The following is a 57,671-nucleotide window of genomic DNA, read 5'->3' on the forward strand; positions in this document are numbered from 1 at the left end:
CGGTACGCGTCGAGAAACTCGATCAGATAAGAAAGGTGATCTTGAGCAGTGAGCACCAAGACCAGCGCAAAATGGCCTGTCATGCCTGGAACATACCAGGTTGGCGATCCCAACGGCCCGGTGGCCGTATGCGCCCTTACCTCGGAGCGTCTCATCAGTCCGCTTGTAGCTCTTCCCGGAGTCGCTATTGCGGGCATGGTCTACACGGCCAATCTCGGCATCACCAGGATTGTCGTCAACATCACGTCTAATCCTGCGATTCGTTTCCTGCTCATCTGCGGCAAAGACTCCGCGCTATTCAAGCCGGGACAATCCCTGGTCGCTCTGGCCGAGAAAGGTGTAGACGACAAGAAACGGATAGTCGACGCAGCAGGTTATGATCCAGTCTTACCGTCAATTGATCCTGAGCAGGTGGCGCAGTTCCGGAAACAGGTAGAGATTCTTGACTGGACTGGTGAGGAAGATTTACAGGTCCTGCAGGAACGTGTGAAGAGTCTCTCGGATCGTAACCCAGGCGTTTTCGTGACCGGACAGAAAGAAACTAGTATGACTAGAAAGCAGGAGGAGTTTGAGTCTATTCGGCCGGGTGGTCAGCGTGAGCCGTTGTTGTATGACCCGAAGGGATACTTTGTCATAACTATCGAGCCTGAGCAGAAAGAAATTCTGCTAAGACACTATTTGCCTGATCATACGCCATCTCACGAGATGAGGGGTCGCGGTGCAACCTCGATGCTCCTCGGACTATTGCGTGACGGTCTTGTGACACAGCTGAGCCATGCAGGTTACCTGGGAGAAGAACTGGCGAAAGCTCAGACAGCGCTACAATTTGGGTTGCGATATGATCAGGACAGGCCTTTGAGGGCCAAGGAGACAGTGACTCCTCCACCATTACCGGAGACAAAGGCTGCTGAACCCGCGGCTCCAAAAATAACTCCAAGCCAGGCCTATTCTCTGAAGACATTTGGAGAGATTGGTCCCGGGACCCTGGTCGATCTGTTCTTCTCGGTCACTGATACGCCACGGGACCATATTCTGGGAGGAGTGTTCCTCGACATGGATGAGAGTGGCGCCGCCCGGGTATACACTCGAACCTCTCAACGACTCGAGGTTGAATGGACGGGGTCGAGTAAGCTGATCATGGGCGGTGCAGCCGACGTTGTCGTGGGAGCAATATTGCGGGTTTTTGGTAAGCTGAACGAGAAGAAACTGGTCCACGCGGAGACACTCATAATTCTGACGAGCGTGGCCAAGATCACCGAACCCGACCCGGGAAAAGGCGAATGATCTAGTATGTCCGATGTTGTGATAAAATCAAATGAGAACGGTCCCAACCTTGTCATAGTCGATGGGAAGGTTATTCAGGCTTGGTGCCGATGTGGAGCATCTACCCTGATGCCTTTCTGCGATGGTTCACACAAGAGGACAGGGTTTGTGGCTAAAACGCACGAGGTCAAGGTCCGTTGATAGAAGCCCTTGTGGAATGTCGCGACTAGAGATGTCGGGCCGCGAAAGCCGGTTCTGAGAAAAAAACGGTCTAGTCCTCATCGTCTGACGAAGATAGGAACACAGTAGCCATAACGGCCTCACGCCTGCTCGTCGTAAGTGTTCTCGCAATGACTGGCATAGCCGGCGCCCGGACTAGATCTGTGGCTTTGTTGTTTCTTGGGCTTGCTCTCACCTCGACTAGTCCTATATGGGTTCATGCAGATACTGCGCCTACTGGAATTTTCAGGATAACGCTGATGGTTCCTCAGCCGAATCAAGCCCGACAGGATTGGTCGCTGCTCGTCCAGAGCAACCTTCAGGCTTTAGGCATTGATGCGCAGAGGGTTGTTCTTGACTGGCCCACGATATACGCTAGGGCGCTTACGCCTGGCTCAGATGTTATCGGGAGAAGCTATGACAATGGTGGCTTTGACGCTGTTTTTCTCGGGTATGCTCTTGGGATAGACGCGGATCCATGGTCCTACTATCACAGTTCACAGTATGCTCCGATCGGTTCCAACTATTATCTATGGAATAACAGCCAGAACGATCAGCTGACCACACAGATCAAGCAGACACTCGACAAAACTCAGCGGTTAGACTTGGTCAGGCAGTGGCAGGCGCTTGCCTACGACCAACAACCCTCCGCCACAATACTCTACACGAAAGAAATTGTCGCCTTTGATTATACCATGCCGAATGCCCAGTACGTGTTCAGCACCTACCACTCACCGTACTGGCCGCCGATCGAACAATTATCGATGCTAGGCGGGGCTATGATGGGCTCGATAACGTTGGCCCAGACTGGACCGGCTCCGTCGGAGGGTTTCAACCCGACAACGAGCAGTTCCTATTACGACCAGACCGTGTACGGAGCACTGTTCAGTGCGTTGGCGCAGAGGAACGATACGATCTTCAAGAATATGATTCCTCAACTGGCGACTGGATGGTCTGTCGGGTCGGATCAGAAAACCTGGACCGTGTCGTTACGTCCTGGGGTGACATGGCATGACGGGGTCGCGTTCAACGCGACAGATGTGAAATTCACATTTGACGCGCTCCAGGATAATACTCTGGCAGCGGACAATGAGGCGTTCATCAAAGGAATAGTCGGTGGAAAAAGCGACGTAACAATCGTGGATCCGTATACTGTCAAGTTCACTCTACCGAATCCCTACGCGTACTTCGTCGAGAACATTCTCACAACACCAATCATTCCCGCCCACGTGCTGGCAAGTGTTCCCTATGCAAACTGGAGGACGAACCCATTCAACACCGGGATCGGGGGTGGACCTATCGGAACAGGGCCCTACAAATTTGTCAGCTATAATGCCACGACTGAGACAAATCATCTGACAAGGAATGATAACTATTTTGATTTCCCGCAAAACGGGAAAACCGCTCTCCAGAGCAGGGGAGCTTTCCAAGTCAAGGACTACTACGTGAAACACATACCGAGTTCCGACAACGCTGTCTCCGCCCTCAAAACAGGCTCGGTAAACGTTCTCGATTCACAGTACAATCTGGAAACCCAGACGAGTTTTCTCGCAACCTGGCCGTCGAACCAGTGGACGTCCTACAACGCGTTCGGGGTCCAAGAACTAGGCTTCAACATGCAACACGTAATATTCGGAACAGGCGTCAACACCCCACTAGGCCATAGTGATCCTTCGAAAGCCGCTCTTGCCGCAAAGTATGTTCGTCAGGCTATCAGCTACGCGATCCCGAGAGACCTGATAATACAACAGCTTCTGGCCGGATACGGTAATCCTGGAATAACAACTCCGGTCGTCGGCGACTACCGGACGGGATTCGCGGCCACCGACGGGTTCAACGCGGCTCTCACTCCGTACAGTTTCAACCTCACAAAATCGCGACAGCTATTGCAAGCCGCCGGCTTCTTCCCAGCTGCCCCTCGAACTATCTGGGAAACCTGGGGATTCGCTCTTACAATCATGCTGTCGGCAACGGCCTTGGCGCTCATGGCTATCTACATAACCGAACTGAGAAGAAACCGGTTGGTTCGCGGGTACAAAGCGCCAACGCTACCCACGACCTAAACGTTGCCGACACACACGATCAATTACTTGCTAAGTCCAAGTAACTCGACAAATTGTCGAAGTAGGAAATCTTTTCGAGGCTCATGATATTCTTCATTCTATTCCTGGCATCTTGGTCAGGGCTAACAAAGTCAATTTCAGGCGCTTTCGGTTGCCGAGCTCTGAATCTTCTCATAAGGGACAACATATCGAAGTCCGTATAGGGGAAACTGTATCCGATGCAAACGATATGGGAGATATTCTTCATCATGACATCTGCCTGGTACCAGAGGAACGAAATATTCTCATCTTGGTAATCTTTTGATTGGGTCGGAGGTATCATCAACCTCTGAGCAAAGGTGTCGCCTGCTTTACATCGCGGGCAATGAAATCTTATCGCTCCGTAGCGAACCTGTTTCTGGAGGTGGTAAAGCACGATGACTCCGCATCTGCCACACTTCGTCCAATTCAAAGACCCATGAAGTTTGAGCAACGTTACGTCAGAGACCGCATCATTCGTCGGGATCCATGTCTCATCTTCGTTGGCTTGGAAGAAATTCATCCAGTAGCCAGAGTCTGTGAGCTTTCCAGTTCGGAACAAGGCGTTGTCCATGAGTATATCATAGTTGAAGCTCAAAACCAAATCCCCTGGTCTCATTTGTTTGGCTAGGGCCAAGTGCTTGCGGCAAAGAGGCCCGATTAGAGCCTCGTCGAGTGTCCTGGCCAGTATGTCCTTGAGCACTCTCGTCTGGCGGCTTTCGTATTGCCCGAACTTTCCCGGCATTGATCCAAAAAAAAGCTTGGAATCTATATCGAGCAATGTCATTACTTCCTCAAGTCCCAAGTCCCGAGTGTCGAAGAAACTCAGATCTCTCTTGGTGCTACCATACATTGGCGCGACAGTCTTAATGAGAAGCTCGACCTCATCCATGAAGGAAGCATCCGACTTCATCCCAGTATTCTCGATTACCAACCTCGCCATCTTGAAGAAATCTTGATTCAATGGGCTCTTGAGGTTCGCAACTTCACTAGTTGACTGAGTATAGTTCCGGGAGGATCCGGCTCCTATTATGTAGACTTGTTTCAGGGTCTCCTAGGTCTCCTTTGCTTTTCAGGGGATTCGAGCACCGGTGGTCAAGAGCCGTTGTCTTACATAGCGAAAGGATCGAGTGATTCTCTCGGATTGTTCGTTGTCCTTCATACTAGAAGCGGTTGCAGCTGATCTGAGGGTCAGAAGTGCTTCGTGAAGTCGAGCGTCACAATCTTTGCTGTGCCTTTTAGTTCTATTTCCGTTCCAATTGCATTCTACGGCGGGGAGGGGCCGAAAGTATGGGTCAATATACAGTTGAAGAGCGTCGTCGAGGCTGAGCTTGTCTCAGTTTCTTCGGCAAAACGTAGACATCCTTGATTTCACTCATCCAAAAGCTAGGTAGGGAATCTCTTACAAGCTTGTTTTCAATTCTGATGTAGATATCATGATCCACCCACCTGCGCTGTTTTTTATCGATTAGTTTGGGGGAATAGAGCGAGATAACGGCCCGGCCATCATAATAATATTCGTCAAGCGCTCCACCATATATTCTGCCGTCGAGCAATTCAATGATAGCTGTATCGTCGAACATCTCACCAACCTGGCTTTTCCTTCCCTTGACTCTTTCAAAAGACATTGTTTGGAGCAGATCTATCTCTGAGACTCATCTAGTCTTGCGTGTAATCATTTATGCAATTGTGGCATCATAATTTTGAGCGATATGAGTTGAGCGACGAGGCCGGACCGAAATATCCAGTATCGAAACAGTTCAAGGTGCTGGAAGGTCACGACATTTATCGAAGCGGGAATCTGATAGTGGCCCTCGTAGCTGTCGAAACCGAGAAAGGAAATGATGTTAGGCTCTACCGCTGGCAAAACAGGCAGGGCGCTTGGAAGGTCGATCTTTGCAGAATGAGTGTTGCTAGGTGGTCCTGGGACGACTTGGCCGATTCCGCCAAGCGACTAATATCGAAATACGGCTCCCGCAAGTGATACTGGAAAGAGATTGACGTAATTCCCAATCTCCATTAGCTATCGTCAACTCATGCTTGACTCAATACCCACAACGTTTTACGCTTTGGACGTCAAAAGGTCTAGGTACGAGTGCGTTAGGATTTTTGTGACGCTCACTAGGTCGTTTATGCGTACGTGTTCGTCTATTCCGTGGATGTTGCTGTCGTGTCGCGTTGCGCCTATCACGGCTACGGGTATGCCTAGTTGGCTGACAACGGCCATGTCCGTCGACCCCTGACTACCAGCGGGCGATACATCCCGTCCCAGAACCTTTCTCGCCTGTTTCCTGACGACCTTGACAAGCTTGTGGTCGGGAGGTGTGACCATCGAATCAGTTCCGAGGATCTTCTTCATCGAAAATTTCGCTGGACTGTTCTTTGCGAACTCTCTGACCACCCTGCCTATTTCCCTCTCGGCTTCTTCCTTCTTCTCTTCTGGAATGTACCGTCGATCGATAAGGACCTCACACGTGTCGGGTATGATGTTGCCCTTCAACCCGCCCTTTATCATGTTCACGTAGAGGCCCGGTCGCATCTTCTTGGTCCCGTAGAACGCCTCCGCCGGTATCTTGGACCTTCTCTTCCCAATTTCTTTACCGAGAATTTTCAACCTCTCGATCAAACTGGCTGCCTCCTCTATCGCGTTGACACCAGACCAACCCCGCCCCGAATGAGCCGCCACACCTTTCACAGTAATGACGATGTTGGAATCGCCTAGACTCGCAACAACAAGAGACTCGATCCCACTATCAGTGGATATACAATAATCGAAATCCTTCGTAATCACGTGCTTGTCGACTAGATGGTTGACGCCGGAGTACTCTCCCACCTCCTCGTCTGTGGTAAAAGTCAGGGTAATAGATCCGGTAAACTTCGCCCCGGTCTCCACCAATGCCTTCAAAGAATAGACGAGACACGCGTCGGACCCCTTCATATCCGCCGCTCCCCGCCCGTAAATCTGCCCATTCCTTATCGTGGGCTCGAACGGATCATTAGTCCATCCCGTTGGGTTCGCGGGGACAACATCCACATGCCCATTGAGAAGTATCTTCGGGTCCGCACTCTCGCCCTTGAGAGTCGCGTACGTATTCGGCCGTGGACCCTTGAGCCCCACATCAGGGCTAAACCTCCGCTTGACGGTTGCTTCCGGCGTAAGGCTTACGGTAGGCGTAACGCCCAGGTCTTTGAGTTCCCTCGCAAGAACCTGCGAGATCTTCTGATAGTTCAGACCCGGGGGAACAGTAGTATCAATATTGATGAGACGGCAAGTAAGATCGATTAGATCCTTTTTGTGAGCATCAATCCAGCTATCAACCTGTCTAACAACCGGTTGAGAAGGCAAACAGCATCACGATGAAGCCTGATAACCATGTTAATTGTTCTTTCGGAAGCCGATGGTGCAATTTCGCTTCCTGGTCTATGGCCTTCGCACGGTACCTCCCGTACTGGGGACGTATTGAACTGTACCTATGACGGGATTGAACCATGATTGAAATTCAGCCGGGTTGCTGATTGTTCTCATCGCGGCGAAAGCCTGTATCTGTGCAAGTGGGAATGCTTCAGCTAGCTTGTTCGCAGCCCCTAGGGCGGTCGCACCCCGCGTGATGATATCGTCAACCAGTAAGATTTGGGTCGGAGTGTCGGGGATACGCTTCTGAACGCTCATCGATGCAATATGGTCTTTGGCCTTCGGTCTCTCCGAGGGCCTGCTCCAGGCTGCCTTAGGTACGGGTGTTTCTCTGACAAGAAGCGGGATCGATTCTTTACCTAAGCCAACTTTCACTAGCGCGGTTGAAATCCGTTCAGGAACCCACAGAGAGTCACGCTGCATCAATGAGCTGCTTGGCAAAGGAACCAAGACAGAGGCGTCTCTAAAAAATGAAGCGAATGGCAGCCGTTCTCTGAGGTCGCGGACAGTTTCCGCGATCCATTGTGACGTCAGCTTAGGCGGGTTTCCGAAATACCTTTCAGCTTTGATCATCTTCATCAGTTCCCTTGCCTCGTCCATATCTGCCGATTCTCCTCGAGGAACGTAGCTAAGAAGTGACCCGTAATCAAGAAGCGTTATGCGCACGTTTCGGAACTTGCAGGACTACCTCACTTAGACTTTTGGATGATGGTAGTACTTCCAATACCTGTTTGGAGTCGTTGAGCACGGTGGCACCGTAACTGATCATTCTCTTGGGCCAGCTCAATGAGGAGTCGTTGATGATGGCTTTCCAAATGAACAATGGTCGGCCCAGTCTCAGGGCTTCCCAACCTTGATGGAGTGACCCGCTGCTGTCTCCAGCTTCAACTATGATTGAAGCATTCGAAATGAGGGCCATGGTTCTGTTTCGAATGACGAAGTTCTTCCGCTGAATGGGGTATCCTATTGGAAACTGCGAGATTGCAAGATGGTTCTTCATTATCTCGTTTTGAAGTTGCAGATTCTTCTGAGGATAGGTACGGTTCAGGGGTGTTCCAAGGACTGCAATAGTCTTTCCACCCTGCGAGATAGCGGTTTGGTGAGCCATCGTGTCGATGCCTTCAGCAAGACCGCTGACTATCACAACTTCGTGGTCTGTGAGTGTTTTTGTAATGCGGGCTGCGGCTGCTCGACCACGTTCTGAAGCCTTCCTTGAGCCAATGATGGCTGCTCTTGGTTTCGGAAGCGGGAGCCTCATTGAGCCGGCCGTGAAGATCTTCGAAGGGGCGTATTTTCTTTCAATATCGTTCAGTGGGCCTAAGAGTTCTAGAGGTGTGACTGCGACAATCTTGTAATTTGAAGGGGTAACCATCGCGTTCGACTTAGGGTGATTAATGATTCTCCTATCCCATAAGGCAGTTTCAGTGCTCGTGAACGTTCCCGCTTGGTTACCAGACCTATTGCGGGCAGATATCACGACGCTTTTCAACTTCAATTTGGAAAGCTATCATATTTAAGGTGATGAGGAGCCGGAAACCCAGAACGATCCCTGGATTGCCTCTTGCTTAACACGGAGTTCTTTGAGCTCTCGAGCTAGAACCTGGGAGACCTTCGGACAGTTTAGACCTAGAAGAACAGTGGTATCAATACTAACCAGGCGACAGGTAAGATCTACTAGATCCTTCTTGTGAGCATCAATCCAACGGTCAACCTGTCTTAGAACGGCTTAAGACGGCAAAAGCTTCGCATTGAGCTGGGCTACGGTGTTAGTTGTTCTTTCGGTAGATGCTTCCCGATTTCTTCATCGAGCCAACGTCGCACCACCGTGTTGCCTCTCATCATGTCCATCTTCACCTTCTCGACGCCGTCAAGCTCCTGGATCCAATTGTGAATGTTTTCCGCTTCGGAAATGTTCAGGCAGAGCATTGCATATATCGAAAATCCTTTAGCGTCAGTAAACGAGAACACGATCCTATCCGTCTTGGCACGCACAAGTCTGTCGACTTCCACTTTCTTCTTCGAATCGGGGCAGAAAACTAGAAAATCAGAGGCAACGCCTGGGTACTTGTCATAGTCAAGCATCGGCAACAGATAGAAAGCCATCCCCTTCGTCAGGCCCGTTAGTCGCCTCTTCACTGTCCGGGTCGAGACCCCGACCTCTGCTGCTATTTCGGAAGGGCTTCTTCGGGGATCTTTCCTCAATGCCCTGATAATCTCCCAATCTGTCGCTTTGAGGTCCAGACTGGCCGGGGGAAAACCGCCCTTCCAAACAATCGCCTGATTGGTTTGACATATCGAATTGAATTCTCGAATTTTCCCCGCTAGATCTTGCTCGTCCTTGTGGTAGAATATTACTCGCAGACCATTGCCGTGGAAATTGATCATGATCACGACGCCCTCCAACTGTTCAATCTGAGAAATCACCGAGGTCTTCCTGTCTTCCTTGTCTACGGTCAATTGCGCTCCCGCGGACTCGAGGCCTATTACGTGGGGGTTCAGCACAACCTGCCAGCCTTTGAGGAATCCGGATTCCCGGGCCCGGTTGATTCTCCTCCTAACAGTCTCCTCGTCAACTCCAATCCTTGCAGCAATGCTGCGGTAGGACTCTCGAATGTCCCATCGAAACGAACTGGGACTAGCCAATTCTTTCATTATGCGAATGTCCAGGTCGACCGGGCGCTGCAAGTTTGCAGAACTCGGCCTATGCTCACCTTCTAAAAAGTGTCCGAAAAACGGCCCGGACTTAGGCGTTCAGCTATGAATCGCTCTGAGCCTGTACTATCCTACAAAGAGAATCAGAACGATGAACCATCTTCAACTATCTTCCAACGTTCAAGACTCTACAAAACCCTCGTCCCGGAGTCGCAAGAAGCTCTGGATAATAATCGGAGCACTTGCTGTCGTCTTGATTGTAGTCGCAAGTGTAGTCTACGTGGCAAACAGGGCCGGCGCGGCTCCTCTGCCACCAAACGGTCCCAATGTTACAGTATGGGATACGGGCTTCTGTTCCAACAGCGGAAATTGTGGCTATAGCCCCACAATCAAGAACGTAACCTCAGGAATCTCTTTGACATGGACGAACACCGGGAACCAGGCGCATACAGTCACAGAATGTATCAGCACAGATTCTAGCGTCGCGTGTCCTAGTGGTGCGGGAGCGAACAGTTCTGGATCACGTGGTTTTGACTCGAACACTCAAACTTCATCAGGGTTCGCGAAAAACCAGCAGTACCAGTATGCGATCAACTTGAGCCCAGGCGCCTACTACTATTATTGCACGCTACATGCTTGGATGCATGGAACCATAGTGGTCTCCTAGACAAACTGTCTTTTCGAAGGAAGATCCTTAAGGCGAGCGTGGAACGATGCAATTCCTCGAACTGAAAGTAATCATTATTCTTGAGTTGATGGTAGGCCTGATCGTATTTCTCGGCGGTGCGGCTCTAACCTTTCTTGCAACGGACAAGGTTCTAGGGATCATTCACGTTGTGCTGGGGCTTTTCGCTTTTCCAGTGGCGTACGGGCTCTGGAAGAGAGATAGTTGGGCGTGGATTGCTGCTCTGTTCCTGAACCTTGCCAGTATTCTCTATAGTACCTTTTCTGAAATAATCGTGGTTAATGGGACCTTACTCCCACCTGGTGCGCTCCAGGGTTCAATCGGGGGAACAATCGCAGCTGTTATAATGAGTATTACAATAATAGTACTTCTCGCCAGGGAAAGAACCCAGTTCAAAAGGCCAAGAACCTAGAGTAGAGAGCCCAGCCTCAACAGCTTCTCAAGTGTCTCTAGCAAATAGCATAGGGGAGACGTCAAGTTGGTCGTTAAGTATCGCGATTCGCTCTAGATCATCTATCTTCCAGAGGGGTCGACGCCATGGTCGAGATATCTGTCGAGAACCTAACCAAGCACTATGACAAGCTGGTGGCCCTGGACAACGTCAGTCTAAAGATAGGTTCAGGCGAGGTCTTCGGGCTTCTCGGACCCAACGGTGCAGGCAAGAGCACTCTCCTGAAGATTATGGTCGGCATTCTCAGGCCGACAAGCGGGACAATCCGACTGGACGAGTTTGACATTGTTGCGGAGCCGGAGAAGGCGAAGAAGCTAATCGGGTACTTACCCGAGAATCCCAGCCTCTACACCGGCCTGACAACCCTAGAGTTTCTCCAGTTTGTCGGAAAGATTCGCGGAGTAGGAGATGATCTTCTTGACCAGGAGATTTCTGATCCGCTCAAGAGTTTCCAGTTGGAAGACAAGCGTAACAGTCTGGTTGGTAGCTTGTCGAAAGGGATGAAGCAGAAGGTTGCACTGATCGCTACGAGTCTCCATAATCCCAAGATTCTCGTTTTGGATGAGCCGTTGACGGCGTTGGATCCGAAGACTCGGGTCTCAGTGAAGGACTGGATTGACGGTCAGACGAGCAGAGGTGTGACGACGATCTTGTCAACTCACGACTTGGATGTTGCTCAGACCCATGCGGGGAGAATAGGCATCATCGATCATGGGAAGATTGTGGCGGTGGGAGATGTTGAGAGCCTTCGAAAAATGGCGAACACATCGAGCGATGCGAGATTGGAGGACGTGTTCTTACGGTTGACTGAGGAAAAGGGGGAGGAGCCGATCAAACACTGAGCGTCCCTGGCCCACTTGGGACGATCGGTATTCTAATGCGCTATTGGGTTAAGGGTCGCTTCACAAAGTCAGCCATTCTAGGCCTCATCATCGGGGAAGCTTTCTCGGTAATTTTCATTCTCTTCGGCAGCTCCACCTATCTCTCCTTCTCCAACAGAGTTGGCCTGTCGACCGGTCTTTCCGAAGTGGCACTAAGCATTCTCCTCGCACTGTTTCTTGTCGGCTTGATTCAAAGCGGTTTCAATGGGAGCGGGTTGCCGGTGAGCTCGAGCGACGTAGACTACGTGTTCACTTCCCCTGTTCCCCCGCGTGAGGTCTTCGCGGCCAAAGTCCTGCTGAACTCCGTAACTACCGTTCTGTTCGGGTTTCCCCCGATCATCGTGCTATACCTGAGATTCGCCGGATACTACCACACTCCATGGCCTGCCGCGGTATTGGCCGGCCTCGTGACCCTAGTCTTTCTTGTGATAGGACTGTTGCTAAGTGCAGACATCACCCTCTCACTCGGGCATGGGCTGGGGGAGAGGAAGAAGCTCTGGAGGAACATCTTCATCGTGCTCGTCATCGTCGTCAGCCTGCTCTCCATCACTTTACTCATTCCCGGAATCCCAGCAGGAATAGCAGACGTCACTCGTGTCCTGCCGAACGGGCTCGCGGCGACGATAAGCGTTGGTCTCGTCAGCGGGAACGCGGGAGGGCTCACGTATCTCCTGGACCTCCTGCTATTGTTCGGCTGGTTCGGAGGGGTCCTTATTTTGGGCGTGAGAATGTCCCGTGGACACTTCTACGACCTACTCGAAGTGCGAGCGCCTACTGGCGAAAAATTTGATCACCCGAGTCAAGTCTCTCGGTTGAACCCGAGAGGAAAATCGATCTGGTCGATCGTTAGACTCAAGGAAAAGATCACTATCAGCCGGACCCGGGAGGCGAGGGCGCAGCTCATCAGCGCCATCTTTCTCTCTGGCTTCATGATCATCTACGCTCTCTCAGGTTCTTTCCAGTCATCGCCAACCTCGTTCCTATTCATTCTCTTCATAATCGGGTCCTTCGGGTCTGGGACGGCGTCCAGGTGGATAGAGAAGGAACGGCTCTGGATTCTGAAATCCTCCCCTGTAAGCATGCGGAGGTACGTGAAGGAAGTCTACCGGGCTCGAGCCTTGCCCTTGCTTCTGTATCTGGCTCCAGTAGTCATCGCCGTCGGCGTACCACTGATCCTCGGAGGCCTATCCCAACCAGCACTCTTGCTAGGCATGATCCTCGAGTTACCAGGAGCACTAGAGATCGCTAGCATCACCATGGCAGGAGGCACGTTCTTCGCATCGAAATATGGACAGAGCTCGGCTGACGACATCCTCTCGTCGCAGGCCCAGGAATTGGCAGACCTTCGAAGATTCCTCTTCCAAACAATCATCAACCTCGTAATGGTCTCTCCGATAATCTTGCTCGTCGTTGTCTCAGAGACACTCGTCGCAAAACTCGGCCCAGGCTATCTTCCAATCCTAGCACTTGGATTGTTATCGATCTCGATCATGTTCACTGGTCTTTCAATCAACTTTCTCTTGAACAAAGCCGGAGACGCCGTCACTAGGAGAGAAGACCTGTAGCTTCCTTCCAACTTCTGAGTCGTCGATAAAGCGATAAGCACCAATTCTCCCACCCATGCACTATGAACGCTCAGAGGTTACGCCAAACCCGTCCCAAACGAAATCCAAACACGGATCAAGGGATCGATTTCTCTTGGGGTGCCAAGATTCCTATGCGAGATGGCGTCCATCTCAACGCCACAGTGTACAAGCCGAAAGGAGAGGCTAAGATCCCAATCGTATTCACTCTGACACCGTACGTCGCAGATACCTATCATGAGCGTTCAGTCTTCTTCGCTCGTAACGGCTACGCCTTCGCACTAGTCGACTGTCGTGGCCGAGGAAACTCTACTGGCATCTTCGAACCTCTCGCAAACGAGGGACGGGACGGCCACGACACAGTAGAATGGCTAGCTCGCCAGCCATGGTCGAACGGCAGTGTCGCTATGTGGGGCGGCTCGTACGCGGGGTTTGACCAGTGGTCGACGCTGAAGGAGTTCCCACCTCACCTCAAAACGATAGTGCCGGCAGCATCTTGTTATCCGGGCGTTGATTTCCCTATCATTGGAAACACATCGTATTCCTACTTGATGCAGTGGCTGACCCTGACGAGTGGTAAGCCGGCGAACAATGCCATCTTCGGAGATAATGCTTTCTGGAATGAGAAATTCAGGGAACACTACCTAGCGAATCGGCCGTTCCGAGAACTTGACAAGACCATCGGCAACACCTCTACGGTCTTTCAAGAAATGCTGAAACATCCTGTGCCCGATGCTTACTGGGACGCCATGGTCCCAAGTCCCGAACAGTACGAGAGGATCAAGGTGCCTATCCTGACGATCACTGGCCACTACGATGGGGACCAGCGGGGAGCCTTGGAGTTTTACGACCGGCACATGCATTACGGGTCCTCTCGGTCCAAGGATCGTCATTACCTGATTATTGGTCCTTGGGATCATCCTGGGACTAGAACTCCGAAGCGGGAGGTTGGCGGCATCACGTTTGGTGAACCAAGCGTCGTCGACCTGAACCAGTTGCACAAAGAATGGTACGACTGGACGATGAAGAACGGCAAGAAGCCCGCGTTCCTCAAGAAACGAGTCGCCTACTACGTGACGGGAACAGAACAGTGGAAGTACGCAGACAGCCTCGAAGAAATCGCTAGAAGGAAAGAAACACTGTACTTATCGACAGCATCGAAACCCCTTGGCGCCTTCTCCGCAGGAATAATACAACCACAAAAACCGGGCAAGTTACCCCCTGACGAATACGTCTACGACCCGCTCGACATTAGCCAGGCGGATCTGGAAAAGGACGAGGTCAAGAATTTCATCACCGACCAGCGGTACTCGATTAACCTGTCCGGTGACGGCCTCGTCTATCACAGCAAGCCGCTCAAGGAAGAAACAGAGGTCAGCGGCTTCATTCGGCTATTAGCCTGGATATCCATGGACGTTCCGGACACCGACTTCTGGGTCCGCCTCTACGAGATCAAACACGACGGGACAAGTATCTTCCTCACAGAAGACTGGATGAGAGCCCGCTACCGAGAGTCAACGACCACAGCCAAGCTCATCAAGCCAGACAAGATAGAACGCTACGAATTCAACAAGTTCTACTTCTTCTCCAGAACCATCGCAAAGAGAAGCATTTTACGTCTGGTGATAAGGCCCCCGAACTCGATCTACTGGCAGAAAAACTACAACAGTGGCAAAGACGTGTCGGCGGAGTCTGCGACCGATGCTCGAACCGCGCACGTGAAAATCTTCCACGACCAAGAACACACCAGCTTTCTCGAAGTCCCGACAGTGAAACCGATCAAATTCGCGTAGCTACAACGAAAATAGACTCTCAGGCGAACACCGTTTTCACGCTTGAACAATCGAAGAATCGGCCGAGATCAGATGCCTCTTCCCTCGCTCTTTCCGTTACCTGGGTCGAGAGCCTCGAAAATGGCGTGATCTTCAATTCTAGATCATTTTTCTTATGAACATGGGACCAGACCCCTTGGGCTCGGCCGTCAACTAGCAAGACAGGAGAGACCCATCCCTGGTTCCGATAGATCTTCTTGCGGTTCTTCTCATCAACGATGTTCAGATGAGACTTGTGGCCTAGGAGGAACGAGTCGAAGTAGGGAACGAGTCGTACAACCGGCTCCTCAATCCTCATTTTCTCCAGTTCAGGAAGATCAGATTCAAGAATACTAGCCTTCGTCCCCTCAATATCGACCTCGACCATATTCTCAGATTCCCTTGACCAGATGTCCTTCGCGTCCTTCATGTAGAGGCCCTCCCATATCGCAAAGTCGTTGATTGTCGCAGGCCCGTGTGCTTTCAGGTACTTTACAAGTAGCTCTCGTTCGGCCCTTTCCTGTGGGACATCTTTCCAGTTCTTGATCCATTTGTCAGCACGCACATAGCTGGCTTCAGTTCCCTGGTTGGGTCCCGAGCATATGACATCCCGTGCGCGTATTATGTGAAGCAGGAAACCCATGGACAACGATATGTTCCCCACCTTGACGTGAGGCACCTTCCTCTTGTCTCCCCAGCCTCCAGCAGCCTTCGACTTTGTCTTGTATCCATGCGATTGAGTCAGCATCTGTGCAAGATCCGTTCGGGTACGAGGCTCCTCCAAGATCTCGGCAACGCGATCCAGAAGCTTGTCAACATCTTCCTTTGATCCCGAGTGTCGGATCGCCCAGTTGAGATTGTACGCCGCCCTCCGAACACTTCCCCTTACAAACACCGACAACTCGTCTGAGGGAACAAGAAACATGGTCCCCCTCATACCCCACGCTCTCACAAGCGAATGGTCCTTCCATAACGCAGAATCCACATCCCGGAGTCTCGCCCCTTTTACTCGGGGCCAGATAGACATCTGACCCGCCAAGAGAACCTGCGCCTGCGCTCCCGCAATATCGCCGGGTACAGAGGATAATTTCGCAAGAGATGTTCGCTTGGACAAATGGTGCCTGGAAAGTCTGAACGCGGCTACCTGTTTCCAAGAAACCCTAACTGACCTATTCCCAGACACACCGCTCACTTTCACTGGCAAGCCTATGCTTGTCCAAGATTGATATCAAAGAAGTTTCGCCAACGAAGGAGCGGTAAAAATGGCGCTTTTTGTCGTGATTAACGAGCAGGGACCAGGATGGGACCCGAAACGCGTGATGCGGGAACAAAAAGGCTGGACCGACCACGCCAAGTTCATGGATGCACTCGAGACAGAACATTTCGTCGTGTTAGGCGGTCCCCTGAAGTATTCTAAACATCGGGCCATGCTAATCGTCAATGCATCTAGCGAACAAGAACTTCGCAAGAAACTCGCGGACGATCCCTGGATGAGCACTGGCATCCTTCGGACCCTCGAGATCTATCCCTGGGAGATACTCCTCGGGAAACTCTCGTAAGCAGAATCATTGAACGAGGTAATGTGCTCTAAATATGAGATAGAGCAAATGGACACACTATGAACGCGAGAATTTCACTCGACAAGGAGAAGTCGTCCTTCACGACGAAGCTCGTTCGGCCCGAGGGAGTAGGCACATGGACCTTTGCGCCAATCCCCGCCGATATCTCCGGTCAAGCCGGGTTGAAAGCCAGGATGCGAGTCAGTGGCACCATAGATGGAGTCCCGGTCAAATCGTCCCTGGTGGCTGGAAGCGGAGAACTCTTCATTGTGATTGCGAAGGAATTGAGAGACAAGATCGGTAAACAGGCGGGAGATGTTGTCAAAATGACTTTTGGACTCGACACGTCGAATAGCGCGGTCAAGGTCCCTACTGATCTAAAGAAAGCACTATCGACTAACGAGAAGGCAAAGAACTCGTTCGAGAAAATGGCCCCCTCGCACAGGAAGGCCTACGTCCAATGGATTACTCAAGCAAAAACAACGGAAACCAGGGCAAACCGGATAGGGAAAGCGATTCAACAGATATCAGTCGGCAAGAAACTGAAATGATGTTGACGAACTCATCAGTTACTAGGATTTTCCTGCGCGCGTCCCTTTTTTAGATCCAGTGGTCGAGGTGAGGAGGCCTCTCAACAATTTCCTCAATTCCTTCTGCAGTTCCAACCACTCCAGGAACTGTTTGTCAGTCAGGGAGATCATTGAGGCCACGCCTGAAAGTTCTTGTTTGCCGATAAAGTCGACATCGTCCAACTTTGAGACTTTATCCTCGATGTCTTGTTTGTGGCCAAAGCTCTCAATTTTTCCTTGAGTCTTGATAATCTGTGCTACAGTGTCTTCTTCGACTTGGACTTTGATTCCTAGCTTGTCGAGTGACATCAGGGTATCTCTCAAACGTTGCTCGGCTTGAGCCTGGTTTTTGCCGCTTGTTCCCCAGGAAAGCGAGAAGACTTCTGCAGTTGCTCGGTAGTATGTTTCGATGAAATTGTCAACTCTCTCCTCTCGAGTAACTTCAACCATCTCCGCAGGCAACAATTTCTTGATGTGATGGTAGATGGCCTGAGGCGTCATCCTGAGTTCCTCGGCAATCTGGCTGATTGTGAGCTCCCGTGCCCTCAGCAAGTATATGATCCGTCGCCGCGTGTCGTCCCCTAAGAGTTCCATGGCAGCCGGATCAGTGATCATCTTGACAGGTTTCATTCTCGGTTACACGACCGTTTGTTTGGGAGTTGAAATCCCTATTCCTACAACGTGAAGAGATAGCGTTATTAGTAAGCCATTGCTTACTCGCTAAAGCGAGGATTTGAACGCTAAAATGACCATGACACAACAAATCTCTAAACCACAACCAGTAAAACAGGTCGCCAAACGCGTCGTCAACGAATGCCTACAAGTCCAACCGGACGAGCAAGTAACCATATTCTCGTGGGACCACACGCTCGACTACGCCAACGCGCTAGCATCAGAAGTCGAACATGCTGCAGGAATATCTACCACCATTCTCCAAGGCAACGACTCCTACTGGGCATACCTGAAAGAAGTTCCTGTGGCTCAATACACTCGTCAACAGAAAGGACTCCTCTCGCTTCTGGACCACACAGACGCCACGATCCAGCTCGGCGACCCAAAGATCCATCAATCTACCCGACAATACCAGACGAAAGAGTTAGCAAGTGGATAGAGGGACTGAAGCCCATAGGCGACAAGTTCCTCGAACGAAAAATCCGCGTCCTAAACCTACCAATCGGATTAGTGACTCCTGAACGCGCAAAAACGTACGGTTTTGACTATGAAAACTGGCAACGCGTAACAACGAACAGTCTCGATGTTGATCACGCAAAGATATCGGCCCTAGCCTCGAAGATCGAGTCAAGACTACGAAACGCGACGAACGTCAGAGTAACCGCGTCAAACGGCACCGATCTGCAGCTCAAACTGAAGAACCGGCCAGTACACGTCCATGATGGCATCATAGACACGACTGATCTTGACAAAGGAACAATGTTCGAAACACTACCTGGTGGAGCTGTCGAAGTGGCCCCCGACGAGACAAGCGCTCAGGGAACAGTACTCTTCGACAATCCCACTGCATTGGCGGGAAAGATGCTCTCAGGACTCAGGTTGGAATTTGAGAATGGACATGTGACGAAGTACACTGCGCAATCCAATCTTGACGTCTTCAAGGGACAATACGAGAAAATGTCCGGCGACAAAGACCGCATAGCCAACATCGTCATCGGTCTTAACCCGAGAGCCGAACTGATAGGCTTCTTCACCGACCGCATCGTCCAAGGCACCGTTAGCATCGGGATAGGCGGCAACAAAGGCATCGGCGGAACAAACGACACACAATTCGGCCACGAAGAGACCCTCAGAAAACCAACTCTAGAAGTAGACGGCTACTCGCTGGTCAATAACGGCAAGATCCAGCCCTAGACCTCTAATCTCAGAGGCATAAATCCCCCAATCTTCTTTTTTTCTCTCAGTCTAACCGGATGCCATGATTGCGTCGACCACGATTGCCATCGCGTCCGTCCCATTACAATCCACCTGCACGTAGTTCTGTTGCTCAGTAGTTATTGCATAATCGACCTCGAATCTACCGTTCTGGTTTGTTATATTGGTGAATCCTGGTATTGAGCCACTTGGATAATGAGGTCCGCATGGGCCAGCGTCGTTTATCGGAATGCTGGCTATTACGAAATCATGTGTAGTGGTCTGTATCGAGGCAGAACAGGCGCCGTGGGCGAAGTTTGCTGTACAGTCACCACAGTCAGGACCTGGACAGGAAACTGTGGCGGGAACGGAGGGGTCTTGATCAAAAACAGTCGAAGTGTCCGCACCCGAGACGGCGAGAACCTGCATTCCCCAGACTCTGTAGCAGCACTGATCTGTAACCACCGTAATATTGTCTGACTCCAACCTTGCATTAGCTACTGCATAGTATTCCCAAATCATTTGTCCTCCACTAGATGTCCGGGACGCATAAGATAGGCGCTCGGAAAACGTTAGACCACTACTATCACTAACTGAAGAGATTGTAGTGTTACAACATGTTTCAACGATAAGGAGAACCACATCGTTATTCTCAGCCGTGGACAGTAGCTGGGATTGTTGGCAGAACTGTCTATGACAATCGTTGACTCCCAAGCCGTCCAGCCGCAACTGTGAGTCTGCTCTGACAGGATTCGTCCCAACACCCACCATGACAACCGAGGAGATCAGGAGGGGAAGGAGGGAGGAGTAAATCCACTTTCGTGAAGCCACGAGAACAAGACTCCCGGTTGATAGCTAGTAAGGCCACCGTAATACTTCAATGGGCCGTTTACAAGTGACCACAATTGAGGAATCGCAAGACAATCGGACGTTTATCCCGCAACTTTATGTTTCGATAACAAGATCAGTCTTCCTAGCTTTGTCGGCCGTCTCATATCGGAAGGCGCGAGTGGAAGACTTCCCAGGAATGCTCAGTCTCATCAGAACCTCTTTTGACGGTGTCTTGCGAGAGCACGGATTCTTCGACGCGTCACCCTTCGCCTCCTCGAAAATGCCCGCGATTCCTCAGCAAGGCTTTCCCTGGTTCGAAATGGGCCTGAAAGAGGATAGCGAGGGATTCTGGGTCGCAGAAGTCGAAGGGAAAATGGCCGGACTGACATTGAGCTGGGTCCGAGGATCGCTTTGGTATCTAGCCCATCTGTTCGTATCTCCTGAGCACCAGGGCCTCAACATCGGACAGAACCTCATGGAGAAAGCGATGAAACACCACAAGAACTCCGCCATCACGAATAGAGCGTTGGTGACCTTCGCCTACAACCCTGTGTCCATTTCCCTTTACGCGCGTCACGGAATCTATCCCCGCGAACCGCTCTACTGGATGGAGGGTCCAAGCCAGAATGTGAAGACCAATGCTTCGAGTACGAAATTGCGAAGCGAGAAAGTCGTCGACTTTGAGAAAAGCAGACGCATTCTTTCGAAAATAGATGAGCTCAGTCTCGGTTATCCTCGAGAGAAGAACCACGAGTTTCTGCAGAGCCTTCCAACTGTTCAATGCCACCTATTTTCAATTGGGAACGAACCCATCGGATACGCGTACGTCTGGAAGAATGGAAGGGTAGGTCCATTAGCGTCCGTCATGCATGAAATATTTCGCGATGTCTTGAAGTCAGCTTTCAAGCTCGCCGCAGCCGAAGGAGCAGCGACCGTGGGTATCGCAGCGACAGGCTCGAATGAACAATTGATGCAGGTCGCTTTGGAACAGAAGATGAGAATCCTGGACAACTATCTCTTCATGTCGTCTAAACCCTTCTCTAACTTTTCCAACTACGTGTTGTACCCAACAGGCGCGATGCTCTAGGATCGAAGCGTCTCAGCTTGAAATGAGAGCGTCCCGAAATTCTGCTTCTACTTGAGCGAGCTGTTCCAGCGAGTCTGCTACCCTCGCCCATTTCTTCAGAACGGCGAAGGTTTGCGAAGCACCGAAAAGCTCAGCCTGCTTCTCCTTCATCCGCGCTAGTTCTGGATTCTTAGAGCCGAAGAAGTTGGCGAAGTCTAGCGCTCTCCTGGCTCCCAGTTTGAGCGAGAAGAACACCATAAAGCCCCGCTCAGCTGGTGAGACCTTGTCCTGTTTCACATGTTTCGCAAGTGTCATGATGGCATTCGAGTCTATGGTCCAGTTTTGCTTCGCCGCCAGGCTCTCAGCCTCTGAGTATACTTCTTTGAAGGATCTGAGGGTCGAGTCGTAAAGTTCATTCTGGCTCGGGCGATGGATCCGTCGCGGATAAGTCCAGTAGCGATAGTGTCCCCGATGGTAAGGTATACTGTCCGCTCGCCAGGCCAGCTCCAACTGCCGAAACGGAAGAAGAACACTTGGGAAGCCCTCTGGGTCATGAATCATAACGCCGTCTTTCTCAAATCGGTAGGCCAGAACGAAATGGTCGGCGCCCATCATTCTCTTGTGCAACGGGTTATGAGTAAGGAATCCCATGTCTAGCGGTCCAAGAACAGCCGCTGAGGTGGCAAGGTCGGATCTCAATTGTTCAGTGGGAGGTTGGCCTGGGTCGCTGGTCATCTTCTCCTCGAAGCCAAAGCCTAGCAGGTGAAGAGCGCGGGTTATTCCTAGATCTGGCGGGTTGGATATGCTGCTGAAGAATAGAAGTTTCTCTTTGGGCAGCCAGAACGCTCCAAGGCCGACCCCTGTGTAGGCTTCCATTTCGCGGGGGGAAACTTGTTCTCCGATCGTCGAGAGCAGCATGGAGGCTGTGTTAGAGTAGCAGTATGGGCCATTCCCGTAGAACGGGATCAGTTTCGTTTCTGCTTTCAACATCATACCCGCCTATAACCGGTCTGTTCGTATTATGTTTGATGAGTTCAAGTTATAGCGGTAGAAACGAGGCTGGCCGGTCGACCTTGGACGATCTTCTCAACAACCTGATCGGTCGCTGGTCCCTAACTGGAAAGATGGGTGACACAGCTCTCTACCAAGAGGTCAACGCAAAGTGGGTGCTTCGGGAATTGTTCGTGGAGATGCGCTGCTCCCCCCTTAGAGTCGGCGAGAAAGGAAACCCCGACTATGAGGCTCTCTATCTGATGGGGTATGACAAGAAGACCGGTGAATACATTCTGCATCTTTTCGATACGTTCGGTGTGACCTCGAAACCCGTTCCAGGAATCGGCGTGCGCAAGGACAACTCCATTCGCTTCAAGTTCGACTACACAGTTGGGCCGTGGTTTAACACATTCACCTGGGATCCTGACAGGAGATCTTGGAAGAACATCATCACATACGAACAGAAAGATGGACCCAAGGGAACGTTTGCAGAAAAAGAACTGATTGCTATCAGATGAGCCATACGGATGAGATTGGTGCTGTTAACAGTCCGAGCATCCAGACCTTAGCGGTTCGAAGACTGTTTCGCCGCAGTGTTCGCAGACAAGAATTTTTCCGATGAACTCGTTGTCAGAACGATATCTTGTTTCATGAACTGTTGATGCGCTACACGTCTGACAGAACAGTTGAGGTTCGAGACCGCGATCCATGAAGACAGGTTATCATTGCCCACGAGAATAAACGAGAGAGTGCAGCAAATCTAATGTCCGTTTGCTCCATGCGAATTCATCGGCAGACCGGTAATAATTAGCTGTTAAGCCTGTTCTGATTTTCTATCGCCCTTGTAATATTCCTCCTTCATCTCTGAACTTTTGAGCGCCCGGAGCCATGAAGACGTAGACTCCCAATCTCCTGTAGTTCTTCCGTATCCAGCGGTTTATCGACTCGAACCAGTTTCTGAATTCCGCAGGCTTCTTTGCAAGATCCTGCCTCTGGTTGTCGATGTAGTTCATGTCGGCCTGAATTCCTCCCGGCAGCATGACTCGTGACACCATCCAAGAGCGCCAATACTCGATGACAGGCGACTGAAACCCGTCAACTACATAGTAGCCCTTCTCAGGGACCTGTTCAGTAACAAGTGGCATCCCAGCCTCAGCATACTGCAACCAAAATCTCCGGGTCGACTCGTCCTGCGACGCCTCGGGAAAACTGTCTACAGGCGAAAAATCGGACCTAGGCGAGGTAGCGGGCAGAATCAGCAGGTTACCAAGGGACCGAAGATACTCCAGGAAGCGATCTTCGTCTTCTCTAGACATGTAGAGAACCAGCAGCTTAGGCAAAGTCTAGATCGCTCGGTGTGATCCAAGCCCTTCGAAGCCGGCCGATACATGGCTTACTGCCGTTCTTGAAGCCGCCTCGTCGGATCCGCCCCGGAAAAGGAGGGGAGCGAAATCGCCAAGAATCAGCCCTGAACTCGGATCTTGAAAATGCCCCGATTCTCGCCTTCGAATCATTCGAGAATAGTGGCTGATTTCCCCTATCTTTCCCCCGTCATCCAAGCCCGATCGTGCCTTGAATCAACTGTCTCCCCGAGAAATCTTGCCAGATGGAAATTTTCTCCAAAAAGAGGGGTAGGGGGTCTTAGCGATCGGGTCTCACGACGCAAGTCCGGTAGTCCGACTGGAATCGGCGCTTGTGAATCCGCGTTTCAGTCTTGAAATGAGTCTCTCCATGTCAACCTTGTACAGGACTATCCCCAACACGACGAACACCATGGAGAATAGAATGGAGGCTTCGATACGCGACAGTCCGGTCAGACCAGTGGCCGTGTACAATCTTCCAAGCCCGACATACTCAAGGCCGATTTCGAGGAAACTCTTCAGAACCTTCGCGACGAAGGTGATGATGAAAATCCCGGTGAGCTTTGAACTGCTTGCCCCTGCCCCCAAGTACACGTAATCGTCGAGTGGGAGACCTGGGATCAGCGCGGTTACAAAAACCACCGCCCGACCTGTCTTCCGTTCGAGCATTCTTCCAAGGAACATCACACTCTTGTTACGTCCCAATCGCCCGCTGAACCCCTTTCCACCAGCATAAAGTACCAGTTTTCCCAGGGAAGCTCCAGCTGCGGTGGCTAGAACGATCAGTGCAAAATTTCCAACTGAGAACCCGGCGGCAAGAAGTGCAGTGGTAGCAATCAGAGTGTAAGACGCTCCAAAGAAAGGAGTCGCGTTTGACCCCAGAGACACTAGGAAAAGAATGAGGATCGAAAGTAAGCCTAGAGCCAATTCTTCACAACTAGAACTTTCGGCTTGATCCCTCTAAGGATTTGCGGATCGTGGCTCTTCTTTCTTGTCAAATTTGACTCTTCTCAAGCGGTTGGGACCCCACCAAGCCCTCTGACCCAGAACAGACATGATCGCTCGGACAAGATAGGTGCGAACAACCATCGCGTCCAGAACCACAGCCAGAGCGATCGCGAAACCGAACCCTTCCAGCAAACGATTAGATGACAACAAGAGCGATCCAAGAGCACCGGCAAGAATCAGCGCCAGAGCGGTAATTATTCCCCCAGTTCGATCAACCGCGTCAACCACCGCCTGACGAGTTTCCTTGCCCTTCTGCGCCTCCTCCCTAATTCGCGTTAGAATGAAGATGTTGTAATCCATCCCGATACCGTAAAGCAATAGAAACAGCACAAGAGGGATGATGAACAAGACCCCTGACTGCAGTACATTGTTGAAAAAGAGAAGAGTAGCCGCGTAAGCCCAGGTGATACTCAATCCAATCGAGAGAATCCCAGTTACCGCAAGAGGATACGACCCAAGCACCACCAGCAAAACAACGAAAATCGCCGCGACCGTTAGAACTCTCATTGTATTGAACTGGTTGACCGTCTCGCCTGCAAAGTCTAGAGTAGAAGCGGAAGCACCCCCGACCAATATCATGTCCTGCGCTAGTGAAGCGTCGGATCGCTGAAGGCTCGTGACAACGCTTCGGATCCGGCTAACCGAGTCGAGAGACTTCGGAGTGAAGGGCTCGTCAAAAAATAGAACCGTTACCAACGCGGTTCGATTATCTTTTCCGATATTCCCTAGGACCGCAGATCTCGTTAGTGGGTCCAGAGCTCTGATATTGGTCGCGTTCACGGGGACACCACTGGGACGAGTGGGTCCAATAACCTCCTTCACATTCGACAAGGCGGTAATATTCTGACTCAGTTTTTCCAGGCTAGCTTGTGCACTAGCCGTGAGGTTCCCATTTGTAAGAATCGATGTGGGAAACTGCACGAGCACTTGTGTGGGGCCTATCTGGCCAGCACCGAAACTTTTCTCCAAGACTGCAAGACCATCAACACTCTCAGCATGAGTGAGTCCCGCCGTAAAGTCGTACGAGGTCGCACCTGTTAGTGATATGTATATAGCAGGGACCGAGACCAGCAAAGTCAACACCAGAACTAATGCCGGTCGTCTAACGCTGAAACTTGCCGCCCGCCGGAAATATCCCGGCCGCTCAGCTCTCTTCTTCCTCGCCTTGATCGCGTAGCTCTCGAATCTCTTCCCTGACCTCGGCCAGAATATTCTGTCACCTGCAAGAAGGATGAAGGATGGTATCAGTGTTAGGCTCACGAGCAGAGCGATTAGGACGCCGAAGCCGAGGCCGACACCAATCGATCGAAGCAGTGTGAAGCTGCTTATCGTCATTGCTCCGAACGCTATGATGACAGTAGTCGCACTGGTGGCGATGCTCTCTCCGGACCAGGTTACAGAAGTGTGGACTGCATCAGTCTTGGCGTGACCCTCGACGCGTTCTTCCCGGTAGCGCGCCATCAAGAAGATGGAGTAATCAGTTCCTACTCCGAGCATTATTGTGAACAAGAACGTTGTGGTCGTGTCCTGAATGGGAATGATGTACTTGCCGATGAGATACAATCCTCCTTCAGTGATCATTAGTGCCATTCCGACGATGGTCAGAGGCACGAGGGGAGTAGCTATTGCAAAGAAGAACAGTCCCGCCAGAATCAGTATTGCGCCTATAGTGACGGGTTCGATAAGGCTCAGATCCCTTTGGCTTCCAAGGGAAGAATCAGCGGTGGTAGCCAGATCTCCAGTGACGTAGGTCCGCGAAGGGCCGCCGTCGCTGGTCTTCAGCTGAGAGATAATATCCCGCATAGTCACTACATTCTTCAAGATCGGGTCAGTGTCGGCAGAGCCGAACGAGCCAGGGGATTTCGAGAAGCTCACTAGAACAATTATGACCTTGTTGTCCGGGCTGATGAAATTCTGGCGAATCGTCTGTGGGACAGGTACTGGATAGTTGGCGAGAGTGTGGTTCAATAAGATCTGATTAGCGGTTGACTGTGCGGCTGCGAAACTGTAGCCTTGTTGCAGGTAGTAACCAGTTAGGTACGCTCTTTCTATGCTGTAGATCGAGGTGACGTTCTCGACGCTGTTCAGAGTTCCCGGCACTAAAAGCCTCGTCTCTAGATCCAGGGTGAATCGCTTTGTCGCGTTGTTAGTAACATCGTTTCCTTCGAGCAGAATTATGGCGCTGGTGTTGGCTTGTGGATGGGGGAACTCTTGAGCCATTAGGCTCTGGGCCCTTGCAGACTCGGAGTTGCCTGATTGGCCGCCACTAGTGCTTGAGGTGACAACCGAGTTGAGTTGTTGAGATAAGGGGAGACTTACAGCAAAGAGCAGAATCCAAAAGACGATTATCAGCTTGTATCTTCTACCCACGAACGAGCCGATTCTCGCGAAAACCGGAACGCGAGATCCTTGAGTTGCTTGGGACGAATCGGGCCTGTTCATTCAATACATGCACTCATGGCCGTCGAGAGATGGCGATGCTGGCTTTCTAGGCTATTTACGCGTGATCATCAAAATTGTTTCAGATATTTGGCGCAAGATTCGGAGTCAAACTACTTAGGTCTAAGTTTGAATCCAGTATGATCGTAGTCTTGACAGAAAAAACCCGTCTAGTCGTGGCCATTCCAGCTCGCTCGACAAAGGTCCAGACGGAGCGTCAGAACTGGGCGGTTTACGGCGGACTCATCCTCACGATGTTTCTCTGGGGACTCGCATGGCCTGTTGGAAGACTCCTCGCAACAAGCCTCCCACCCGTTTCTATCGCCGCGATTAGATATGCAATCGTCGTCCCAGTACTATTTGCTATCCTCTGGTTTAGAGAGCACTCTTTCAGAATCGAGAAGTCATGGATTCCAACTCTCGTCGTAATGGGAATTCTCAACACAACACTCTATCAGATCTTCTTTCTCTACGGCGTCAAGTACGCAGCTGCCAGCGACGATTCTCTCGTCATCGGGATAGGGCCCGTGCTGATCGCAGTCATGGCCAGCTTCATTCTCAAAGAACGACTCACATGGATCAAGATTCTCGGCTTCGCTTCGGGGCTCGCGGGCATCCTCACAATCTCTATACTCTCTCCTAACACCCAAGTGATCAATAGACCGCTAGGCGTGACCCTTGTATTCGGTGGCGCAACAGTGTATGCACTCTACACTGTCTTACTGAGAAGATTCTTCTCAAAGAACCGTGCAGACAATCTCGGGCCTCAACAATCATCGCTTTCTATCCTATCGTGGATCAGTCTGTTCGGCTGGTTCTTCCTAATTCCCTTCTCGCTGCTTGAAGCACCTGGGACTTACGCTTGGGACGCTGGGTCATGGCTCGGAATTGTCTACCTCGCTATTCTCTCGACCATAGTCGGATACTTCCTATACATCGAAGGCGTGTCGAAGATCGGAGCTGGGAGATCAGGAATCTTCGGCAACCTCGTACCAGTCTTCGGTGTGCTAACCTCCTTTCTCTTCTTCGCTGAAAACCTGAGCCCTTGGACCGCGGTCAGCTTCCTACTCATTTTGGCTGGAGTGCTCCTGGTCAACCGGCGAGTGAAGACCTCCGGTTCCTGAGCCCATTTCTAATACCCCTGACCTCAAGGGAGCACTAGGAGCCCTGCCCCCGAATGGGTCTCGACCCTTCAATATCGTCGCGGAAGGTGGAGAAGCGGCTCTGGATTGCTCTCATCGTATCATTGGTGATCGCCATTGTAGAGTTCACCGGAGGCTTTCTAGGCCAGAGTCTCGCCTTGATCAGTGACTCCGGTCATGTACTAACTGATGTTCTAGCCGTGGGAGTGGGAATTCTAACTCTTCGACTAGGTCGGAAGCGTCATACCGCGAGACGGACGTTTGGGTATCACAGAGCCGAGATATTCGCCGCGTTGATCAACGGCTCGACCCTGATAGCTATCGCCGTTATAATAATCTACGAAGCCTTCCTCAGACTCCAGCAGCCCCCAGCCGTCCAAGGCCCACTAGTTCTGGTAATCGCATCAATCGGCCTCCTAGGGAACCTCAGTATTGCCGGGTTGCTGTCCCGCTCTGAAGGGACCAACCTCAATGTTCGAGGAGTGTTCCTGCATACTCTCGGAGATGCCCTATCATCCGTAGCCGTGGTCGTAAGCAGCCTCATCGTCATACTCACCGGCTACCAGGGAATAGACCCGCTAGCAGCAGCCATAATCGGAGTTCTCATCATGCTCAGTGCCTACCGCCTTGTAAGAGACTCGACAAACATCCTGTTGGAAGCCACTCCTAGACAGATGAATCTAGAAACTATCGCCAAGACGATTAGCAGTGTTGATGGGGTAAAGGGAGTTCACGACCTTCATGTCTGGACGATCACTTCCGGCCTCTACGCGCTAAGCGGACACATCACTGTAGACGCAGACATGATCAGCGATGGGTCAAAGATATTGGGGAAGGTAGCATCTCGGTTGAAGGAGTCGTTTGGAATAGAACACGTTACCCTTCAAGTCGAGAAAGAGACACTTGAGAATATTCAGGGACACGAAACGTCTTCGATTTGATTCCACGCACGTCAGCGTCTAGCGACGACCAGAGCCATCGGCCCTTGGGACAGCGAGCGCGTTCAACTCATCAAATGTTATCGCGCTCTCGGTCAGGTTCTCGTAGGTTCCTTTCTCGACCACCTCCCTGGCAGCCCGTTTGAGTAGGCCCATCGCTGCGTAAGATGGGCTGGGACCGAAGCTCACACGTGCGACGCCGAGCCTCTGTAGCTCACTGATTTCCGGCAGACCCTTTCTCACCATGACGTTAACCGGAAAATCCAGGGCCAAGACGAAGGCCGCGATTGAAGCTTGGTCTACGAGACCCATGGGGTAGACGCAGTCAGCTCCTGCGTCTCGGTAGGCTGTGGCTCGACGAACCGTCTCCTTGAATTTCGCTCCCTCGTCGCCCTCAGCGAATCTCAGTGCGTCGGTCCGAGCATTGATCACGAGAGGAATCCCTGTGGTCTCGCCGAGTTTTCTGATCGCCTTGACGTTTTCTACCTGTCTCTCAATCGGATAGAGTTTCTTCGTGGCATGGGCAAAGTCTTCGATGTTTATTCCGACAGCTCCGTTCTTCAGAATCGCCTTAACCGTCACGAGAACTTCTCTCGTCGTCCTTCCAAAGCCAGCGACAATGTCAGCGGAGAGTGGAACAGACAAGACCTTGGAAATTCTCCCAACCGCTGAGACAAACTCTTCCCTACCAATCACTTCACCGTCAGGATAACCTAGGGAGACTAACATCCCCGCGCTGGAAGTCGCGACAGCAGGGAACCCGGCATCTTCAAACACTCGTGCGCTTGGAACGTCCCATCCGTTCGGAAGGATCAGTATCTGTTTTCCTTGGTGGAGTTCACGGAAGTCTTCTGCTTTCCTTTTCTGAGTCTTCGCTGTGAATTTGGGCAAGACTGTCATGCCGTGTTGGCTTGTCGGTTTTGTAAGCTTATCTAGGTTCCTTCAAGGATCGCTCTCAGAAAATTCCGAAAATGGATTGAAGCGGGGATTCACGCGGTTCTAATCATTTCTCTGGGAACAATTCTGACTGCTTCTGGGTGAGGGTTCTCTGGGAACAGTTCGGGATGGATTATGTGAGCTAGGATCTCAAGTCCGGCCACCACTCTCGGGCCTGACCTGCTGAAATATGCGGACGCGTTGACCGCATAGATTCTCGAAGATTCGAACGCTGGAATCTTCTCCCATGATAGGTACGATCCAAGTACATGGGCTTCTTCCATGACTTGGTTAGCATCGAACCCGCATGGAGAGAGCACGATAATCTCAGGCTGGTACTCGACAATCTTTTCCCATCCTATTCTGTGGGAAGGTTCGCCGAGACGGCCAAGTCCGTCGATTCCTCCAGCGTAGTCGATCATCTGAGGAATCCAGTGTCCACCAGTCCAAGGAGGTTGGAGCCATTCCATGAAGAAGACCCGCGGCCGATTTCGCACCGTGCGCGTTTTCTCCTTAACTGTGTTTATTCTCTGCAGCATTTGTGAGGCCAATTTTCCGGCCTCTCCTATCTTCCCAGTCATCCTGCCAACCAGCAGGATGTTGTCGACGATCTCTTCCAGATTAGTAGGCTCCAGCGAGACGATCTTCGTGTCCGCATCCAAGACTCGGGCCGCTTCCTTGACCTTCGTGTAGGAAATGGCGCAAACGTGGCAGAGTTCCTGCGTCAGAATGAGATCCGGCTTCAATTTCTGGAGAAGCTCCTCGTTAATCTCGTAAATGTCGCCTCCACGTTTTTCGACTTCCCGGTCAACCTCAAGACTACGATGGATCTTCTGATGAATCGCAGACTTCGTCAAGATACGTCGCTTAGACGCTTCAGGAGGATAATCACACTCGTGGGACACAGCGACAACTTGGTCCCCGAGCCCTAAGGCAAATGCGATCTCCGTGGCACTGGGGAGTAGCGAACAGATTCTCATTGCATGCCTTGCTCTTGTTTGTTTAGCGAAAGGATATTTAACCGGCGGGTAACTTTGCCCGCTTCATCAGATAATGACCGTCACGACAGTCACCACGAACGGCGCATCTGTGTTCGACAGACCCTCGACTAAGGTTTTGGTCGTAGCGGTCTTCACGTCTCTTTCGCTCGCAACAGACTATGCAATGAGTGGTTTTCAAAACATCAAGATGATGGACACTCTTGTTTTCCTCTCAGCGTTTCTTTTTGGCTTTCGCCCGGGAATAGGGGTTGCATTATTGACTCGCTTTGTCTTCGGGTTGGTCAATCCCATTGGTCCGGCTGATCCCATTACTCTCTTGTTTATCATGACTGGAGAGTGTTTTTTTGCAATCGCTGGAGCCATGCTGCGAAGAACCGTCGCAGTTTCAAGTTTTCCGAGAGGAAGTCGGGACTATGGGCGGTTAAGTCTCGTATTGTCTTCGGTTGGGCTATTGGCGACCTTTGCTTTCGATATTCTCACAAATTTTGGGAGTTGGCTGTTCGAAACGAACTCTCTGTATCAAGCTCTTCTTATTGGAAACATTGTTGGAGCGCCTTTTTCAATCGCACACGAGGCTAGCAACGTTGTTTTCTTCGCAACGATTGCCCCTGCTGTAGTCGTTGCAGCGACACGACTAGGCCTTCGAACGCCGCAATGATGTGAGGTGGATTGGGACTCAACATTCTCGGCGAACGCAAAGTGTTCTTCGCTGTCCTGTTGCTAGTCGGGGCAGGTATCGCTGCTTTCCAGGCAGGCGCCTACTATTACTATCAGCGATCTAGCGCTTGTCCAAGTCCCTGTAGGGGGTCCATGGTATCAGTCGAGACTCTGATAAATTATGGCAACACGACAATTCAGTGGATCAACAAGACGGATGTACCTTCGGATTGGAATTTCTATCAGCTGACGAATTCCATCACGAGACTTGAGGCCACATATTATGGTCCTCCCACATCTGAGCACTTGATCACAGGGTTAAACGGAGTCCAGAGTAACCAGTACTACTTCTGGAGTCTGTGGGGGGTATGCGAGAAGTCCAAGGCATGGGTGGCCACCAGCGTTGGTGCTGACGCAATTCACTTTACACGATATCATACACTTGCTTGGTACTATCAGGCGTCAAACCCGCAAGACTCGTCCTCTTGGAACCCGCCAGTCCTAGGAGCGGCGAAGGTAACAATGTGCAGTTGAGACTCAGGCCTTCCCATTGGCTCTATCCTGCCGGATTCTGTCGCTCGCTCTTTGGCTGGGTGTGCCGTAGCCACCACCTCCCGGTGTTGTCACGTTTAGAATGTCTCCAATGTTTGCGGAAAGCGAGGTCTTGGAAGACAGAGTTGTGATCTTCTCACCTCGAGCAATGCCATACTTCCCCGGCGCTCCAGATTTCCCTTCCATGAGTCCCCAGGGTCCATGCCGTTGTCGTTCACCCATCAAGGAGATAGTTGATCCCTGAGCTAGGATCTCTGTTTCTCTTCTAATCCCCAATCCTCCTCGAAATCTTCCTCGTCCACCGGACCCTCGCACCAGTTCGTATCTTTTGACTCTGAGAGGGTAAGCAGATTCCAACGCCTCAACAGGTGTGTTCAACGTATTCGTCATGTGACTATGAATTCCGTCGATACCGTCCTTGTTGTATCGTGCGCCGAACCCGCCAGCGATGGTCTCGTAATAGGTGAAATATTTCCCGGTCCGGGGGTCCACTCCTCCAATCGTTACATTGTTCATTGTTCCTTGGCAAGCAGCGCAGACGCTCTCCGGAATAATATTGGAGAAGGCCTTAAGGGTGACATCAACGACTCGTGTCGAAGTTTCCACATTTCCTCCGGCGACCGGTGCTGGTGGCTTCGCGTTGACGATTGTTCCGGATGGAGCTTTGGCCTGAATGGGTTTGAAGCATCCAGCGTTTGCTGGAATCGAGGGATCCGTCACGCATCTTACCACGTAGTAGACTGCTGAGAGGGTGACGCTGTAGACTGCGTTCACGGGTCCCTGAACCTGCTTTGCACTGCCAGAGAAGTCAAAGGCTATGGAATCTTGACCGACTGTGACTTTGACCTTGATCGGGATGTCGGTTGTGCCTAGGCCATCGTCATCAAGATAGTCAATGGCTGTGGACGACTTTCTAGGTAGCTCGCGAATCCTCTTGATCATCAGCTCTTCCGAGTAGTCGATCAATTGTTTCATTCCTGACTCAACGGTGGATACGTTCGATTTTTTCAGCAGCTCGGTTAGACGTTTCGCAGCGACAAGGTTCGCGGCTCGTTGGGCTCTAAGATCTCCCAGCCTTTCTTCAGGAGTTCGAACATTGGTCAGTACGAAGTCGAGTAGTTGCCGGTTCGGCTTGCCCTCGGCCCAGAGTTTGATGGGAGGGATTCTGATTCCTTCTTGGTTGACATCTCTCGAAAGAGCCGACATGCTTCCAGGCGCAAGTCCTCCAACATCAGAGTGATGAGCGCGATTAGCAGCAAACCCGATCAGTCGTTCTTTGAGGAAGATCGGTGAGACCATGGTAATGTCGGGAAGATGGGTCCCACCGCGGTATGGATCATTGAGAATGATGTCGTCTCCTTCCGAAAAATCATCTTCAAACTCTTTGAGAACAGCCTGGACAGAGTATGGCATCGCGCCAAGATGGACGGGTATGTGCTCAGCTTGAGCTACCAGTTGTCCTGACGCATCGAATAGCGAGCAGGAGAAATCTCTCCTCTCCTTGATGTTCGGAGAGAAGCTCGATTTACGAAGAACGACTCCCATCTCCTCTGCAATCGAGATTAGCGAGTTCTTGAGGATCTCAAACGAAACCGGGTCAGGCAATTCCAATCTTTCTCTACGCTAAATCCTCACGCGATGTCACTTGGATCTCCATCGCCTTTGATATGCCCGGCGTATTTTGTCAGCTGTTCGGTCAAGTTCCTCTCGGGAGGGTCTGGAGCCATGGTCCGCTGGTATTCGAAAATCGTCTCCGTGGAACTTGGAATTACGTGCATGTGGAGGTGAATCTCCTTTGCGGTTCTCCATCTGCTAGGAAAAGATTGATTCCATCACATCTCAAGCCCGACTTGCGGACGGCATCAGCTACACGCGTTGTGATCTTGAAGAGATACATGCCCATTTTCTCCTCCATACTTGCTAGAGCTGGAAAGTGTTTCTTCGTAATGACCAGAACATGGCCCAGGTCTGCTGGAGCTATCGTCATCAACGCCATGATCTTCTTGTCCTCATACACGAGACTAGCAGGTGCTTTGCCGCTCACTATTTTGCAGAATACGCAGTTCTTCATGGGCGGAAGATCCGATTCTTTGCTTTGGCTGCATCGAGCTTATATGGCACCTAAGCGTAGAGCGGGTAACTTTGCCCGCTCCAAAATATCCTATCAAAGCCGCAATCTGGATCGCTCTTCTCGTGACTCTCAGCCTGGTTGCGCCACTTCACTATGCCAGTGCTGCATCCTCTCAAAGTTCCGCTGCAAGATCCGCTCTGAGCTGGCTGTCGAATAACGAGAGAGCTGACGGGTCTTTCGGGGATTATTCTCAACTCCCGACTCCTGGCGCGGCTTTTGCACTTTGGCTGAATGACTCGCACTCGCAGCAGGCTGCGAAGTCTTTCGCCTGGCTTGCTGCTCAGCTTGACGACTCCTCTAGCTTTGCATGGGGAGAAGCTGACATTCCAGGCGCTATGCTTCACGTGATTACTGCAAGTTCCAATATTGGTTTGATCCATAATCAGTCGGATTTTTCCAACCTTTTGAGCTATCAACAGTCCAGTGGGGGATTCGCCGGCTATTCTCCAGGACCATCATATGTGGCGGTTGCAAGTAGTGTGGATACCGACATGGCATTGTGGGGTTTGGCCAGCACTCCTCACATAACGGGGCAACAGCGGACAACTGCGGTCAACTTTCTTTTCTCGCTTCAGAACCGCGACGGTAGTTTCAATCTGACTTCCGCGGTTTCCTCGGATCCTCTTAACGCGTTCGGACCTGAGCCGATCAGCGTTACTGCATTGACTGTTCTAGCTTTGAAAGAAGCTGGCTATACTGCGAACGATAATCATGTTGCGAAGGCTTTGGATTTCTTAGCCAATACTGTTTCTAAGAACTTCACGTCTGCAAGCGATCACAAAGGGCACGTTTATGGTGCTTCATTGTCCGCACTGGCGTTCGATTTGTATGGCAGGAGCGGCCAAGCTCTGGCGTCAATCTCTTTCGTCTTGTCCCAGCAGAATTCAGATGGCAGTTTTCATGATGTTGTGCGGGGTTCTGCTCAGAAGACTCTTGATACGGGCTGGGTGACTGTTGCCTTGGAGCAGGTTCAGCCTGGTCCGTTGCTCAGTTCCTTTCTGCCTCCGCTCGTTTTCGTCGGAGTCATCATCCTGGTAGGAGTCGTAGCGGTTGTCGGGGTTGTCGTCGCCTACATTCTGTTAAGGCGGCGGGCTCTCAAGCGAACCCTGACCTCTGGAGCATCAACCATTTCTATCTTTTAGAGTAGAAAAGATGAACTCGTAAAAATCGCCTATTATCAGTGCCAGACAGGAAACGATTTCTGGAAAATAGGGAGTCTTAGCGACCGACCCTCGCGACGCAAGACCAGTCTCTCCGAGAATTTCCCGCGGAGGCCTTCATGGTCTAGGAAAGAAAAAAAATTCTATGGGTTCCCAAAAAAGTGGGGGCTATGAGCCTAGAGCTTTGAGGACTCTAGGGGTTTGTTTTTCAGGCTCGTATTAGCGTTCTTAGTTGTTTGTGGAGTGCTTTGGTGTTGATGATCCTTCGAGCGCGTGGACAATGTTGACGACTACCTTCAGCGTTGGGATCAGCGCGATCAAAAGGAAGATCAGTGGGTAAGCCCAGGGCTGGCTGGCAAAGGATGGAGCAGCAAGACCACTAGACACGTTGTATAGTATGACGATGGCGATGATCTGGAAGATGTACGCGAGCAATGGCACCCACGTCTGGTAATTCTTGTAGGCGTCTGAGACCGCATTGGAGAGTTGTGTTCCGAACTTGAAGACGATCAGGGCGACGATGAGCCCGATGCAGAACACGGCCACGTTCGCGATCGATATGGTGCTTCCTGAGATATTTTGTCCGATTCCTGGAAAGCCGAGAACAACTGCCTCGATGATCACGAGCACAATAACACCGGCGATCAGTCGTATGAACGCTGGCATCACTGGAGTGAACGCTCCCCAAGAGCTGTTCGAGCCGCTTGACGTATTGGTCATTTTTTATCTCACTATTAGAGAAGCTATGCCTAGCACGACTGGATATTGCAGTGTTGAAACCGGACCCCTAGCTTTCGAGTAACAAGCTTCTTCATCAGGTCATATCGTAATAGACACTGAGCCATTCCGGTCAATCACATATCTTGCTCTGGGCGGAACAACCAAGGTCGAATCATAGTCCTCTATCACACACGGTCCTCTTCCCTTGCTTCCAGGAAGCAAGCTGTTTCTCTGGAAGACTTGACATCGGATACTATGTCCATTCGTGAACCAGACTCCCCTCCCTTCCGTCAACTTCTGGCTTCGTTCGAAAGTACCCGCTACTCTCGGAACCATTCCAGCCTTACCTCTACAGTAGCTGCGAACATTAACGATCTCAACAGGCTTGTCCGTCTGAGAATATCCATATTTCATCTGATGTCTCTGGTGGAAGTCTCGAATAGCGGATCGAATGGCACTTCCAGAAACCATCCCGCCTCTAAGAGAGATTGATAATTCGTAAGATTGGCCTTGATACCGCATGTCAACGAATCTCTGATAATTGACGGCTCTCTCTTCTACTCCTTCCGCTCCCAGCAGCCTTCTCGCTCTCTCTTCCATTTCGCGAAAGATCTTCTCAAGCTCCTTACCATTCGCACCCTCTGCGATTCTCAGAACTGTCTGGACAGAATCGTGCAATGGCTCTGCGAGAAGAAGACCCAGACTCGATAGCAAGCCCGCGGCAGGGGGCACGACTATCCTCTCCATTTCTAGTTCTCCAGCAACCTCGCACGCAAACATGGGTCCAGCTCCTCCAAACGCTACGAGAACCATTTCACGCGGGTCGAGACCCTTTTCGACCGTCGCAGCTCGTAATGCCTCCGCGATTTTCGCGATTGCAATTCTCAAAACACCGATGGCACCATTGATCGCATTTGTCCTCAGCGGCTTCGCCACTCTCTCAGCAATCGCTTCGTTAGCAAGCCGTGGTTTCAAGGGCAGATCTCCCCCAAGCAGGAAGCCTGGACTCAACCGGCCAAGAACGAGAGACACATCCGTTAGTGTCGGCAACGTTCCCCCATTTCCGTAGCAAGCTGGACCCGGCGATGCCCCCGCACTCTGAGGCCCAACATGTAGAACACTTGCATCATCAACCCAGGCGATACTACCTCCACCAATTCCAACCTCGACAAGATCTACGACTGGAAATCTGACCGGGTATCCTGATCCTTCAACCCGTCGGCTTCCATGCAAGCGGCCGCCAACCTCATACTCGTTAGTCACCTCGAACCCATAACCAGACCATACTCCCGCCTTTGACGTCGTCCCGCCGACATCAAGAGAGACAAAGCTCTCAGATCTCCCAGAATAGAATTTGGACGCGACTGCCCCGGCAACAGGTCCGGACTCAATGAGCCGCGCAGGCTCCAACGCAGCTTGGGGAGAGAGCACCGTTCCACTGTTGGATTGCATCACAAATAGAGGCGCGCGAACACCAAGCTCTTCCAATCCGTTCTCGAGTTTTTCCAGATAGTCTGCGAATAACCGCTGAAGACACGTATTAACCACGGTCGTGCTGGTTCTTTCATATTCTCGAAACTCGGGAAGAAGCTCCGAAGACAATGACAGCCTCGCCTGTGGATGCTCCCTCCTGAAAATCTCGCCAGCTTCCTTCTCATGCTTCGGGTTAGCGTAAGAATGGAGAAAACAGATGGCAACTGATCCGATCCCGAGTCTCCGAATTCTTCTTGCAACCCGAACAACCTGTGAGGCATCAAGTGGTTCCAAGACCTTCCCGTCATACGTGATCCTCTCCGTAACCTCGAACCTGTATCGTCTAGGGACTAATGGAGGAAGACGTTCGACCTGAAGATTGTAGAGTTCAGGCCTGTTCTGCCGCCCGATCTCCAGAACGTCTCGAAAGCCTAAGGTCGTGACAAGGGCGGTTTCGGGAATGTTTCCGGTCAGTAGAGCGTTCGAGGCGAGTGTCGTTGCATGAATAACAACCCTTACGTGGCTAGGGTCAGTATTCTCTAGGTCCAACAATCTTCGAACGGCATCCAGCGCTCCTATCGATGGATCCACAGGCGTGCTCAGGACCTTGATCTTCCGGACCCCGCGCTTCCCGTGGGTTGCCACTAGGTCCGTAAAGGTCCCACCGATGTCGATTCCCACCCTGATCTTGTTGTCAGCAACCATTTTCTTTCTCTTGGCCTCGGAAGTATCTCACGCCTGTTTGTGTCCAGGATCTTGACAGGGTCACGTTCGGCTATCTCCAACTCTTAATATCGTTCCAGTTCATCCAAAGATATTCCGTTTGAATTCGGTATCTGAACCATGACAATTCACGTTCTTCTCACCGCCGACAACCATCTAGACCCCTCAGCTGTCCAGTACGGACCCCGACGATTCGAGCGCAAGCGCGACTTCCAGCGCTGCTTCGAAACACTAGTCAACTTCGCCTTGGAGAACAAGCCCGATCTTCTCCTAATTGGTGGAGACTTCTATGACGGCATCCTTCCCGGCAACCCCACCCGAGCGTTCGTGGCAGAACAGTTCAAATGCCTCCATGAGAGAAACATCAAAACCGTTCTAGTAAGCGGCCACCACGACACTCCACGTAGCGCAGAACAAGGCGCCTCCCCCCTCGCAGTCCACGCCAGAACCGGACACATCTACTTCCTACAAGAACAACACCCAACAACCAAGAAGTTCAATTTCGGACACGAAATAGTCAACGTCATAGGGATGAGCCTCAATCCAACCCTACCCGCAGACACAGATCCCCTCTCTGGTCAAGAGGTCAACCGAGATGCAGACATCAACATTTTCCTGACACACTATCCGATCGAGAGCTTCGACGGCTACTTCGGCCAAGAAACTCATATCCAGAAATCCTCTATCCCGAGAGATCTACAGCTCTTCGCCTCAGGACACCTGCATAAGCATCAAAGAAAAATAATCAACGGGACCCCGGTCATCTATCCTGGAAGCACCGAGAAGGCTTCGTTCAACGAAGAGGGTGAAAAGAAAGGATTCGTCTGGCTCGAACTCGACAAGACAGGAATAGTTCAGCAAGAGTTCCATCCAACCCCTGCTCGGCCAATGGAAACTCTTGATCTTCGACTGGCAGGAGATAGAAGCCTCACCCGACAAGTAGAGGGAGGGTTGGAGAAGAGAATCGACAACGAGAAAATACTTCGCGTCCGGGTTTCTGGGAAAGTTACTCTAGATCAACTCTCAACCTACAAGCGATCAGCACTCTACACATACGCACAGGACAAATTCTTCCACATCGAATTTGATGAGGAACAACTGAACGTTCTGACGATGGTTCCTTTGGAATCGCTTCCAAAAACCACTCCCCTCGAAGAACTAAACCGGACATTCCAGAACCTTCTAGAGAGAGCCGGTGATCAAGGAAGGCCTCTCGTCCAAGAGGCATGGAAACTTACTGTTGCAAAGCTTCAGGAGGAAGGAGTCGACTGAAACTTCTAAGCCTCTACGCTCACAACTTCAAGAAACTGAAATTCACGCAGCCGTTACTCTTCTCAGAAGGCATCTCGGTCATTGCAGGACTGAATGAGAGCGGAAAATCAACAATCCTCGACGCGATTCTCTTCGCCCTGTTCGGCAAGATGATGAGACCTAGTCAGCGACCAAGCAATGAAGAAATTCTCAGTTACGGGACCGGCGAAGCTCAAGTAAAACTCGACTTCGCTATCGGTGACCTGAAGTATAGAATCGTGAGAGAGGTTCACAAAACAAGAGCCAACAGGGCACAGCTATACGAATTGGCCGGTGACGGTCGACAAAAGACACTCGCCACATCGGCGATGGACACAACGAGCGAGGTTGAGAAGCTCCTCGGTGGCATCACTTACAATGAAATTGTCGCCAGTAGCGTGGTTGCGCAGAAAGATCTCGAACGATTAATCAATCAAAAACTTGACGACCGCAGAAAAGTTGTCAATGTATTCCTCAATTTGGACAGCTTCAATAAGGTTCAGGAACAATTTGATACCGAGAGAACTCGAATTGAGGGCACAAATCGAAATCCGGGGCAGCTAACGGTCGAACGTGAGCGTCTCCAGTCTCTTCAAGAACAACTGAAAAAATTCAGAGAGGCGCAAACCCAACTTTCAACCCTCGCAGAAAAAGTCGAGAAGCTAAAGTCTGAACTTTTGGACTTGGAGAAGAAATTCGCAGATACAGATTTTTTCCACAAAACCCTGAACAGATACGGGGAAGCTTTGAAGCTCCAACGATCTCTGCACCAGGAGATTCAGGATAAGTCCCGGCTTGCGGAGAGCCTCCAACAACAGTTAACCCGGATTTCCGCCCAGAGAAACGAACTGGAGAATGCTCGTTTGGAAATTGACAATTACTCAGGACTTTCCGAAATAGAATCCCAGCTCTCCCAAGCATCGAACATGCTTGACGGGCTTCAGTCTGCTGAAATCCGCAGAGTTCAATTGGAAGAGTCGAAAGACAATCTACATGCTAAAATTGTCGAGAAGACGAAGGAAGGCACAGGCCTTGGAATTACGAAACCGTTTGACTCCAAGCCAAGACGGGTCTGGACCTACCTAATCTCGACGTCGGCCCTCGGCGCAGGCGCCATTCTCTCATTCTTTCTTGCGCTCCCACAAGTGGCCGTTGCATTCGGGTCGTTGACCATAGTCTCGCTTCTATTACTGTCCAGACAAATCGTCTCGCTTTCCCAACAAGCAGCTAGCTCAAGATACGATCAGGAGCAATTAGCCAGAGCACATCTCGTTCAGTCATGGGAAACCGAGCTTGTAGAGAATGAACAAGATCTGACGAAGGTCCAACAGGACATTGCCGTAAGGTCAGAGAATCTGTTTGGAATACTTGGGTCAATCACGAGATACTCGACCGAGATTGAAGCGGCAAAGGACCCTAAGATTGCTTTTGAGACGATCTTCTCCCGATTCGACAACGACAGGCAATCGCGCCAGTCTATGGAAGAGAAGGTCAAATTTCTGGATCAGCAATTGAAAGAAGAACCCCAGATCAAAGAACACTTGGATCACATCCAGACTGAGATCGAACAGGTCGAAGAGAAATTCAGCAAGGCTCAGTTACCAGGTCTTCCCGAAGGCCTACTCTTCTCCGAGACATTGCTTGAGGAAACTGCCAATTCGAGAGATAGGCTGAAGGAATCCGTTTCAAGAAATAAGGCCCAAATTGAAGAATCAATTTCGCGACAACTTGAGTTACGCCAGCTACTAGAAAAGAACGGCGATATCGAAGACCAGGTTCAGACGCAAGTGAAGAAGGTGATGCTGTTAGAGAAAGACTGCGCAGTTGTGAAGCTATCTATCAAAGGACTTGAGCAGACGTCTGAGTCCTTGAGAAACCGTGTCAAGCCTCAAGTCGAACGTTACATGGGGCTCATCCTTCCCGTAATAACTTCTGGAAGATACAAGGCCGTCCAACTGGATGAGGACTACACAGTCAGAGTCTTCGATCCTGAGGCGGGAGAGTTCAAGGCAAAGGAGGTTTTCTCTGGAGGCACAGAAGACCAGCTCTTACTCGCGATGAGGCTGGCCTTTGCCCTCGCCTTGATACCTCAAGCCAAAGGCCATAATCCGGAATTTCTATTCCTCGACGAGCCTCTGGGCAGTTCAGACAGAGTGCGGCGAGAGGGAATTCTCGCATTGCTTCGTAGAGAACTATCGCAGAATTTCAAGCAGATTTTCCTCATTAGCCATGTTGGAGATCTTGAAGCAGAAGCCGACACGATAATCCAAATGGACAACGGGGCCGTGCGTGAAGTCGTCGGGCGAAAATCTCCAGCGCGCCAACCAGTCGCGGTTCCCGCCTGAGTTTTCTAAAATCGTTGGACTAGCTGATGTATGGTGAAACCGAAGGCACCTGAAGGGCTTTCAAGGCTTGTAAGAGAGTCTGTTCAGCATTAGTTCTAACATCGCCAACTTCTGAGAGGAGAGATGTCCAGAGCATGTAGATGCTACCTTCGTTCTCTGTTGCTTGGAAGAATCCGAGTCTTTCGAGGGAAGATGTCAGTTGGTGGAAGCGGGCTGATCTTGATGAGAGCCCAACGGTTATGGTCCAGTCGCCTAGCTTGTCAAGGCTGACGCCTACGGTTGCATCGGTGAGCGTAATTGAGAGACCGGACCCACGCTTCAATGAACTGTCAATCATTGTTGCCACCGACCTTTGGTTTGCGAAACCAAGGTCTAATCCGGACTCGCGCTTCTGGGTCTCTGTCATAGCCTCAGCCCACCCTCAACAATGAGCTTAACAATCATGTTACCTGACAGGCTATTGCAATGGAAATCATGTGAGTTTCTCGGGTGTTTATATTGGGCTCCGCCCTTCTGGTAGCTTCTCCCCGGCGAAATTGCCATGTCGATGTTTGACCTCGAAGAGGACAAGCTCCTAGCTGAAATAACAGGGAGAGGTGCCCGAAGGATACTGATTCAACTTCCGGACGGTCTGAAGAACGAAGGCACTCGGCTCGCGAAACTGGTTCGAGAGAAAACGGGAGTGGACGTGTTTGTCTCCGCTGTTTCTGCATGGGGTGCATGCGACCTTTCTCTGGATGCCGCTGCCCGTCTCAAAGCAGACCTACTAGTCCACTACGGGCATAACGAGTTCCTTCGCGACGGTTCGAATGAAGTGCCAGTAGTGTATATTCCGGCGAAAAGTAATCATGAGATTATTCCTGTCGTCGAAAGATCCATTTCCCTTCTCCAAGGCAAGAAAGTTGGCTTAGCCACTGCGATTCAACACTTACACAAGCTCCCCGAAGCCGCAAAGGTCCTTGAGACGAAGGGATTCAACGTTCAGACACCGGGACGCGGCCCTTGGGCGCATGAGACCGGCCAAGTTCTAGGATGCGACTACTTCGGACTCAGGAGGATTCAGCCCCAAGTAGACTCCTTCCTCATCGTCGGTAGCTATTTCCACGGTCTCGGTGCGGCTCTCTCAGTAGAGAAACCAACGATTCTTGCCGATCCCTACGATGGAACAGTCAAGGTCCTAGACCAAGACAGAGATCGAATCGTGCGCCAAAGATACGCAATGGTCGACAAAGCTAGGAGAGCTAACAGTTTCGGAATAATTGTATCGACAAAACCAGGACAGAGCAACCCAACGATCGCGCTCTCAATTCAGAAGCAGGTCGAAGAAGCAGGCAAGAAAGCGGTAATTCTCTACGCGGATGAAATTGTGCCACAGAAACTACTCGACTTCATCGATATTGATGTCTTCGTTGATACCGCATGTCCTCGTCTTGCTCTAGACGACCCAGAAAGGTTTCCGAAACCGATCATTACTAGAGACGAGATCATGGTTGCAATCGGAGCCTGGACTTGGGAACAGCTTTTGGAACGTGGACTGGTCCGCCTATAATTGGTCGAAGAACAAACAATTTCTAAACGGGGACTGGAAATTCAGCTAGCAAAGCTGAAGACTCTTCAGACTTCCCGACTAGGACTCGAACAATATCCTGTATCTCCCGAAGTAGCCGCTGAACTTCTCTATATGGCCGGGTTTGAACACCACGATCTTGAAGGACACATCATCGATCTCGGAACCGGAACCGGGCGTCTGGCTATTGGAGCTGCACTGATGGGCCCAAAGAAAATCGTTGGCGTAGATATTGACGAGAGATCAATTGCCCTGGCAAAGGAGAATGCGTTGGCCACGGGAGTCAAAGTCGAATGGGTGCTCTCAGATATCAATCAGATCACGGGAAGATGTGATACCGTGATCATGAATCCCCCCTATGGAACACGGACGCCTCATCTTGATGTTCGGTTTCTCGAGCGGGCCTTCGAACTTGCGCCAATTTCGTATTCTATTCACAAGAGCTCGACCAGAGAATTTCTCAAACGCGTCATTGCAAGAAAGGGTCGGAGAGTGGATGAAGTGCGCAGTATGAGTTTGGATATTCCCCATCTGTTCTCTTTTCATCAGAAACGATCAGAAATGGTCGAAGTAGACCTTTACCGCATTCTAGCCTAGGGCTCCGATTTCTTCTCTCCACTTGAAAGAGGAGGTGGCGTGGCAGTCTGTTTTTTGTTTTCAAGCGATGGTTTCAGTATTGTCTCCGTTGAGCTTGTTGCACCCAGTGGCGGAGCGCTAATCGAGGGACTGGAAACGACCGCGACCATTGGAATTTTCGCGCGTCTTGGGCGAAGTTTCGTCAATTGTTTGCCCGCGTTGCGGAATATGGCTAGTTTGCCAGCACCGTGCGTCTCGGGCTTTCCTCGGAGTAGAATGTAGGTTGTCAAGAATGATGTTACGCCAAGTATCACTCCGGTCCAGACATTGATTCCAGCCAGAATCTTCGAATTTGTCTGCTTCACGAAGCCTTGTAGGTATTGGTTGTTGATGTAATCGAGATAGAGTGTGAGTCCAAGCCCCACAATCGCTATAGTCTCCATGGTAACTGTTAGCTTTGTTTTCATTGGGATTGGAGGTATGAGCTTCTCTTCTGGGGTGATTGGCACTCGTCTGATGCGTCCTGGGGCCCACCAGTTGAGTCGCTTCATGTGCCTCATGATCGAAGGTACAAGGTAGACTCGTGTCAGGGTGGCGTCGAGAAGCACGACTATGAAGAATGCTAGTCCGAGCTGCTGGAGCATGGGAATCTGGGAGATCATCATTGTTCCGAAGGCGCCCGCCGTCACTAGACCTGTGGCGGTGATTATGCTTCCAGTGTGTTCTACTGCTGATTCGATGGCCTCATCATCTTTCGCACCGCCTACCACATATTCTCTGATCCTAGTTACTAGGAATATGTCGTAGTCAAGTCCCAGTCCAAGCATTATTACTAGGAGCATGATTGGTAGTATCCAGATCAGTTCCATTCCAAAATAGGCGTGGAAGACGTAGATGACCGCGGCCATCGCCCACGAAATGCTGAGAAGAATTGTGAAGATCAATCTCAACGGAGTGAAGATTGAGCCTAAGGCGATCATCAGAACCACGAAGACTCCCACTAGAACTAGCGCGGTCATATTGAAGTAGTCAGCAGCACTTGAGTTGGCGAGATCAGCGACAGAAGCAGTTTCTCCCCCTACAAGCATTGATGATGCAGCAAGTAGTTTGTCATTGCTCCGGAGACCGTTGACGTTCTGCCTAATTTTCGCAAGAGTGGAAATCGCCTGGTCCGTATAGGGCTCATTCGACAAATTAGCCCAGACCATTGCGGATTTTCCATCACTGCCGAGGAAAGGCTTCATGCTCCTGATCATTGTTTGTTGCTGCGCCGCGTTCAGTTGCATGAACGACGAGTAGGGAATGGGATCACCTGATGGGTGCGTAAGCCCGTATACTTTCGATACACCAGGGACGGACAGTGTCGAGTTTTCAGCGTAGGATAGAGATCGTAGAGCGGTGATATTGATCCAGTTGTCGGTTGCGAGCAGCACTGGCGTCTGGACGATCGTGTATGTGGGGGTGATTGTGCCAGGTCCGAATCCTTGGACCATACTGTTGTAACCTGCCCTGCTCTCAAGGGAGATCGGAACTTGAGAAATGAGGTCGTGACTCGTCTGGGAGGAAAGAACAGTGCTCGTTGCCGGCAGACTTACGGCTAGGGCGACTATGAGGATTAGTTTCGAATGTTTTGCGGTGAATCTAGCGGCACGTGCGTAGTAGCTGTTTCCTTTACTCTTCTTCTTTCTCCATAGGCCAAGTCCGCCGGGCCAGAACATTCTGTCTCCGAACATTGACAAAATGGCCGGGACTAGAGTGAGGGCCACTAACAGAGCTATGGATATTCCCATCATCACGGCGATTCCGATGGATCGGAGCATGCCGAATCCGGCGATGGCTAGGCTTCCAAACGCGATGACTACTGTTGCTCCGCTCGTGGCGATGCTTTCGCCCGCCCATGTTACTGCTCGTTCGACGGAGTCTTTCTTTCCTCGCCCCATTCGTCTTTCTTCGGCATATCTGCTGACTAGGAATATGCAGTAGTCTGATCCGGCTCCGAACATGGCAACGGGCAGTAGTGTCAGAATCAGGAAGTGTACGCTAGTGAAGAAGGTGCCGATTACATAGACGAGGCCGAAAGCTATGCCTACGGATATTCCGATTGCGGAGACCGGGATTAGTGGCGCTGCTAGGGATGCGAAGAATATGCCGACTATGACCAGAATCAGGATGATTGTGATGGGGTCTATTCGTTCGACGTCTCTGATCGATTCATTTTCAATATCGAAGTTGAACGCTGGTGCGCCAGTGACGTACACTAGGAGGTTTGTGTTGCTGAAGACGTTCGCATGCTGAACGTCTGTCCTTATGCTAGCTATACTGTTCTTAGGGTCCGGTCCTGTTGTCCTAAAGTCGAGTATGACAAGCATCGTGTCGTTGGAGCCTGAGACGAACTGGGTGTAGACGTCTCTGCTCGGCTGGACAGGGTAAGTGTTGACATTATAGTTTCTGAGGAGCGTGCCCGCGAGGCCTGTGAGGTCCCCGAAGCTTGCCGAGGGGCCGAGCAAGTAGATCTCGCTAATGATGAACTTCTGGGTTGGGGTTGCATTGAACGCTTTCGAGAAACTGTCGATAACGAAGGTCTGGATTGCGACAGGGTCGGTCCAATAATTGTTGGGACATGTATTAGGACAGAAGTTGTATAGGTTGAAGAATCTGGCAGATTCGATGAAGAGAGCGCGCGTAGTAGCGTCCATGATGCTGGACTGAAAGAATGGGATGGTGATGTTGTAGTAAGCTGGCTGAGTCGCCAGTAAGGGGCTTCCTCTAGTCACATTTTGAGCGCGCGCAAGTGGAGGGGCGACTATCGTGAGTTGTGTTTGAGTGTAGGTTGCCGCAGTGAACGTCTGATTCCATGATTGGTAGAAGATGTTTTCGTAGGCCAGAGCGATTGGGAGGTAGGCTTGAGGGGTTTGCGAGGATATGCTTAGCCACGCGGACTGGTTAGCTTTCTGGTTGTAAACCGCGACTTGTGTTTGGCTTACGTTGAAGGGCCCAGAGTTTACGAGGGTCGTCCATTGGCTCACGTAGGTCGAAGGTATTCCGAACTCGAGAGAGGTTGCAAGGCTCGTCAAATTCTTCTCCTGATAGAGCTGAAGATGAACCACGCTGTTATAGCCGACAAGGAGTTGGTAGTAGATGTCGTAGATGCTCGTGATGTTGCTGATGTTTGTGATGGTGCGGTCATTATGGAGGGTTTTGTTGAGAGTGAGGGTAAAATCGCGAACGTCGTTGCCTCGGACGTCCTTTGACGTAATTACCACGACGACGCTGCTTCCCTGGCTGATGCTGAACTCTTTGCTGACAATGGATTGGGCAAGGCTGGACTCTGAGTTCTTGGGGTTGTATGCTGTCTCGGTGTAGACGATGACACTCTGAACCTGGAGAATCGCAGGGACGCTCAGCGCGAGAGCTACTAGCCAAATTACGAAGACTGCCCGGTTGTGTTTGATGATGGTACGAGCTAGCCTTGTGAACAGCAATTCATTCCCTCTTCGGGGGTGTGAAACGAGCCGGAAACGGGCTGAGCGTCATAAAGCGGTACTGTAACCCTAAACGCTAACCCGAGGCTAAACCGAGGCGTAGAGTATGTCTATATGGCGAAACTGAGCCAGAATCTAGCTAAGGCGAGCGTGGATGAAGCCGGTAAGCCTCCTACTAGCCCAAACTGGTCCCAGAGTCGGTAACAAGGAGCGAAATCTCAACCAGATCTCAGAACAAGCATCTAAGGCTAGAAAAAAGAACGTTGACCTGCTAATCTTTCCTGAGCTTCACCTAACGGGCTACACGATGCGGGACGAGGTGTCCCATTGGGCAGAGGCCGTTCCAGGTCCTAGCACTCGGAAGGTCGAAGCCATCGCGAAGGAGCACAGTGTCCACGTCATTTTCGGAATGCCTGAGGAGAGCGAGGTCAAGGGAGTAATCCACAACACCGCAGTGTTCGTTGGTCCGAAGGGTTTGATCGGGAGGTATCGGAAAATCCATCTCCCAACGCACTCTGTTTTCGAGGAACGTCGGTACTATCGTCCGGGACAAGAAGCACCGGTTTTCAAGACCGACATCGGAACCATAGCTCTGAGCATCTGCTACGATCTCTACTTTCCCGAGCTGACTCGCTTGCAGGCGTTGCAAGGCGCAGAGCTAGTTGTCTGTATCTCTGCAAGTCCGGGGTTGAGGCGTAGATTTTTTGAGGGATTCTGTCTGAGCCGTGCTATGGAGAATGCCGTCTATCTAGCCTATGTTAACCGGGTTGGGGTCGAAGAGGGCCTGCAATTTTGGGGTGGAAGCCGGGTTGTAGCGCCTAGCGGTTCAGTTCTAGCCCAATGTAAGTATGATGTGGAGGAGTTTAAGATCTGCAAAGTTGACCTTGATGAAGTTTCTCGAGCAAGGGCATTCATACCAACGATAAAGGACCTTGAGCCAGCACTTTTTGACCAGCTAAGAACCAAGAGCCGGGAAGCGTAGAATCAGACTTCGTGAAGGGCGGGAGCGAGATCGCCTCCCTGAGGAACTAGCCAAAAAGAAGCTGCTTCGCACGCGATAAATCATGAACAAAATGGTACAAAACGCAATCCATGGCATCCTTTCAGCCTACGACATCGTAAAAACCCTCATTAGCACCCTCAACTATTGCCCCTATTGAATTTACTGATGAAGGGTCGTAACTATCGTTCCCCATCGGGCCAGGCTTTCACTCGGATGAAATACATCCGCGGGTCCCCCGCACCTAAGGTTTCCAAGTTCAACATGGGAGACCTATCCACCCAGTTCGCTCGAAAGATCCATCTTGTCTCCAAGGAACACGTGCAGATCCGACATAACGCCCTAGAATCGGCCCGTGTATCCGCGAACAAGATCCTAACCGACAGGTGGGGAGAAACAGGATATCGATTACAGCTTTGCGTGTACCCGCACATTATCCTCCGAGAAAACAAGATGATCGCCACCGCCGGAGCCGACAGGCTTCAGGAGGGAATGCGCCGAGCCTTCGGCAAACCCACCGGCCGAGCAGCCAGAGTCGAAAACGACCAGGACATCTTCATCATCTACGTTCCTGAGGATGGCGTCGAAACTGCCAAGAAAGCAATGGAAGTCGCGGGAACAAAACTCCCGATGAAAACCCGGATCATAGTCGAAGAACCAGTCGCCCCCCAGATGCCAGCAGGAGCCTAACTCTTTGCCCAGGCCTGACGCCATAGTTGTCCGGCTTGAAGACGTAAGAAAAGACGACATTCCACTAGTAGGTGGAAAATGCGCTAACCTTGGGGAACTAACAGCCAAGGGAGTGCATGTTCCTCCCGGGTTCGCTGTCACTGCTGAAGCGTTCCGCCAATTTCTGGAGGAGACGAAGATCGGCGAGATTATTCACAAGACCCTTGGAAGCTCCAACGGTTCCAAAGACCCGAAACAATACGAGGAAGCGTCCGAGGAAATTCGCAAGATTCTAGAATCCGCCCCCATGCCCCAGGACATCGCGAGCAAGGTCAGGAGCGCTTACCGGGATCTCTGCGAGAAAACAGGTGACAAAAATGTAACCGTGGCCGTCAGGTCCTCCGCTACAAGCGAGGATTTGCCCGACGCATCGTTCGCCGGGCAACAGGACACTTACCTCAACGTTCGGGGCGAGGACCAACTCGTACACTACGTGCAGAAATGCTGGGGCAGCCTCTACACACCCAGGGCGATATTCTACCGGGAAGAGAAAGGTTTCCCCCACGAAAAGGTCCTCATCAGCGTCGGGGTTCAGAAAATGGTAAGGTCAAAATCCTCAGGCGTAGCCTTTACCCTGGACCCGATCAACGGCGACCCATCGAAGATCGTTATCGAATCAACATGGGGACTCGGAGAGGCTCTAGTCGCCGGAATCGTCCGCCCTGACAGATTCATCGTCGACAAGGGCACAATGCAGCTAATCCACAAGGAGATCGTCCCAAAAATGATCGAACATGTTCCAAACGAAAAGACTGGGCTGACGATGCAAAGCGAGGTTCCTATAGAGCGCCGTAACGTCTCAAGCCTAACCGACGAGGAAGTTATTGAAATTGCAAAGACCGCTGTGGACATTGAGGATCACTACCGAAGCGCACAGGACGTCGAGTTTGCAGTCGAGCAAGGGTCTGCCGGACGCTCACTCTACATTGTCCAGACCAGGCCTGAGACGTTCTGGAGCAAAATGAAGAGTCCAACAGACGAAACCGATTCGCACATCGTTCACAGGGTTGCAGTCGTGCACGGTCTCCCCGCGAGCCCAGGATTGCACGCGGGAAGAGCCAAGATCGTCCCGACCACCGTTGAAGCGGGACGCCTAATGAAAAACAAGGACATTCTCGTCACTCGAATGACGAACCCCGACTGGGTTCCCTACATGAAAATCGCAGGCGCAATCGTCACGGAAGACGGGGGGACAACATGTCATGCCGCCATTGTCTCACGGGAGATGGGTATCCCATGCATCGTAGGAGCAAGGAACGCGACGAAACTGATGCAGACGGGACAAGAATACACTGTTGACGCGAAATCAGGAGTCGTATACAATGGTCTAGTCGAAGAAATTCTCAGGGCAACGCAACCCCAACACGAGATTCCCACTGTTATCCCAATAACCGCGACAAAGATCTACGTAAACATCTCACTCCCAGAACTCGCCGAAAAGGTCGAACGGGAGACGCACGCAGATGGTGTAGGTCTCTTGCGAGCAGAGCATATGATGCTCTCCGTCGGAAAACATCCCCGCTTACTAATAGAAGAGGGAGGCGCCAAGAAGATGGTTGATGCTTTCGCAGAGGGCGTCAGAAGAGTCGCGACCCCCTTCGCTCCAAGACCCGTCGTATACAGATGCCTAGACTTCAAGCCCGACGAGTTTCTCGGACTTCCAGGCGGCGAAAAATACGAACACGAAGCTGGACACGTCGGACCCAACCCGTTGCTAGGATACCGTGGCTGCTTCCGATACACCAAAGAGCCCGACATTTTCCGATTAGAGTGTCAAGCTATAAGAAAAGTCAGAGAGGAGTACAAGCTCACCAACGTCCACGTGATGCTACCCTTCGTCCGGACGTTAGAGGATTTCAAGAACGCGAAGAAGATCCTCGAGGAAGAGGGATTGAAGAGAGGCCCCGACTTCAAGCTCTGGATAATGGTAGAAGTCCCTGCTACAGTGTTGTTGATTGACAAATTTGTCGACGAAGGAATTGACGGCATTTCTTTCGGAACCAACGACTTGACGATGCTGATTCTTGGCATTGATCGGGATGATGCTTCGATACAGGAGATTTACGATGAGCGCAATCTCGCAGTGCTGCGGGCTATGAGTCATGTCATCAGGATTTGCAATGAAAAGGGCGTGACAACATCAATATGCGGTCAAGCCCCCTCAAACTATCCGGAGGTTGTTGAGTTCTTGGTCCGAGAAGGTGCCGTCAGCATGAGTGTCAACCCTGACAAGGTTATCGAGACGAAACTGCTGGTAGCGGCCATCGAACAGAAATTGATGCTTGAAGGGATGAGAAAAATGCGTCAGGCCAACGGAGACCAGGGAGCAATGCAGCCCCGCTGGCCAAAGTGATCCGGAATTCACCTAGAATTTTGTTCGAGCAGCTCGTAGACTGGATCAAACAGAACTATAGCGACGCCAGAAAAATTATCGAGGTTGGGGTAGGCCACAGGATAGATGTGGCGGAACAGATAGCCGAAGCTCTTCCTCGAACAGAAATTCTTGTGACCGACAAGGACGAGTCGTGGGTCCGCACAAGGAAAGGTGGCCGAATCAGAGGTATCTCTGATGATGTGATGTTTCCTCGCCTCAACCTGTACCAGGGCGCCTCCCTCGTCTACAGTTTGCACCCACCCGTGGAGATCTTCCCTGCCCTGGAGAGGTTGGCGAATGGAGTCGGTGCAGATCTCCTGATCGTTCCGATAAGCGATGAACGACACGAGTTTCAACGGGCTATGTGGCGAGAACTCATCATTCAGGGGAGAATGGTCGGCTGGTTTCTCGACAAGCGCTCATGATCACAAAGAGGCATTCTGACTAGTAACGCAAACACGCTCTCCCCGGTATTAGACGGCTAATACCGAAGACCCTTCATCTCACCTGCGCCGAGAAGTTTCGCTTGAGCATGGTCTCCCCATCAACTGCCGAAAGAAAGGGACGGGTCGCCCGGATAATCAGTTACCTGAAGGCACATCCACTACTTTGCTTGCTCATTCTAACACCTGGAATTCCAGAGTATCTTTCAGGGTCAAGCAACATGGCCTTTCTGATTCTGAATCCTCCAGTGTTCTTCCTATTTCTCGCTGCGAATCTTGCCCTGTATGGGCCAGGCGTTATTCTGATCCGCGAAGCTAAGATTCGATGGAACAAGGGCTGGGCGTCGGTCTTCCTCATGGGAGCCGCCTACGGAATCGTAGAAGAAGGACTGGCACTTCGAACACTGTTCAACCCTACGTCCTCGGTCGTAGGAAATCTCGGTGTCTACGGGCACTGGCTCGGAGTGAACTGGGTCTGGACCGTTGGACTGGTAATTTTTCACTCGGTTTTCAGCATCGGCCTACCGATCTTCATCTTCGGACTGGCCTTTCCAGATCTGAAGTCAAAGAGTCTCGTTTCGACAAAGGGAATGCGAATCAGCATCCTCACATTGGCCGCCGATTCTGTTCTCCTGTCGTTACTCGTAAACTATTGGCCCGCCGAGATATGGGGTCTACTGATATTTTCAAGCATCGTGGTCACACTGCTAGTTGTTGCTGCGAAGAAATTGCCCCTTGACTTTCTTAGGTCTGTTAGAGCAGAGCCTAGGTGGAGGCCTCGATCCTTCTTTCTACTCGGAGCCGCGTTCTTTCCTATCTGGCTCCTTGCAGGAGGTTTTGCAGCAGGCGCCAACCTTTTTCCACCGATCGTTATTGTTTTCGATATTGTCGTCTCACTCTGGGTTCTTCGGCTTGTCTTCAGGTCTATGGGAACACAGCTCAACCAGCCCCACAAAGTTGCATTCGCTTTCGGACTTATCTCTCCGATTATCATCTTCGGAGTCGCAGCAAGCGCATCCTTCCCCCTCATCCTCTTGAACGATCTACTGGTTGTTCTCTTCTCCAAGAAGATGTGGAGAAAATGGAAATCATGGACCTTCACACAGCATTATTCGCTGATGCAGACTCTGCCAAAATTTGGCGACGGAAGCCCACTGGCCTAGCCTGACCAAATTCCCGACAGGATATCCGACCTAGCGAGACAACAAAAAAAGAGAGTTGATGCTTGACCCCTTGGGTTCAGCATCAGTAAGTTATGGTTCCGGTCGTGGTGGCTGTGAAGGTTCCTGATATCATTGAGCTCATAGTGGCAGAAATGTTCACAGACCCTATGCGTGAAGCATGCTCAAAGCGGCCAGTGCCACCTGTAATAGTCAACGGGCCTGGGGAGTCCCGGTTCCACCCTAGAACACTCACAAATCATCTTCAGCATCTCGAAGACCTACTCCTCGTACGCATCGAGCGTGTAAAGAATTCAGATCGTTGCAGCCTAACAGGCTCTGGTGAAAAGGTTGCGGCTATGGTAATTGCGAACGAGACTGGAATCCCGGTTGGCCCTACAAAAGAGAAGCTGGATCTTCTCTTCGATGAAGCCAATTCAAATCCGCCCATCCTTGACGACTTCGCTGTCAACATAGCCCTTCCCTCATATTTTCCAGCACATACATCCGGAGCTCATACAGAGCAAATCAAATTTCACAGGCGCAGACGACTTCGGGAACTAGATTGGTACGGCAAGGGACCCAACACAACTGGGATTGAGATTCTCTCAATTATGGAGAACCTAGCTAATCTCTCGAGCACCAGCGTCCAATTCGCAAGCGCTGACCTCAGAACGAATCAAAGCCCGGGATGGCAAACAATCTCCTAAAGAACTGCGAAACATCTGCCTCCAATTGCCGATCCCGGTCTCAATCCGAACGATTGGCAACAAATAGCGAGAAGAAAGTTCGAACTCGAATCCGTATTCAAAGAGGTTCTGATCGTAAAGCTCCCTCAATGGTTCGAGTAGTGAGCACTAAATCTTAGGGGGATTTTCAATTCGGCCAACCTTTGGCCATAATCTCTTTGGTGTGTTGTCCCAGTCGTGGGGCTGGTGTTGTCTTCTTTGGTTTTGTCTTGCGGAATCTTATTGGGGACCCTAGACGTGGAATGTCTCCTTCCGACTTAACAATCATTTTTCGATAGCGAGCGTGGGCATCGTGCACTAGGTCACGAATGCTGAAGGCTGGTGTAGCCGGGACCTTAACTTGATCAAGGATCATCTGCCATTCCTTGGCATCTTTGCGGCGAAACATTCGCTGTAAGACAGGAATTAGGAGATGTCTGTTCTTGACTCTCGCCGGGTTGGTGGAGAATCTTCTATCCGCGATCAACTTCTCCTGACCGGTGGCGTGGCAGAAATTGGTCCACTGGTGGTCGTTTCCTATCGCTAGGACCATCTCTTTGTCTTTGCATCTGAATGCCTGGTATGGGACGATGCTTGGGTGGGCGGAGCCTAGGCGTCGGGGTTCTTTGCCTGTGGCGAAGTAGTAGTTGGCCTGGTAAGTGAGCCATGATACGATAGAGTCGTGCAGTGAGAGGTCGATGTAATCTCCTCTTCCCGTTACTAGTCTTCTGGAGAGCGCGGCTAGTATTGCGGTGGAGGTGTAGTGTCCTGCAGCGAGGTCGGCAACAGGAACGCTCATCCTGATTGGCGGTCGTCCCTGTTCCCCGGTTGAAGCCATGATTCCACTCATCGCGAACGCGATGAGATCATAACCTAGTCGGTCGCGGTAGGGTCCTGTCTGGCCGAAGCTAGAGATAGAGGCGTAGACCAGCGCGTTGTTTATTCTCCGTAACCTTGCATAGTCGAGGTTGAACCGTGCCATTCTTCCTGGTTGTGAGCTCTCAACAAAAATATCCGCGTCAACAACTAGTTTTCTGACTTTTTTTTGGTCCTCAGGCTTCTTGAGGTCTAGAACAACCGATTTCTTTCCGCGGTTGAGCGCTTGGAAATAGTAGCTTGTCCCGTTGATCCAGGGAGGTCCCCAGGAACGGGTCTCGTCCCCACCGTCAGGCTTCTCTATCTTGACTACTTCCGCTCCGAGATCCGAGAGCATCATGGTGCAGAAGGGACCCGCAAAATCCTGGGTCAGATCGATTACTCGAAGACCCTCTAAGGGAAGACCCATGTTCTGGGGGAGAGTATTGTGACGCAGTTATGAGTTTGGACTGGGGAAAGGTGGAAATAGATTCGTCTAACTAGTGAGTTGTGACTGGCATAGAAGTCGTTCGTCGTGGTAAGCTGCGGACGGGAGACTCTACAAAGGGGATCCTTAGAGACAGGGCGTTCGAATCTGAAGAGGTCTTGCTCGGCCAGTCAAAGATAGCAACTGGGACCCTGTCCGGTTGGCATCATCATGGAACACGCCACCTCTACGGATACATCGTGTCTGGAAGGCTCCGATTCGATTGTGTCACGGCCAAGATAGAGTCGATCGAGGTTAGCCCTGGCGACTTTTTCCATATCCCCGTTGGGCTGGTCCATAGGGATGTGAATCCGGATCAGACCATGGAAGCGATCGTGGTGAACATTCTTCTAGGCAAAGGACCGGCAGTGGTCAATGTGCCAGACCCATCTGTGTGAGAGCATCCACCAGTCCATCCAAGGATAACCAAGACAATAGCGAGCTTGGAAAGTCCCTGACTGAACTCTCTGGAAGTACCGCCATCTCAGACCCCCTGGACAGCTCCGCTTACATTAGACACTGACTAGCTTCCCTCCGTCGGGTCTTTGAGCAAACCTAAGATCGTCAGTTGGAGTGAGAAGATTGGTTGTGGTTGTGTTCTTGTTTTTTCGAAGGATCGTAAGGGACATGTGGAGCTTGTGGAGCGCAAACCCTGCAGCCGCCATAGGTAGTCTCTGAGACAAGTTCTTCTTCCTCTCTGATACAATGCTCAGTTGTGTCGAACGTTTTTCCGAATCCCGTTTTGGTTGCTGGCAAACCCGTGGCGGAGATCCTTGTCGAGGGTGAGTTGTCACCGTTTGAGCATGAGGCATTGTACAAGCTTCTCAAGAAACACTTCCAGCTAGAACAGCCTTCCTACTCTGAAATTCTTGATGAGGCCATCGGGACCCGGGTCAACCTCATCTTCCATCATCCTTACGACCGGAGCTTCTTCACCGGCATCCTTCAGGAGGACTGGCGCGGTCTCAAGGAACTGTTCAAGCAGATTAGATACCGGCGGGGTCGGCTGGGTGCAGCGTTCAGCCTGACCTTTGACGATCAAAAAACGCGTCTCGTTTTTTCTATGGGACTTCTGGGCGATGAGCAACTGGGCTCGGCACTGGACCAGTTATCCCATCTGACTGGCGTTGTCGGGCTGATGATGCGTCCCGATACGATGGTCGAGTCGATGGAACGAGTGGAAACTACCTACGATAAGAAGACGGATAGGTGGCAGGATTTTCGTGGGGTTGGGAAAGACAGGGTGTATGTTTTCGACGAGTCTTCATTTCGATGGACGCCGGTCTCTTAGGAGACGAGGGACAAGACAGAGGGAGGACCTGTCTGCTATGAAAAAGAAAGAATGGGAAGTTAGGGAATCGTCGTTCTAGTGTTTGGTTATTGTTAGTGTTATTGTTGTCGAGTGCGTGAGGCTGCCGCTTGTTCCTGTTATGGTGATGGTGAATGTTCCTCTAGATGCGCCGCTGCTAGTGAAGGTCAGCGTGGAGGTTCCGCTTCCTGTTACGCTCGTCGGGTTGAAGCTTGCCGAAACACCTGCTGGTAGCGAGCCGGTTGAGAGTGAGACTGTGCCAGTGAAGCCGTTCAGCGATGTTATTGTGACTGTCGTTGACCCAGAACCTGTCCGGTGTATTGTCAGGCTGGAGGGTGATGCGCTGATGCTGAAATCCCCGGTTACCGGTCCGATGACTGTGAGACTGTAGGTTGCGCTGTGCGACAATGACCCGCTTGTACCTGTGACTGCTATTGTGTAAGTTCCTGTCGGAGTATTCGTCGCGGTTGAGATCGTCAAGGTGCTGGTGTAGGTGGGGGTTCCGCTTGTCGGATTCACACTGGCGGTAAGGCCGGTTGCTGTTGGACTGATGCTTGTGGTGAGTGAGACTGTTTGACTGGTTCCACTGACGAGACCGACTGTTACGGTTGAGGTGGTGCCTGATCCCTGGACGACGGATCCGCTTGACGGGTTGAGGCTGACGCTATAGTCGAAGGTTGTTGATGTGCTGAACGAGGCGACCTGTCCGATGACTGTGTTCCAGTCTTGGAAGGTGGTGGATTTACGGTATTCGCCTGCGACCCAGAAGGTTGAGGACGAGGTCGGGGTCGGGTCTGTGGCCGCGCCGAAATAATCGCCGTAACGTGTGCTGGTGTCAGCGGTTGTGCCTGCTCTGACTACGGCGGGGGCTTGTAACGTGTTGAGGGGGTCGCTAGAGGCGCGTCCGGTGGCCATGGCTGATGGAAAGATGCTGCTGGATGATCTGCCGAAGGAGACGACTAGCTGTCCTTGGTAGCTTGAGACGGCGGGGTAGAAGTAGTACTGGCCGCTGGCTGAGAAATCGAAATCCTGAGCCTTCGTTGCTGTTGCGCCAGAGGTTGTGGCCTGGACGAGGCGTAGACAGGTTCTGGTTGATGAGTCGCCGCTGGGAACGCACGCGTCGTTCCATGAGGCCCATAGGCTGTTTGATTCCCAGACAACGC

Annotated in this window: 56 protein-coding genes (1 of these 56 only partly in view); 32 read left to right on the forward strand and 24 right to left on the reverse strand. The window is 51.3% G+C overall.

The genetic code is table 11. The features are described from left to right. Positions 1–48 precede the first annotated feature (48 nt). The 3 genes from VGS11_12080 (at position 49) to VGS11_12090 (ending at position 3,545) form a co-directional block, all read left to right on the forward strand. Positions 49–1,284, forward strand: a complete 1,236-nt coding sequence (locus VGS11_12080; GenBank protein HEV2120824.1) for a hypothetical protein — start codon at positions 49–51, stop codon at positions 1,282–1,284. 6 nt (positions 1,285–1,290) lie between these two features. Beyond that, complete coding sequence (locus VGS11_12085) at positions 1,291–1,464, forward strand: CDGSH iron-sulfur domain-containing protein (protein HEV2120825.1); 174 nt, start codon at positions 1,291–1,293, stop codon at positions 1,462–1,464. Positions 1,465–1,613: 149 nt separating this feature from the next. Continuing rightward, complete coding sequence (locus VGS11_12090; protein ID HEV2120826.1) at positions 1,614–3,545, forward strand: ABC transporter substrate-binding protein; 1,932 nt, start codon at positions 1,614–1,616, stop codon at positions 3,543–3,545. Positions 3,546–3,564: 19 nt separating this feature from the next. On the opposite strand, the gene VGS11_12095 is transcribed toward VGS11_12090, so the two are convergent. Together VGS11_12095 and VGS11_12100 are read right to left on the reverse strand one after the other, a co-directional pair. Next, positions 3,565–4,527 carry a hypothetical protein gene (locus VGS11_12095; GenBank protein ID HEV2120827.1) on the reverse strand — a complete coding sequence of 321 codons (963 nt, stop codon included), beginning with the start codon at positions 4,525–4,527 and terminating at the stop codon, positions 3,565–3,567. A gap of 331 nt (positions 4,528–4,858) precedes the next feature. After that, positions 4,859–5,191 (reverse strand): hypothetical protein, encoded by a 333-nt coding sequence (locus VGS11_12100; protein ID HEV2120828.1) that lies wholly within the window; start codon positions 5,189–5,191, stop codon positions 4,859–4,861. An 89-nt stretch (positions 5,192–5,280) separates the two neighbouring features. Between VGS11_12100 and VGS11_12105 the strand changes: the two genes are divergently transcribed. After that, positions 5,281–5,547, forward strand: a complete 267-nt coding sequence (locus VGS11_12105) for a hypothetical protein (GenBank protein ID HEV2120829.1) — start codon at positions 5,281–5,283, stop codon at positions 5,545–5,547. Positions 5,548–5,625: 78 nt separating this feature from the next. On the opposite strand, the gene VGS11_12110 is transcribed toward VGS11_12105, so the two are convergent. The 4 genes from VGS11_12110 to VGS11_12125 form a co-directional block, all read right to left on the reverse strand. Beyond that, positions 5,626–6,909 (reverse strand): ArgE/DapE family deacylase, encoded by a 1,284-nt coding sequence (locus tag VGS11_12110; protein HEV2120830.1) that lies wholly within the window; start codon positions 6,907–6,909, stop codon positions 5,626–5,628. A gap of 75 nt (positions 6,910–6,984) precedes the next feature. After that, entirely contained in the window at positions 6,985–7,575 is a 591-nt protein-coding gene (locus VGS11_12115; GenBank protein HEV2120831.1) for a hypothetical protein, read from the reverse strand. A gap of 46 nt (positions 7,576–7,621) precedes the next feature. Continuing rightward, a complete protein-coding gene (locus VGS11_12120; protein HEV2120832.1) occupies positions 7,622–8,347 on the reverse strand; it encodes a DNA-processing protein DprA in 726 nt (241 codons plus the stop codon). Positions 8,348–8,733: 386 nt separating this feature from the next. After that, positions 8,734–9,660: an AsnC family transcriptional regulator gene (locus tag VGS11_12125; GenBank protein HEV2120833.1), complete on the reverse strand. Its 927-nt coding sequence runs from the start codon at positions 9,658–9,660 to the stop codon at positions 8,734–8,736. Between the two features lie 118 nt (positions 9,661–9,778). On the opposite strand from VGS11_12125, the gene VGS11_12130 reads away from it, so the two are divergent. From VGS11_12130 to VGS11_12150, 5 genes are all read left to right on the forward strand, one after another. After that, positions 9,779–10,294 (forward strand): plastocyanin/azurin family copper-binding protein, encoded by a 516-nt coding sequence (locus VGS11_12130; protein HEV2120834.1) that lies wholly within the window; start codon positions 9,779–9,781, stop codon positions 10,292–10,294. A 46-nt stretch (positions 10,295–10,340) separates the two neighbouring features. Then, positions 10,341–10,724 carry a hypothetical protein gene (locus VGS11_12135; protein HEV2120835.1) on the forward strand — a complete coding sequence of 128 codons (384 nt, stop codon included), beginning with the start codon at positions 10,341–10,343 and terminating at the stop codon, positions 10,722–10,724. A 125-nt stretch (positions 10,725–10,849) separates the two neighbouring features. Beyond that, positions 10,850–11,605 (forward strand): ABC transporter ATP-binding protein, encoded by a 756-nt coding sequence (locus VGS11_12140; protein ID HEV2120836.1) that lies wholly within the window; start codon positions 10,850–10,852, stop codon positions 11,603–11,605. Positions 11,606–11,640: 35 nt separating this feature from the next. After that, positions 11,641–13,209: a putative ABC exporter domain-containing protein gene (locus tag VGS11_12145; protein HEV2120837.1), complete on the forward strand. Its 1,569-nt coding sequence runs from the start codon at positions 11,641–11,643 to the stop codon at positions 13,207–13,209. A 152-nt stretch (positions 13,210–13,361) separates the two neighbouring features. Further along, positions 13,362–15,020 carry a CocE/NonD family hydrolase gene (locus VGS11_12150; GenBank protein ID HEV2120838.1) on the forward strand — a complete coding sequence of 553 codons (1,659 nt, stop codon included), beginning with the start codon at positions 13,362–13,364 and terminating at the stop codon, positions 15,018–15,020. Between the two features lie 19 nt (positions 15,021–15,039). On the opposite strand, the gene VGS11_12155 is transcribed toward VGS11_12150, so the two are convergent. Further along, a complete protein-coding gene (locus tag VGS11_12155; GenBank protein HEV2120839.1) occupies positions 15,040–16,236 on the reverse strand; it encodes a crosslink repair DNA glycosylase YcaQ family protein in 1,197 nt (398 codons plus the stop codon). Between the two features lie 64 nt (positions 16,237–16,300). Between VGS11_12155 and VGS11_12160 the strand changes: the two genes are divergently transcribed. Together VGS11_12160 and VGS11_12165 are read left to right on the forward strand one after the other, a co-directional pair. Further along, entirely contained in the window at positions 16,301–16,597 is a 297-nt protein-coding gene (locus VGS11_12160) for a YciI family protein (GenBank protein HEV2120840.1), read from the forward strand. Between the two features lie 59 nt (positions 16,598–16,656). Beyond that, positions 16,657–17,148, forward strand: a complete 492-nt coding sequence (locus VGS11_12165) for a YdeI/OmpD-associated family protein (GenBank protein ID HEV2120841.1) — start codon at positions 16,657–16,659, stop codon at positions 17,146–17,148. Positions 17,149–17,169: 21 nt separating this feature from the next. Here the strand turns inward: VGS11_12165 and VGS11_12170 are convergent, their stop codons facing one another. Continuing rightward, positions 17,170–17,796 (reverse strand): winged helix-turn-helix domain-containing protein, encoded by a 627-nt coding sequence (locus VGS11_12170; GenBank protein HEV2120842.1) that lies wholly within the window; start codon positions 17,794–17,796, stop codon positions 17,170–17,172. A 121-nt stretch (positions 17,797–17,917) separates the two neighbouring features. Between VGS11_12170 and VGS11_12175 the strand changes: the two genes are divergently transcribed. Beyond that, positions 17,918–18,277: a hypothetical protein gene (locus tag VGS11_12175; GenBank protein ID HEV2120843.1), complete on the forward strand. Its 360-nt coding sequence runs from the start codon at positions 17,918–17,920 to the stop codon at positions 18,275–18,277. 71 nt (positions 18,278–18,348) lie between these two features. Continuing rightward, on the forward strand, positions 18,349–19,032 hold the full coding sequence (locus VGS11_12180) for an aminopeptidase (protein ID HEV2120844.1): 684 nt from the start codon (positions 18,349–18,351) through the stop codon (positions 19,030–19,032). A gap of 51 nt (positions 19,033–19,083) precedes the next feature. Here VGS11_12180 and VGS11_12185 read toward each other — a convergent pair whose 3' ends face one another. Beyond that, positions 19,084–19,863, reverse strand: a complete 780-nt coding sequence (locus VGS11_12185; protein ID HEV2120845.1) for a hypothetical protein — start codon at positions 19,861–19,863, stop codon at positions 19,084–19,086. Between the two features lie 148 nt (positions 19,864–20,011). On the opposite strand from VGS11_12185, the gene VGS11_12190 reads away from it, so the two are divergent. After that, a complete protein-coding gene (locus tag VGS11_12190) occupies positions 20,012–20,950 on the forward strand; it encodes a GNAT family N-acetyltransferase (protein ID HEV2120846.1) in 939 nt (312 codons plus the stop codon). Positions 20,951–20,962: 12 nt separating this feature from the next. On the opposite strand, the gene VGS11_12195 is transcribed toward VGS11_12190, so the two are convergent. Beyond that, positions 20,963–21,916 (reverse strand): hypothetical protein, encoded by a 954-nt coding sequence (locus tag VGS11_12195; protein HEV2120847.1) that lies wholly within the window; start codon positions 21,914–21,916, stop codon positions 20,963–20,965. 41 nt (positions 21,917–21,957) lie between these two features. Between VGS11_12195 and VGS11_12200 the strand changes: the two genes are divergently transcribed. Beyond that, entirely contained in the window at positions 21,958–22,440 is a 483-nt protein-coding gene (locus tag VGS11_12200) for a hypothetical protein (GenBank protein ID HEV2120848.1), read from the forward strand. A 315-nt stretch (positions 22,441–22,755) separates the two neighbouring features. On the opposite strand, the gene VGS11_12205 is transcribed toward VGS11_12200, so the two are convergent. The 3 genes from VGS11_12205 to VGS11_12215 all read right to left on the reverse strand — a co-directional run bounded on the left by VGS11_12205 (position 22,756) and on the right by VGS11_12215 (position 26,733). Beyond that, positions 22,756–23,262 (reverse strand): hypothetical protein, encoded by a 507-nt coding sequence (locus tag VGS11_12205; GenBank protein ID HEV2120849.1) that lies wholly within the window; start codon positions 23,260–23,262, stop codon positions 22,756–22,758. A gap of 315 nt (positions 23,263–23,577) precedes the next feature. After that, entirely contained in the window at positions 23,578–24,210 is a 633-nt protein-coding gene (locus VGS11_12210; GenBank protein HEV2120850.1) for a hypothetical protein, read from the reverse strand. A gap of 33 nt (positions 24,211–24,243) precedes the next feature. Then, positions 24,244–26,733 carry an MMPL family transporter gene (locus VGS11_12215; GenBank protein HEV2120851.1) on the reverse strand — a complete coding sequence of 830 codons (2,490 nt, stop codon included), beginning with the start codon at positions 26,731–26,733 and terminating at the stop codon, positions 24,244–24,246. Between the two features lie 74 nt (positions 26,734–26,807). On the opposite strand from VGS11_12215, the gene VGS11_12220 reads away from it, so the two are divergent. Next, on the forward strand, positions 26,808–27,854 hold the full coding sequence (locus VGS11_12220; GenBank protein ID HEV2120852.1) for a DMT family transporter: 1,047 nt from the start codon (positions 26,808–26,810) through the stop codon (positions 27,852–27,854). A gap of 53 nt (positions 27,855–27,907) precedes the next feature. Then, positions 27,908–28,813 carry a cation diffusion facilitator family transporter gene (locus tag VGS11_12225; GenBank protein HEV2120853.1) on the forward strand — a complete coding sequence of 302 codons (906 nt, stop codon included), beginning with the start codon at positions 27,908–27,910 and terminating at the stop codon, positions 28,811–28,813. 18 nt (positions 28,814–28,831) lie between these two features. Here VGS11_12225 and VGS11_12230 read toward each other — a convergent pair whose 3' ends face one another. Both VGS11_12230 and VGS11_12235 read right to left on the reverse strand, forming a co-directional pair. Continuing rightward, complete coding sequence (locus VGS11_12230; protein HEV2120854.1) at positions 28,832–29,710, reverse strand: isocitrate lyase/phosphoenolpyruvate mutase family protein; 879 nt, start codon at positions 29,708–29,710, stop codon at positions 28,832–28,834. An 89-nt stretch (positions 29,711–29,799) separates the two neighbouring features. Next, positions 29,800–30,726: a cobalamin-binding protein gene (locus tag VGS11_12235; protein ID HEV2120855.1), complete on the reverse strand. Its 927-nt coding sequence runs from the start codon at positions 30,724–30,726 to the stop codon at positions 29,800–29,802. 73 nt (positions 30,727–30,799) lie between these two features. Here VGS11_12235 and VGS11_12240 point away from each other — a divergent pair, with 73 nt between their 5' ends. Beyond that, positions 30,800–31,405, forward strand: coding sequence for a hypothetical protein (locus VGS11_12240; GenBank protein ID HEV2120856.1), 606 nt, complete (start codon positions 30,800–30,802; stop codon positions 31,403–31,405). Between the two features lie 11 nt (positions 31,406–31,416). Next, the gene (locus tag VGS11_12245) at positions 31,417–31,938 is read left to right on the forward strand and encodes a hypothetical protein (GenBank protein ID HEV2120857.1); all 522 of its coding nucleotides are present in this window, start codon (positions 31,417–31,419) and stop codon (positions 31,936–31,938) included. 3 nt (positions 31,939–31,941) lie between these two features. Here VGS11_12245 and VGS11_12250 read toward each other — a convergent pair whose 3' ends face one another. Both VGS11_12250 and VGS11_12255 read right to left on the reverse strand, forming a co-directional pair. Then, a complete protein-coding gene (locus VGS11_12250; GenBank protein HEV2120858.1) occupies positions 31,942–33,561 on the reverse strand; it encodes a hydantoinase B/oxoprolinase family protein in 1,620 nt (539 codons plus the stop codon). 163 nt (positions 33,562–33,724) lie between these two features. Next, a complete protein-coding gene (locus VGS11_12255; GenBank protein HEV2120859.1) occupies positions 33,725–34,027 on the reverse strand; it encodes an HIT domain-containing protein in 303 nt (100 codons plus the stop codon). Positions 34,028–34,098: 71 nt separating this feature from the next. Between VGS11_12255 and VGS11_12260 the strand changes: the two genes are divergently transcribed. Further along, entirely contained in the window at positions 34,099–35,229 is a 1,131-nt protein-coding gene (locus tag VGS11_12260; GenBank protein ID HEV2120860.1) for a prenyltransferase/squalene oxidase repeat-containing protein, read from the forward strand. Positions 35,230–35,475: 246 nt separating this feature from the next. On the opposite strand, the gene VGS11_12265 is transcribed toward VGS11_12260, so the two are convergent. After that, positions 35,476–35,967: a hypothetical protein gene (locus VGS11_12265; protein HEV2120861.1), complete on the reverse strand. Its 492-nt coding sequence runs from the start codon at positions 35,965–35,967 to the stop codon at positions 35,476–35,478. A 99-nt stretch (positions 35,968–36,066) separates the two neighbouring features. Beyond that, positions 36,067–38,145, reverse strand: coding sequence for a hydantoinase/oxoprolinase family protein (locus tag VGS11_12270; GenBank protein ID HEV2120862.1), 2,079 nt, complete (start codon positions 38,143–38,145; stop codon positions 36,067–36,069). Between the two features lie 138 nt (positions 38,146–38,283). Here VGS11_12270 and VGS11_12275 point away from each other — a divergent pair, with 138 nt between their 5' ends. Next, positions 38,284–39,435 carry a metallophosphoesterase gene (locus VGS11_12275; GenBank protein ID HEV2120863.1) on the forward strand — a complete coding sequence of 384 codons (1,152 nt, stop codon included), beginning with the start codon at positions 38,284–38,286 and terminating at the stop codon, positions 39,433–39,435. Then, positions 39,390–41,798: an SMC family ATPase gene (locus VGS11_12280; GenBank protein HEV2120864.1), complete on the forward strand. Its 2,409-nt coding sequence runs from the start codon at positions 39,390–39,392 to the stop codon at positions 41,796–41,798. The genes VGS11_12275 and VGS11_12280 overlap by 46 nt, the downstream gene beginning before the upstream one ends. 19 nt (positions 41,799–41,817) lie before the next feature. On the opposite strand, the gene VGS11_12285 is transcribed toward VGS11_12280, so the two are convergent. Next, positions 41,818–42,204: a hypothetical protein gene (locus tag VGS11_12285; GenBank protein HEV2120865.1), complete on the reverse strand. Its 387-nt coding sequence runs from the start codon at positions 42,202–42,204 to the stop codon at positions 41,818–41,820. A 135-nt stretch (positions 42,205–42,339) separates the two neighbouring features. Between VGS11_12285 and dph2 the strand changes: the two genes are divergently transcribed. Both dph2 and VGS11_12295 read left to right on the forward strand, forming a co-directional pair. After that, positions 42,340–43,347, forward strand: coding sequence for a diphthamide biosynthesis enzyme Dph2 (gene dph2, locus VGS11_12290; protein HEV2120866.1), 1,008 nt, complete (start codon positions 42,340–42,342; stop codon positions 43,345–43,347). Beyond that, the gene (locus VGS11_12295) at positions 43,348–43,962 is read left to right on the forward strand and encodes an METTL5 family protein (protein ID HEV2120867.1); all 615 of its coding nucleotides are present in this window, start codon (positions 43,348–43,350) and stop codon (positions 43,960–43,962) included. It abuts the gene before it with no gap. Here VGS11_12295 and VGS11_12300 read toward each other — a convergent pair. After that, the gene (locus tag VGS11_12300; GenBank protein ID HEV2120868.1) at positions 43,959–47,423 is read right to left on the reverse strand and encodes an efflux RND transporter permease subunit; all 3,465 of its coding nucleotides are present in this window, start codon (positions 47,421–47,423) and stop codon (positions 43,959–43,961) included. The genes VGS11_12295 and VGS11_12300 overlap by 4 nt on opposite strands. 154 nt (positions 47,424–47,577) lie before the next feature. Here VGS11_12300 and VGS11_12305 point away from each other — a divergent pair, with 154 nt between their 5' ends. The 6 genes from VGS11_12305 to VGS11_12330 all read left to right on the forward strand — a co-directional run bounded on the left by VGS11_12305 (position 47,578) and on the right by VGS11_12330 (position 53,839). Further along, complete coding sequence (locus VGS11_12305) at positions 47,578–48,405, forward strand: carbon-nitrogen hydrolase family protein (GenBank protein HEV2120869.1); 828 nt, start codon at positions 47,578–47,580, stop codon at positions 48,403–48,405. A gap of 174 nt (positions 48,406–48,579) precedes the next feature. After that, positions 48,580–49,113 carry a 50S ribosomal protein L16 gene (locus VGS11_12310; protein HEV2120870.1) on the forward strand — a complete coding sequence of 178 codons (534 nt, stop codon included), beginning with the start codon at positions 48,580–48,582 and terminating at the stop codon, positions 49,111–49,113. A gap of 4 nt (positions 49,114–49,117) precedes the next feature. Next, positions 49,118–51,505, forward strand: coding sequence for a phosphoenolpyruvate synthase (gene ppsA / locus VGS11_12315; protein ID HEV2120871.1), 2,388 nt, complete (start codon positions 49,118–49,120; stop codon positions 51,503–51,505). 20 nt (positions 51,506–51,525) lie between these two features. After that, positions 51,526–51,951: a UPF0146 family protein gene (locus tag VGS11_12320; GenBank protein HEV2120872.1), complete on the forward strand. Its 426-nt coding sequence runs from the start codon at positions 51,526–51,528 to the stop codon at positions 51,949–51,951. 101 nt (positions 51,952–52,052) lie between these two features. Continuing rightward, on the forward strand, positions 52,053–53,132 hold the full coding sequence (locus VGS11_12325; GenBank protein ID HEV2120873.1) for a hypothetical protein: 1,080 nt from the start codon (positions 52,053–52,055) through the stop codon (positions 53,130–53,132). 92 nt (positions 53,133–53,224) lie between these two features. Then, positions 53,225–53,839 (forward strand): hypothetical protein, encoded by a 615-nt coding sequence (locus VGS11_12330; protein ID HEV2120874.1) that lies wholly within the window; start codon positions 53,225–53,227, stop codon positions 53,837–53,839. 166 nt (positions 53,840–54,005) lie between these two features. On the opposite strand, the gene VGS11_12335 is transcribed toward VGS11_12330, so the two are convergent. Beyond that, complete coding sequence (locus tag VGS11_12335) at positions 54,006–55,142, reverse strand: CoA transferase (GenBank protein HEV2120875.1); 1,137 nt, start codon at positions 55,140–55,142, stop codon at positions 54,006–54,008. 80 nt (positions 55,143–55,222) lie between these two features. On the opposite strand from VGS11_12335, the gene VGS11_12340 reads away from it, so the two are divergent. Beyond that, a complete protein-coding gene (locus VGS11_12340; GenBank protein ID HEV2120876.1) occupies positions 55,223–55,597 on the forward strand; it encodes a cupin domain-containing protein in 375 nt (124 codons plus the stop codon). A gap of 114 nt (positions 55,598–55,711) precedes the next feature. Here the strand turns inward: VGS11_12340 and VGS11_12345 are convergent, their stop codons facing one another. After that, entirely contained in the window at positions 55,712–55,882 is a 171-nt protein-coding gene (locus VGS11_12345) for a hypothetical protein (protein ID HEV2120877.1), read from the reverse strand. Between the two features lie 59 nt (positions 55,883–55,941). Here VGS11_12345 and VGS11_12350 point away from each other — a divergent pair, with 59 nt between their 5' ends. Continuing rightward, positions 55,942–56,490, forward strand: coding sequence for a hypothetical protein (locus VGS11_12350; GenBank protein HEV2120878.1), 549 nt, complete (start codon positions 55,942–55,944; stop codon positions 56,488–56,490). Positions 56,491–56,565: 75 nt separating this feature from the next. On the opposite strand, the gene VGS11_12355 is transcribed toward VGS11_12350, so the two are convergent. Continuing rightward, on the reverse strand, positions 56,566–57,671 hold the end of the coding sequence (locus tag VGS11_12355; GenBank protein HEV2120879.1) for a hypothetical protein. Its footprint extends 1,219 nt past the window's final position; the window shows 1,106 of its 2,325 coding nt (coding positions 1,220–2,325); its start codon lies off the right edge, out of view; it ends in the stop codon at positions 56,566–56,568.

This window comes from Candidatus Bathyarchaeia archaeon, assembly GCA_035935655.1.
Lineage (GTDB): Archaea > Thermoproteota > Bathyarchaeia > 40CM-2-53-6 > 40CM-2-53-6 > 40CM-2-53-6.

Coding starts and splice junctions, on each gene's coding strand:
- VGS11_12085 (HEV2120825.1), top strand. CDS start 1,291: ATGTCCGATGTTGTGATAAAATCAAATGAGAACGGTCCCAACCTTGTC.
- VGS11_12090 (HEV2120826.1), top strand. CDS start 1,614: ATGACTGGCATAGCCGGCGCCCGGACTAGATCTGTGGCTTTGTTGTTT.
- VGS11_12100 (HEV2120828.1), bottom strand. CDS start 5,191: ATGTCTTTTGAAAGAGTCAAGGGAAGGAAAAGCCAGGTTGGTGAGATG.
- VGS11_12115 (HEV2120831.1), bottom strand. CDS start 7,575: ATGGACGAGGCAAGGGAACTGATGAAGATGATCAAAGCTGAAAGGTAT.
- VGS11_12120 (HEV2120832.1), bottom strand. CDS start 8,347: ATGGTTACCCCTTCAAATTACAAGATTGTCGCAGTCACACCTCTAGAA.
- VGS11_12130 (HEV2120834.1), top strand. CDS start 9,779: ATGAACCATCTTCAACTATCTTCCAACGTTCAAGACTCTACAAAACCC.
- VGS11_12135 (HEV2120835.1), top strand. CDS start 10,341: ATGCAATTCCTCGAACTGAAAGTAATCATTATTCTTGAGTTGATGGTA.
- VGS11_12140 (HEV2120836.1), top strand. CDS start 10,850: ATGGTCGAGATATCTGTCGAGAACCTAACCAAGCACTATGACAAGCTG.
- VGS11_12145 (HEV2120837.1), top strand. CDS start 11,641: ATGCGCTATTGGGTTAAGGGTCGCTTCACAAAGTCAGCCATTCTAGGC.
- VGS11_12150 (HEV2120838.1), top strand. CDS start 13,362: ATGCGAGATGGCGTCCATCTCAACGCCACAGTGTACAAGCCGAAAGGA.
- VGS11_12160 (HEV2120840.1), top strand. CDS start 16,301: ATGGCGCTTTTTGTCGTGATTAACGAGCAGGGACCAGGATGGGACCCG.
- VGS11_12165 (HEV2120841.1), top strand. CDS start 16,657: ATGAACGCGAGAATTTCACTCGACAAGGAGAAGTCGTCCTTCACGACG.
- VGS11_12170 (HEV2120842.1), bottom strand. CDS start 17,796: ATGAAACCTGTCAAGATGATCACTGATCCGGCTGCCATGGAACTCTTA.
- VGS11_12175 (HEV2120843.1), top strand. CDS start 17,918: ATGACACAACAAATCTCTAAACCACAACCAGTAAAACAGGTCGCCAAA.
- VGS11_12200 (HEV2120848.1), top strand. CDS start 21,958: ATGAGTTCAAGTTATAGCGGTAGAAACGAGGCTGGCCGGTCGACCTTG.
- VGS11_12215 (HEV2120851.1), bottom strand. CDS start 26,733: ATGAACAGGCCCGATTCGTCCCAAGCAACTCAAGGATCTCGCGTTCCG.
- VGS11_12225 (HEV2120853.1), top strand. CDS start 27,908: ATGGGTCTCGACCCTTCAATATCGTCGCGGAAGGTGGAGAAGCGGCTC.
- VGS11_12230 (HEV2120854.1), bottom strand. CDS start 29,710: ATGACAGTCTTGCCCAAATTCACAGCGAAGACTCAGAAAAGGAAAGCA.
- VGS11_12235 (HEV2120855.1), bottom strand. CDS start 30,726: ATGAGAATCTGTTCGCTACTCCCCAGTGCCACGGAGATCGCATTTGCC.
- VGS11_12240 (HEV2120856.1), top strand. CDS start 30,800: ATGACCGTCACGACAGTCACCACGAACGGCGCATCTGTGTTCGACAGA.
- VGS11_12255 (HEV2120859.1), bottom strand. CDS start 34,027: ATGAAGAACTGCGTATTCTGCAAAATAGTGAGCGGCAAAGCACCTGCT.
- VGS11_12265 (HEV2120861.1), bottom strand. CDS start 35,967: ATGACCAATACGTCAAGCGGCTCGAACAGCTCTTGGGGAGCGTTCACT.
- VGS11_12270 (HEV2120862.1), bottom strand. CDS start 38,145: ATGGTTGCTGACAACAAGATCAGGGTGGGAATCGACATCGGTGGGACC.
- VGS11_12275 (HEV2120863.1), top strand. CDS start 38,284: ATGACAATTCACGTTCTTCTCACCGCCGACAACCATCTAGACCCCTCA.
- VGS11_12280 (HEV2120864.1), top strand. CDS start 39,390: ATGGAAACTTACTGTTGCAAAGCTTCAGGAGGAAGGAGTCGACTGAAA.
- VGS11_12285 (HEV2120865.1), bottom strand. CDS start 42,204: ATGACAGAGACCCAGAAGCGCGAGTCCGGATTAGACCTTGGTTTCGCA.
- dph2 (HEV2120866.1), top strand. CDS start 42,340: ATGTCGATGTTTGACCTCGAAGAGGACAAGCTCCTAGCTGAAATAACA.
- VGS11_12305 (HEV2120869.1), top strand. CDS start 47,578: ATGAAGCCGGTAAGCCTCCTACTAGCCCAAACTGGTCCCAGAGTCGGT.
- VGS11_12330 (HEV2120874.1), top strand. CDS start 53,225: ATGGTTCCGGTCGTGGTGGCTGTGAAGGTTCCTGATATCATTGAGCTC.
- VGS11_12335 (HEV2120875.1), bottom strand. CDS start 55,142: ATGGGTCTTCCCTTAGAGGGTCTTCGAGTAATCGATCTGACCCAGGAT.